Source organism: Kitasatospora sp. NPDC056783 (genome assembly GCF_042789895.1).
Classification (GTDB): domain Bacteria; phylum Actinomycetota; class Actinomycetes; order Streptomycetales; family Streptomycetaceae; genus Kitasatospora.
In genome coordinates this window covers 1-48,111 of the sequence record NZ_JBHUAF010000018.1, presented here as the reverse complement: position 1 = coordinate 48,111, position 48,111 = coordinate 1, and the positions used below count along the sequence as shown (strand labels likewise).

At 73.8% G+C, this 48,111-nt stretch carries 43 protein-coding genes and 1 pseudogene; 19 read left to right on the top strand and 25 right to left on the bottom strand.

Going from position 1 to position 48,111, the window contains the following annotated elements:
• The 4 genes and pseudogenes from ACFRMQ_RS05265 to ACFRMQ_RS05250 form a co-directional block, all read left to right on the top strand.
• A pseudogene (locus ACFRMQ_RS05265) lies at positions 1 to 2,863 on the top strand (hypothetical protein); the annotation flags it as partial.
• A 100-nt stretch (positions 2,864 to 2,963) separates the two neighbouring features.
• The gene (locus ACFRMQ_RS05260; protein WP_380727117.1) at positions 2,964 to 3,833 is read left to right on the top strand and encodes a chitosanase; all 870 of its coding nucleotides are present in this window, start codon (positions 2,964 to 2,966) and stop codon (positions 3,831 to 3,833) included.
• A 367-nt stretch (positions 3,834 to 4,200) separates the two neighbouring features.
• Complete coding sequence (locus tag ACFRMQ_RS05255) at positions 4,201 to 4,554, top strand: DUF4190 domain-containing protein (protein ID WP_380727115.1); 354 nt, start codon at positions 4,201 to 4,203, stop codon at positions 4,552 to 4,554.
• A gap of 56 nt (positions 4,555 to 4,610) precedes the next feature.
• Positions 4,611 to 5,771 (top strand): serine hydrolase domain-containing protein, encoded by a 1,161-nt coding sequence (locus ACFRMQ_RS05250; protein ID WP_380727113.1) that lies wholly within the window; start codon positions 4,611 to 4,613, stop codon positions 5,769 to 5,771.
• A 299-nt stretch (positions 5,772 to 6,070) separates the two neighbouring features.
• Here ACFRMQ_RS05250 and ACFRMQ_RS05245 read toward each other — a convergent pair whose 3' ends face one another.
• Positions 6,071 to 6,544 (bottom strand): hypothetical protein, encoded by a 474-nt coding sequence (locus ACFRMQ_RS05245; protein ID WP_380727111.1) that lies wholly within the window; start codon positions 6,542 to 6,544, stop codon positions 6,071 to 6,073.
• Between the two features lie 395 nt (positions 6,545 to 6,939).
• On the opposite strand from ACFRMQ_RS05245, the gene ACFRMQ_RS05240 reads away from it, so the two are divergent.
• The 5 genes from ACFRMQ_RS05240 to ACFRMQ_RS05220 all read left to right on the top strand — a co-directional run bounded on the left by ACFRMQ_RS05240 (position 6,940) and on the right by ACFRMQ_RS05220 (position 10,588).
• Entirely contained in the window at positions 6,940 to 7,437 is a 498-nt protein-coding gene (locus tag ACFRMQ_RS05240; protein WP_380727109.1) for a DUF6232 family protein, read from the top strand.
• The gene (locus ACFRMQ_RS05235; RefSeq protein WP_380727107.1) at positions 7,434 to 7,766 is read left to right on the top strand and encodes a hypothetical protein; all 333 of its coding nucleotides are present in this window, start codon (positions 7,434 to 7,436) and stop codon (positions 7,764 to 7,766) included. The genes ACFRMQ_RS05240 and ACFRMQ_RS05235 overlap by 4 nt, the downstream gene beginning before the upstream one ends.
• A gap of 350 nt (positions 7,767 to 8,116) precedes the next feature.
• Positions 8,117 to 8,566, top strand: coding sequence for a hypothetical protein (locus ACFRMQ_RS05230; RefSeq protein ID WP_380727105.1), 450 nt, complete (start codon positions 8,117 to 8,119; stop codon positions 8,564 to 8,566).
• Between the two features lie 49 nt (positions 8,567 to 8,615).
• Entirely contained in the window at positions 8,616 to 9,941 is a 1,326-nt protein-coding gene (locus ACFRMQ_RS05225; RefSeq protein ID WP_380727103.1) for a sensor histidine kinase, read from the top strand.
• Positions 9,926 to 10,588, top strand: coding sequence for a response regulator transcription factor (locus tag ACFRMQ_RS05220; RefSeq protein ID WP_380727101.1), 663 nt, complete (start codon positions 9,926 to 9,928; stop codon positions 10,586 to 10,588). Before ACFRMQ_RS05225 ends, ACFRMQ_RS05220 begins: the two co-directional genes overlap by 16 nt.
• 49 nt (positions 10,589 to 10,637) lie before the next feature.
• On the opposite strand, the gene ACFRMQ_RS05215 is transcribed toward ACFRMQ_RS05220, so the two are convergent.
• The 6 genes from ACFRMQ_RS05215 to ACFRMQ_RS05190 form a co-directional block, all read right to left on the bottom strand.
• Positions 10,638 to 11,579, bottom strand: a complete 942-nt coding sequence (locus tag ACFRMQ_RS05215) for a serine hydrolase (RefSeq protein ID WP_380727099.1) — start codon at positions 11,577 to 11,579, stop codon at positions 10,638 to 10,640.
• A 153-nt stretch (positions 11,580 to 11,732) separates the two neighbouring features.
• A complete protein-coding gene (locus ACFRMQ_RS05210; RefSeq protein WP_380727097.1) occupies positions 11,733 to 12,689 on the bottom strand; it encodes a hypothetical protein in 957 nt (318 codons plus the stop codon).
• Positions 12,686 to 13,207: a SigE family RNA polymerase sigma factor gene (locus ACFRMQ_RS05205; protein ID WP_380727095.1), complete on the bottom strand. Its 522-nt coding sequence runs from the start codon at positions 13,205 to 13,207 to the stop codon at positions 12,686 to 12,688. Before ACFRMQ_RS05205 ends, ACFRMQ_RS05210 begins: the two co-directional genes overlap by 4 nt.
• Before the next feature lie 495 nt (positions 13,208 to 13,702).
• On the bottom strand, positions 13,703 to 14,872 hold the full coding sequence (locus tag ACFRMQ_RS05200) for a serine hydrolase domain-containing protein (protein ID WP_380727093.1): 1,170 nt from the start codon (positions 14,870 to 14,872) through the stop codon (positions 13,703 to 13,705).
• A 313-nt stretch (positions 14,873 to 15,185) separates the two neighbouring features.
• Complete coding sequence (locus ACFRMQ_RS05195) at positions 15,186 to 15,341, bottom strand: hypothetical protein (RefSeq protein ID WP_380727091.1); 156 nt, start codon at positions 15,339 to 15,341, stop codon at positions 15,186 to 15,188.
• Between the two features lie 399 nt (positions 15,342 to 15,740).
• Positions 15,741 to 16,469 (bottom strand): MarR family transcriptional regulator, encoded by a 729-nt coding sequence (locus ACFRMQ_RS05190; protein ID WP_380727089.1) that lies wholly within the window; start codon positions 16,467 to 16,469, stop codon positions 15,741 to 15,743.
• A 260-nt stretch (positions 16,470 to 16,729) separates the two neighbouring features.
• On the opposite strand from ACFRMQ_RS05190, the gene ACFRMQ_RS05185 reads away from it, so the two are divergent.
• A complete protein-coding gene (locus ACFRMQ_RS05185; protein WP_380727087.1) occupies positions 16,730 to 17,935 on the top strand; it encodes a serine hydrolase domain-containing protein in 1,206 nt (401 codons plus the stop codon).
• A gap of 181 nt (positions 17,936 to 18,116) precedes the next feature.
• Here ACFRMQ_RS05185 and ACFRMQ_RS05180 read toward each other — a convergent pair whose 3' ends face one another.
• The 3 genes from ACFRMQ_RS05180 to ACFRMQ_RS05170 all read right to left on the bottom strand — a co-directional run bounded on the left by ACFRMQ_RS05180 (position 18,117) and on the right by ACFRMQ_RS05170 (position 21,043).
• Positions 18,117 to 18,608, bottom strand: a complete 492-nt coding sequence (locus ACFRMQ_RS05180) for a YfbM family protein (RefSeq protein WP_380727085.1) — start codon at positions 18,606 to 18,608, stop codon at positions 18,117 to 18,119.
• Positions 18,609 to 18,762: 154 nt separating this feature from the next.
• Entirely contained in the window at positions 18,763 to 20,376 is a 1,614-nt protein-coding gene (locus tag ACFRMQ_RS05175; RefSeq protein WP_380727083.1) for a sensor histidine kinase, read from the bottom strand.
• Entirely contained in the window at positions 20,366 to 21,043 is a 678-nt protein-coding gene (locus tag ACFRMQ_RS05170) for a response regulator transcription factor (protein WP_380727081.1), read from the bottom strand. The genes ACFRMQ_RS05175 and ACFRMQ_RS05170 overlap by 11 nt, the downstream gene beginning before the upstream one ends.
• A 128-nt stretch (positions 21,044 to 21,171) precedes the next feature.
• Between ACFRMQ_RS05170 and ACFRMQ_RS05165 the strand changes: the two genes are divergently transcribed.
• Positions 21,172 to 22,563: a DUF2079 domain-containing protein gene (locus ACFRMQ_RS05165; RefSeq protein WP_380727079.1), complete on the top strand. Its 1,392-nt coding sequence runs from the start codon at positions 21,172 to 21,174 to the stop codon at positions 22,561 to 22,563.
• Between the two features lie 149 nt (positions 22,564 to 22,712).
• Here ACFRMQ_RS05165 and ACFRMQ_RS05160 read toward each other — a convergent pair whose 3' ends face one another.
• The 8 genes from ACFRMQ_RS05160 to ACFRMQ_RS05125 all read right to left on the bottom strand — a co-directional run bounded on the left by ACFRMQ_RS05160 (position 22,713) and on the right by ACFRMQ_RS05125 (position 29,480).
• Positions 22,713 to 23,972 (bottom strand): alpha/beta hydrolase family protein, encoded by a 1,260-nt coding sequence (locus ACFRMQ_RS05160; protein WP_380727077.1) that lies wholly within the window; start codon positions 23,970 to 23,972, stop codon positions 22,713 to 22,715.
• Positions 23,973 to 24,113: 141 nt separating this feature from the next.
• Positions 24,114 to 24,620: a hypothetical protein gene (locus ACFRMQ_RS05155; RefSeq protein WP_380727075.1), complete on the bottom strand. Its 507-nt coding sequence runs from the start codon at positions 24,618 to 24,620 to the stop codon at positions 24,114 to 24,116.
• A complete protein-coding gene (locus ACFRMQ_RS05150) occupies positions 24,620 to 24,865 on the bottom strand; it encodes a helix-turn-helix transcriptional regulator (protein WP_380727073.1) in 246 nt (81 codons plus the stop codon). The genes ACFRMQ_RS05155 and ACFRMQ_RS05150 overlap by 1 nt, the downstream gene beginning before the upstream one ends.
• A gap of 94 nt (positions 24,866 to 24,959) precedes the next feature.
• On the bottom strand, positions 24,960 to 25,586 hold the full coding sequence (locus ACFRMQ_RS05145) for a hypothetical protein (RefSeq protein ID WP_380727071.1): 627 nt from the start codon (positions 25,584 to 25,586) through the stop codon (positions 24,960 to 24,962).
• Between the two features lie 247 nt (positions 25,587 to 25,833).
• Positions 25,834 to 26,481, bottom strand: a complete 648-nt coding sequence (locus ACFRMQ_RS05140) for an RICIN domain-containing protein (RefSeq protein WP_380727069.1) — start codon at positions 26,479 to 26,481, stop codon at positions 25,834 to 25,836.
• 31 nt (positions 26,482 to 26,512) lie between these two features.
• Positions 26,513 to 27,160, bottom strand: coding sequence for a hypothetical protein (locus ACFRMQ_RS05135; protein ID WP_380727067.1), 648 nt, complete (start codon positions 27,158 to 27,160; stop codon positions 26,513 to 26,515).
• Between the two features lie 279 nt (positions 27,161 to 27,439).
• Positions 27,440 to 28,315: a DUF3592 domain-containing protein gene (locus tag ACFRMQ_RS05130; protein ID WP_380727065.1), complete on the bottom strand. Its 876-nt coding sequence runs from the start codon at positions 28,313 to 28,315 to the stop codon at positions 27,440 to 27,442.
• A 67-nt stretch (positions 28,316 to 28,382) separates the two neighbouring features.
• Positions 28,383 to 29,480: a hypothetical protein gene (locus tag ACFRMQ_RS05125; protein WP_380727063.1), complete on the bottom strand. Its 1,098-nt coding sequence runs from the start codon at positions 29,478 to 29,480 to the stop codon at positions 28,383 to 28,385.
• A 551-nt stretch (positions 29,481 to 30,031) separates the two neighbouring features.
• Between ACFRMQ_RS05125 and ACFRMQ_RS05120 the strand changes: the two genes are divergently transcribed.
• The 3 genes from ACFRMQ_RS05120 (at position 30,032) to ACFRMQ_RS05110 (ending at position 33,630) form a co-directional block, all read left to right on the top strand.
• Positions 30,032 to 31,060, top strand: coding sequence for a terpene synthase family protein (locus ACFRMQ_RS05120; protein WP_380727061.1), 1,029 nt, complete (start codon positions 30,032 to 30,034; stop codon positions 31,058 to 31,060).
• A gap of 202 nt (positions 31,061 to 31,262) precedes the next feature.
• The gene (locus ACFRMQ_RS05115; RefSeq protein ID WP_380727059.1) at positions 31,263 to 32,291 is read left to right on the top strand and encodes a pentalenene synthase; all 1,029 of its coding nucleotides are present in this window, start codon (positions 31,263 to 31,265) and stop codon (positions 32,289 to 32,291) included.
• Between the two features lie 31 nt (positions 32,292 to 32,322).
• Positions 32,323 to 33,630: a cytochrome P450 gene (locus ACFRMQ_RS05110; protein ID WP_380727057.1), complete on the top strand. Its 1,308-nt coding sequence runs from the start codon at positions 32,323 to 32,325 to the stop codon at positions 33,628 to 33,630.
• Positions 33,631 to 33,741: 111 nt separating this feature from the next.
• Here the strand turns inward: ACFRMQ_RS05110 and ACFRMQ_RS05105 are convergent, their stop codons facing one another.
• From ACFRMQ_RS05105 to ACFRMQ_RS05095, 3 genes are all read right to left on the bottom strand, one after another.
• Positions 33,742 to 34,875: a hypothetical protein gene (locus ACFRMQ_RS05105; RefSeq protein WP_380727055.1), complete on the bottom strand. Its 1,134-nt coding sequence runs from the start codon at positions 34,873 to 34,875 to the stop codon at positions 33,742 to 33,744.
• Between the two features lie 142 nt (positions 34,876 to 35,017).
• A complete protein-coding gene (gene mvk, locus ACFRMQ_RS05100) occupies positions 35,018 to 35,980 on the bottom strand; it encodes a mevalonate kinase (protein WP_380727053.1) in 963 nt (320 codons plus the stop codon).
• The gene (locus ACFRMQ_RS05095) at positions 35,977 to 37,218 is read right to left on the bottom strand and encodes a hydroxymethylglutaryl-CoA reductase, degradative (RefSeq protein ID WP_380727051.1); all 1,242 of its coding nucleotides are present in this window, start codon (positions 37,216 to 37,218) and stop codon (positions 35,977 to 35,979) included. The genes mvk and ACFRMQ_RS05095 overlap by 4 nt, the downstream gene beginning before the upstream one ends.
• A 224-nt stretch (positions 37,219 to 37,442) precedes the next feature.
• On the opposite strand from ACFRMQ_RS05095, the gene mvaD reads away from it, so the two are divergent.
• From mvaD to ACFRMQ_RS05080, 3 genes are read left to right on the top strand one after another with little or no spacing between them, the layout of a single operon-like run.
• Complete coding sequence (gene mvaD / locus ACFRMQ_RS05090) at positions 37,443 to 38,468, top strand: diphosphomevalonate decarboxylase (protein ID WP_380727049.1); 1,026 nt, start codon at positions 37,443 to 37,445, stop codon at positions 38,466 to 38,468.
• On the top strand, positions 38,455 to 39,501 hold the full coding sequence (locus ACFRMQ_RS05085; RefSeq protein ID WP_380727047.1) for a mevalonate kinase: 1,047 nt from the start codon (positions 38,455 to 38,457) through the stop codon (positions 39,499 to 39,501). The genes mvaD and ACFRMQ_RS05085 overlap by 14 nt, the downstream gene beginning before the upstream one ends.
• A gap of 22 nt (positions 39,502 to 39,523) precedes the next feature.
• Complete coding sequence (locus ACFRMQ_RS05080) at positions 39,524 to 40,648, top strand: terpene synthase family protein (RefSeq protein WP_380727045.1); 1,125 nt, start codon at positions 39,524 to 39,526, stop codon at positions 40,646 to 40,648.
• 43 nt (positions 40,649 to 40,691) lie between these two features.
• On the opposite strand, the gene ACFRMQ_RS05075 is transcribed toward ACFRMQ_RS05080, so the two are convergent.
• From ACFRMQ_RS05075 to ACFRMQ_RS05060, 4 genes are all read right to left on the bottom strand, one after another.
• The gene (locus tag ACFRMQ_RS05075) at positions 40,692 to 41,192 is read right to left on the bottom strand and encodes an HIT family protein (protein ID WP_380727043.1); all 501 of its coding nucleotides are present in this window, start codon (positions 41,190 to 41,192) and stop codon (positions 40,692 to 40,694) included.
• Positions 41,193 to 41,344: 152 nt separating this feature from the next.
• Positions 41,345 to 41,836, bottom strand: coding sequence for a hypothetical protein (locus tag ACFRMQ_RS05070; RefSeq protein WP_380727041.1), 492 nt, complete (start codon positions 41,834 to 41,836; stop codon positions 41,345 to 41,347).
• Positions 41,837 to 42,038: 202 nt separating this feature from the next.
• The gene (locus tag ACFRMQ_RS05065) at positions 42,039 to 43,244 is read right to left on the bottom strand and encodes a YncE family protein (RefSeq protein WP_380727039.1); all 1,206 of its coding nucleotides are present in this window, start codon (positions 43,242 to 43,244) and stop codon (positions 42,039 to 42,041) included.
• 232 nt (positions 43,245 to 43,476) lie between these two features.
• Positions 43,477 to 45,396 (bottom strand): SMI1/KNR4 family protein, encoded by a 1,920-nt coding sequence (locus ACFRMQ_RS05060; protein ID WP_380727037.1) that lies wholly within the window; start codon positions 45,394 to 45,396, stop codon positions 43,477 to 43,479.
• Between the two features lie 380 nt (positions 45,397 to 45,776).
• Between ACFRMQ_RS05060 and ACFRMQ_RS05055 the strand changes: the two genes are divergently transcribed.
• Together ACFRMQ_RS05055 and ACFRMQ_RS05050 are read left to right on the top strand one after the other, a co-directional pair.
• On the top strand, positions 45,777 to 46,697 hold the full coding sequence (locus tag ACFRMQ_RS05055; protein ID WP_380727035.1) for a LysR family transcriptional regulator: 921 nt from the start codon (positions 45,777 to 45,779) through the stop codon (positions 46,695 to 46,697).
• Between the two features lie 133 nt (positions 46,698 to 46,830).
• Entirely contained in the window at positions 46,831 to 48,045 is a 1,215-nt protein-coding gene (locus ACFRMQ_RS05050) for an MFS transporter (protein ID WP_380727033.1), read from the top strand.
• The last annotated feature ends 66 nt before the right edge of the window (positions 48,046 to 48,111 follow it).

Genomic DNA, 48,111 nt, shown 5'->3' with positions numbered 1-48,111 from the left:
CTGGTTCGGCCGCCGCGGCATCGCGCCCGCCGCCACGCCCGCCGCCGCGCCCGCCCGCCGCGGCGGCCGCTCGATCCTGCGCGTGCTCGGGCCGCACTTCGTCATCGCCCCGCCCGAGGTGACCGACGACGAGCTGTCCGCGGCCATCGGCACCCTGCGGCCCGTCCCGAACGCCCTGGTCGTGGTGGCGGCGACGACGGACGCGGCCCCCGTACTGCGCGAGCAGATGGCCGAGCTCGGGATGATCGCCCGCGCCCGCGGCGCGTCCAGCCTGATCCTGGCCGCCTCCGGACTGGCCGCCGTCGGCCCCGGCGGCCGGCGGCCTGCCGAGGTCGTGGCCGACAAGGCGGGCATCACGGTCGTCGCCCCGGACGGCATGGTCGCCGTCCAGCCCGACGGCACGCTCAAGGTCACCGCCCCGAACGGCTCCGCCGAGCCCGCCACCTGGTGGAGCTGTCCGCCGGGGGGCCGGGCCCGCCGGCTGCGCGAGACGGTCGACGCCGCGGCCCCGGTCGACGCCGGATCCGCGCTCCCCGCTCCCGGCCCGCTCCCCGCACCCGGCGCCCGGCCCGGACCGGGCTCCGGACGGGCTGTCGCCCCCGTCGGAACGGGCACGCCACCCACCTCGGTGTCGATCCACCGGCTGGCCACCGGCTTCTGGCTCAACCACGTCACGGCCCGGCCCGAGGGACCGATGCCCTTCCTGCAACAGCTCGCGACGCCCCCCGGCACGACCCCGCTGCTGATCGGCACGCCCGCCCGGCCCGTGCTGGACCCGCAGGAGTTCACCGAAGCCGCGCTGTCCCTGCCGGTCGGCTCCGAGCAACTCGTGGTCAGCGCGCCCTGGGCCGACCCGGGCTCGGCCGCCCTGCTGTCCGGCAGCCTCGCCGAACGGCTGGGGCGCCCGGTCCACACCGCGGTCGGACTGCCGGTCGCGGGCGGCAACGGCTACACCACCGCCGTGCTCGACCACCGGGGCGCCGCCTCCTGGGAGCCGTACCTGCTCCGCCTCAGCTCCTCCGGCCGGCACGAGACCGTCAGCTCGGCGTGGCGCAAGGGCGCCGCCGGCTGGGAGACGGTGGGGCCGGGGCTGTTCCGGGCCTTCCCGTTCTGGTGCCTGGAGGCCGTGCCGGCCGGGCTCTGGCTCCGCCCCGAGCCGCCGTACGCGTGGGCCCCGCGCTACCTGCGCCCGGCCCCGGCCCGCCCGACGATCGTCGTCGGCGAGCAGGCCAGGCTGATCCCGCACCACGTCTGGGAGGAACTCGGAGCCATCCTCGACGAGTTGCCGGCCCCCGGCGCCCGGGGGTACGGGCTGCTGCTGCACGGGCTCGTCGACGCCGCGTCGGCGAGCAGCGCCCGGTTCTTCGCCCGGATGCACGGCCTGGTGTGGCTCGACCCGCCGGCCCGGCCCGCCACCGGGGATCCGGCCGAACTGCTCGGATCCGGCGACGCGGCCCACCCCGCCCACGCCGCCCACGCCGCCCACGCCGCCCACGCGCTGGACGGTGCCTGGGCGGGGGCCGTCCGGGCACCGGTCGCCGAACGGTTCGCCCTGGCCGCACCGCCGCCGCAGCCGGCGCCCGCCGGTGCGGCGCCCGGGTTCACCGCCGAGACCGCCACCCAGACCGCCGCCCCCACCGAGCCGACGGTCGGGGTGCCGACCGCGCCCGTGGGCCTGGCCACCAGCGGTGGCGTGCCCGAACCTGCCCCCACGGCCGACGGGTTCGCGACCGGTACGCCCGGTACGCCCCGAGAGCCGGTTTCGGCAGGGCTCACCGCCGAACCGCCCGCCCGCCGCACCGCCGGCGCCGTCAGTACCGTCAGTGCCGTCAGCGCCGCCAGTGCCGTCAGTTCCGTCAGTGCCGAAGAACACCAACCAGGCACCACAGAGCGGGAGTTCACCGTCGAGGCGCCGGCGCAGACCGTGGCGGACACGGCCCAGGCGGCCTCGGAACCCGAACCCACGCCCGAGCCCGTACCCGTACCTGCACCCGAGCCCGAGCCGGACCCCGTGCCCGTCGCCCCCACCCCCGCCGCCCGGTACTTCACCCCTGCGGACATCCTTCCGCTGACCCCGATCAGCACCGCGGAGGACCGGGACGCCTTCCGGCTGCTGCTCGGCGAGCACTACCACCGCTGCGCCGGGCGGGTGGAACCGGCCGTCACCCGGCTGCCGGGCCTGCGGTCGACCGGCCAGGACGACTTCAAGGCCGACCTGGTCGCCGTACTGCTCCACCACGAGGACTCCGGCGTCCCCGCCGGCCGGACCGCCCTCCTCACCGAGGCCCGCAGCGGCGCCGCGGGTCCGCTGCGCCCGTACCTCGCCTGTCTGAGCTCGGGCCTGCGTCGGCTGCCGAGCCATCACGGTGCGGTCCTGCTGGGTGCCGACCTCGCCCCGGAGGCGCTGGAGGCCTTCCCGGTCGGCCTGGCGCTCCTCGAACCGGGGCCGATCGCCGGCCTGGCCTCGCCCGCGGCCGATCTGAGCACCCGGGTCGAGTTCGTCGTCTGGTCGACCACCGGCCGGCGGACCGCCGCCTTCGGGGGCGACCGGGAGGTTCCCCAGGTCGCCTTCCCGCCGGGGACCGGCTTCGTGGTGGTCGACGTCGACCCCGGGGACGGCCTGGCCCGCCCCGCCCGGGTGCTGCTGCGCGAAACCGCCGGCCCGGCGGCGGGCCCGGACCCCGAGCGGGACCACAGCTCGCGGAACAGGCTGCGCGCCTGGCTGGAGCGCCGGGACAAGGTGGCACCGACCGACCGCCGGGCCGTCACCCGCCCGGAGCGCTTCCACCTCACCCCGGGGACGCTCCTCCCGGAACCGGCCTCCGCCACGGCCCCCGACCCCGACCCGACCGCCGAGGTCTGACCGGGCCGCACCACGCCCGAACGGACCGGCGGCGGTTCACCGGTGTCCGGAATCCACCGGACACCGGCCGCCCCTCCCGTCCACCGAATCCGGAGTACGCATGCCGCCCGCACACGCCCGGCCGTCGCGGCCCAGGGCCCTGTACGTCGCCATGGCCGCGGTGCTGATCGCCGCCGTCACCGCCACGGTCGCCAACGCCCGTCCGCACCGCACCACCCAGCCCCCCAAGCCCGGGGCCACCGCCTCCGCCTCCAGCGGGGGCGGCCTCAACGACCCCCGCATGAAGGAGATCGCCCAGCAACTCGTCTCCAGCGCGGAGAACTCCTCGCTCGTCTGGAAGGCCCAGTTCGCCTACATCGAGGACATCAAGGACGGGCGCGGCTACACGGCCGGCATCGTCGGCTTCTGCTCGGGAACCGGCGACATGCTCGACCTCGTCGAGCGCTACCAGAAACTCAAGCCCGGCAACCCGCTCAGCAAGTACCTTCCGGCGCTGCGCAAGGTGAACGGCTCCTCCTCGCATTCCGGCCTCGACCCGGACTTCGTCGGAGAGTGGAAGAAGGCGGCCCAGGACCCGGCCTTCCAGCAGGCCCAGACCGACGAGAGGGACCGGGTCTACTTCGGCCCGTCCGTCATGCAGGCCCAGACCGACGGGTTGCGCGCCCTCGGCCAGTTCGCCTACTACGACGCCATCGTCATGCACGGCCCCGGCAACGAGCCGGTCAGTTTCGGCGGCATCCGGGCCGCCGCCATGAAGAAGGCCAGGACCCCCGCCCAGGGCGGCGACGAGAAGACCTATCTGGCCGCCTTCCTCGATGCCCGCCGGGCCGCGATGAAGACCGAGGCCGCCCACGAGGAGACCGACCGGGTGGACACCGAACAACTGGTGTTCCTGAAGGCCGGCAACCTCGACCTCAGGCCCCCGCTGGCGTGGAAGGTCTACGGCGAGTCGTTCAAGATAGACGGCTGACGGACGGCAGGTACGACCGAGGGGCGACCGCGCACGCGGCCGCCCCTCCTCGCCGGCTCCCGCCTCACCAGCCGGTGGCGGCCCGCCGCGCTCGCCGCCGCCCTCCCCGTCCTGCGTGCTCGCCGTCCTGCGTGCTCGGCGACCTGGCGGCCGAGTTCACCGCGCTCGCCGCCGCGCCGAGGAACGCGACCAGCACGCCCGTGCGTGCGGAGCCGCGTGGCGACGGCCGGATTCCCCCGGTCACGGACGCCGAGCATGACCTCCCGCGCCCCGGTCTCTTCCCTCGATCGGGGGAGGCGCGCATGGGCGCCGTGTTCCAGGATCGGTCAGGTCCGGAGCGACCGGGCCGATCACGGAAGGACAGCGGATGCACGCCCCTGGAACGATGGCCGCCCGGCCCGCACTGGCACGCAACACCCCGGCGACGGCGGCCGTGGTGCTGGGCACACTCGGCCTGTTCGCCTCGTTCGCGGTCATCGGCGCCCTGTTCGGCGCCGTCGGCCTGGTCACGGGCACCATCGCCCTGCGGGCGTCCGGACGCACCGGCACCGGCCGGGGCCGCGCGCTCGTCGGTCTGCTGCTCTCGCTCGCCGCGATCGCGGTGTCCGTCCTGGCCGCCGCCTTCATCGCCTGGTACGCGAACCACACCCAGGAGTGCTACCGCCCCGACAACCTCCACCAGTACGTCGAGTGCGTCCGCCACAACCTCTCCGGACACTGACCGCGCCGGGAACCCCGGCAAGCACAAAGCACACACACCACCAGAGATGACATTCCATGAACTCACGTACGCCGCTTCGGTTCCACGTCCCGCGTCGCAGGACGACCCGCACCGCCGTCGCCGTGGCCATCGGGGCCCTCGCCCTCGGCACGCTCGCCCCGTCCGCCGGCGCCGCCCCGGGGGCCGCCCGGCCGGACACCATGCAGCAGCGCCTGAACGCGATGGTGAGCCCCGCTCACGCGCCCGGCGCCCTGGCCGCCGTCCGTGACCAGGCCGGCCACACCCGTACCTACGCCGCGGGCGTCGGGAACCTGGCCACCGGCGCGAAGACGCCCCGGGACGGCGAGGTGCGGATCGGCAGCGTCACCAAGACGTTCACCGCGGTCGTCGTGCTCCAACTGGCCGGCGAGGGCAGGATCCGCCTCGACGACCCGGTCGACACCTACCTGCCCGGCCTCCTGCGCGGTCGAGGAGTCGACGGGCGCCACATCACGGTGCGCCAGCTCCTGCAGCACACCAGCGGACTTCCCGACTACGAGGAGGACGTCACCGACGACATCCTCCAGCGCCACTACCTCTCTCCCCGTGGCACCCTGGACATCGCGCTGCGACGCGTTGCCGTCTTCGCCCCGGGAACGAGCTGGGAGTACAGCAACACGAACTACCTGGTGGCCGGGATGATCGCGGAAAAGGTCACCGGACGGCCCCTTGCCGAGGAGGTCGACAAGCGCGTCATCAAGAGGATCGGGCTGCGCCACACCTACCTCCCCGCCCCCGCCGAGACCACCGTTCGAGGGCCCCACCCCCACGGCTACCACAAGGACGGCCCGGACGGATCACTGCGTGATGTCACCGAGATCGACCCCTCCGCGGCCTGGGCCGCGGGCGCGATGGTCTCCACCGGCTCCGACCTCACCCGGTTCTTCTCCGAGCTCATGAAGGAAGGGCACCTCCTCAGCGGCCCCGAGCTCGAGCAGATGCGCACCACCGTCCCCACGGGCGCGCCCGGCTACGACTACGGACTGGGGATCATGAGGACACAGCTGTCGTGCCACAAGACCGTCTGGTGGCACAACGGCAGCATCCCCGGCTACGGAACCTGGAGCGCCGCCACCGCCGACGGACGCGCCGCCAGCGTCACGGTGACCGTCGACCCGACCGGCCTCGCGGACCTGCAACCAGCCGAGGACGCCGTCGACGCGGCCCTGTGCGGCTGACGATCGCACCTCCCTGATGGAGGGTGCGGATACCGTCGTGGCCGGGCCGGGCGCAGCGGGACGACGCGGCAGCGGGTGACGGCGGCGGCGTGGTGGCGGTGCCGAGAGGCGGATGGCACCAGGCGGATGGCACCAGGCGGACCGTGACCTCTGCGGCCTCGGGGTGGGAGGGTCCCGCTGGTCCGGCAGGGGCCGCACATCTGGCGGCAGCATCATCGAGACCGGCACCGGTTCCCACCGCCTCGCGCGGACCAGGGCCCAAGCCGAACGCGCCGGCAGCTGATCACCAGACGGTGGGACTACCGCACCGGTCCGCACTCATCGATGAACACTGTCGGCGCCGACAGGAACAAGTCGGCGTCGGCAGGGCCATAGGCGACGTTGAACGTGTCCAGCCAGTACGACCAGTCCCGCACCCCCGCCGCGCTGCTGAAGCGGTGGTTCAGCTGCCACCGGACCCACTGACCTGGGAAGAGACGCACCGCCGGAGGCCTGCGCGGTCGAGGTGGCAAGCCGAACAAGGGGTCCACCCGGGGGAGCACGCGCAGACGACCATCGGCCTCGCGCAGGCCGACGTCGACACCGCCGAGCTCCTCCCGGCTCTCACGCGGCGCGAAGCCATCCCGTTCGCACATCCGGACCACGTGCGCGGACGAAGCCCAGGCCTGCGGCACGGTGAAACCGACCGGGGCCGCATTCCTGCGAGCAGCGGCCTCCCCGCCCCGGGACTGTTTCGTCCAGGACGTTCTGATCCACTGAACCGTGATCTCCAAAGCACCTACCTCCGCGCCGAAGGATACGGAGACCGAGGAGTGGACGTCATCCCTCCTCGACGCGGCGGCAGCTGCTGCTACTTCTCACCGACAGGCCGAGGTCCTCCGCCGGCGCCCCAGGCCGGAATCGGTGCGCGACAACGCCCTCCACTCCTGCCGACGTCCGGCCGCTGCGGCCGGACGCGGAGATCGCCCGGGCGGGGCAGGCGTTGTGGGACCGCCGCAAGGTGGTCGTCGATCCTCCTCTGCGCCACGGGATCTTGCTCGGGCCCGGCTTGTCGCCACCACGGTCGCTCGAAGGTGACGGGCGGAAAGTGTGATTTCCGTCTCGTGTCCGCATCGGCTTCGCTATGCTCCACACCTCATCGTCCAGGAGTGGACAGGAGGGTCCCTTGGTGGCCCAAGTAACAATCAACGAAGGTGTGTTGTGGGTGGGCGGCGAGGCCTATCCGCTGCGCAACATCTCCCATGTCGGCCAGCGGCGGCTGACCGTCGACAAGGGTGCCGCGTGGAAGAAGTTCATCTTCCAGAGCATCGGCTGGTTCATCCTGGGCGGCATCTTCGCCTCTTTCGCCGGCACCGTGGGAACGCTCGTCTTCCTCGCCGTCGAGGCGCTTCTGGTCTGGAGGCTGGTCTCGGCCCTGCAGAAGCCCCCGGTGTACGGCCTGGTCCTCAACACCTCCGGCACCCAGCGCGAGGCCGTCTGGTCCACGCGGCAGGAGGAGATCCAGCAGTTGGTCTACGAGATCACCAAGGCGATCGGCAATCCCGACGTCGCGCAGACGGTCATCAACGTGGCCCACGCGGTGCAGGGGGACGTCATCCACCAGTACGGCGACGGCAGCATCGGCAAGGCCCAGCACAGCGGCAGCGGGAACATCGGAGGATCATGAGCGGCGACCACATCCAGCAGTACGGCTCGGGCAGCATCGGCAAGGCCGAGCACACCGGTTCCGGTGACATCGTGGCCGGCGGCAAGACCGTCGGCGCGACCGAGGGAGGTCCTGCGCTGGAGGCCCTCCTGCGGGAGATCGAGAGGCTGCGCCCGCACCTGGACGAGAACGACCGGGCGGAGTTGGACACGGCGGCCGGCTCGATCGCCGGGGAGACGTCCGCGGAGCGCCGGCGTGGCCTGGTGCAGCGCATCTCCGGAATCGCGGCGCTGGTCGGCGAGGTGGGCGTGCCGGTGCTCGCGGCCGCGAAGGCGCTGCTGGCGGGCTGAGGCGGCCGATCGGCGGCTGCGCGAGTCGAGGCGATGGGCGTGTCCCGGGTGTGCCCGGGGCACGCCCTGGCCGTGCTCGGGGCAGGTACGGGCGTCATGGGCGAGGCGACCGGGTGAGCACCGCACGCCTCGGCGGGCGGGGCGGCACAGCGGGGACGGCGGCACAGCGGGGACCGCGACGGCCAGGACCGCGAGCGGGGACGGGCGGCGGTCGACCACCGGGAGCGCCCCGTTCGGCGGGCCCGCGCGGGAGTGGGTCCAGCCCCACCCCACCGTACGGACAGACCCATGTCGGGCCCGCCGCGCGATCCGTAACGTCGGTGACACGACGACACGGAGGAGCAAGGACCATGGCGAACACCGACCGCCTCACCGACACGGCCGGGCAGCTCGACGGCGCCCGCACCCGCGGCACACTCGACACCGTCAGGACCTGCGTCACGCTGTTCGGCGCGATCGGCGCGATCGTTCTCGGCACCGTCGCGGTGATGGCGTTCACCGGCCACCAGGCGACGTCCTTCATGTGGATCCGGGGCGCGATCCTGTTCCTGGCCACCTTCCTGCTCCACCGGTACGCCGACCGCGCCGCGCGGGGCGACCACCGCGGCTTCGAGCGGCTGCGCACCCTGTCCACCGTCATGCCGATCGCGATCATCGCCGTGGACCTGGTCCCCGGCCTCTGCCCTCCCTGGTACGCGGTGGTCCAGGGCCTGTCCGCGCTCGCCCTCGCCGCGGTCGCCTTCCTCACCCGCGGTGCCGCGCTGAGCGCCGCCTTCCCCGCCCCCGCCGAGAAGAGGTGACCGGGCCCCGGCTGGCACAATCGATCACCGCTGCGAAAGGAAACGACCGATGAGCGGAGCGTCGAGGGGCAACCCCATGGGGTGGGCCGGGCAGATCGGGCGCGGGCTGTACCGGTGCGTCGTGCTGACCGGGCTGACCTGTGTGATGGCCGTGGCCGCCGTGCCCGTGGGCTGGGCCGGCTCCGCCCTGGCCTACTCCTGGTCGGACGAGATGGCGGCCCCGTCGGCCGTCCGCGCGCTGGCGGTGGCCGGGGAGACGCTCCTGGTGGTGCTCTGGGTGGCCGTGGCCGTGTGGACGGTACACCCGCTGACCAGCCGGGCGCTCGCCCGCACCGCCCGCCGGTGCGCGGCGAACTGGCTGGGCCTGGACATCGAGGTGACGTACCGTACCGTCCCGCCGGTGACCCGGATGGCCACCGGCTTCTGGTGGGACGGCCACGAGTACCACAAGTCCGAGCGGGAGGCCCGCCGCCGGGCCAGGGTGCACGCCCGGTTCCACGACCCGCAGCTGCACGGGGACGGCCTGTGGGCGCTGGCGGCCACGGTCACCGTGCTGCCGGTCGCCGCGCTGCCGCTGCTGGCGCTCGGCTACGGCGGCTACATGGCGGTGACGCCCGGCCTGACCGGTTACGGCGTCGCCGTGATGGCGGCCGGTCTGGCCGGCGCCCCCTACGCGTGGCGGATCCTCGGCCCGGTCGGACGCCGGTTCCTCGGCCCGGTGCCCAGCACCCGCCTCGGCCGGCGGGTGCGGGAACTGGAGACCATCCGGGCCGATCTGACGCAGACCCAGGCCGCCGAGCTGGAACGGATCGAGCGGGGCCTGCACGACGGCGCGCAGGCCCGGCTGGTGGCGATGGGCATGTCGATGGGCGCCGCCGAGCAGCTCGTCGACACCAACCCGCAGGCCGCGAAGGCCATCCTCGCCGAGGCCCGCGCCACCTCCGTCACCGCGCTCGCCGAACTGCGCTCGCTGGTGCGCGGCATCAACCCGCCGGTACTGACCGAACGCGGCCTGGTTGATGCCCTGCGGGCACTGGCCCTGGACTCCTCGGTGAAGGTCGCCGTGCGCAGCCAGGTGCCCGCCCGGCCCGAGCGCCCGGTCGAGTCGGCGGTCTACTTCTCCGTCGCCGAACTGCTGGCGAACGCCGCCAAGCACGCGCACGCCGAACGCGTCACCGTCGAACTCCGGTACGAGGCGCGGATGCTCACTGCTACCGTGAGCGACGACGGAATCGGCGGAGCCGCCGCCTCCACGGGGTCCGGCCTGACCGGCGTCGAGCGCCGCATGGCGGCCTTCGGCGGGCGCCTGGAGATAGACAGCCCCACCGGGGGACCCACTCGTATCACCGTGGCGGTGCCGTGCGAATTGTCGTAGCCGAAGACCTCTTCCTGCTCCGGGACGGGCTGGTGCGCCTCGTCGAGGCGTACGGGCACACCGTCGTCGCGGCCGTCGGTTCCGGCCCGGACACCCTGGAGGCCCTGCTCGGCCACCGGCCGGACGTGGCGATCGTCGACGTCCGGCTGCCGCCGACCTTCTCCGACGAAGGACTCCAGGCCGCCCTGGCCGCGCGCCGGGCCGTCCCCGGCCTGCCGGTGCTGATCCTCTCCCAGCACGTCGAGCAGCTGTACGCCCGGGACCTGCTCGCGGACGGGCACGGCGGCATCGGCTACCAGCTCAAGGACCGGGTGCTGGACGCCGGGCAGTTCATGGACGCCGTCCAGCGGGTCGCCGACGGCGGCACCGCGCTCGACCCGACGGTCGTCGCGAAGCTGCTGGGCCGGCCGACACGGGCCGACCCGCTGGCCACCCTCACCGAACGGGAACGCTCGGTGCTGGCACTGATGGCCGAGGGCCTGTCCAACACGGCGATCGCGGCCAGGCTGTTCCTCTCCGAGGGCTCGATCAGCAAGTACACCACCACGATCTTCGCCAAGCTCGGCCTGACCGACGACGACGACACCAACCGGCGGGTGCGGGCCGTCCTCGCCTATCTGGGGGCCGACAGCCAGGACGAGCAGTGACGTGACCACCCACCCCCGCGGGGCCGGCGCCGCATGAGCGGGCGAGCCGTCAGGGGGTGCGCACCAGGGTCTCGACCGCGGTCGCCGCGGCCCGCTCGATGAGGGAGATGCCGCTCTCCCGGGTGGGCTGGCCGTCGGTGAGGACGACGACGAGCAGCGTGTGTCCCGCGCGTTCGACGACGCCCATGCTGTTGACGACCCACAGCTGAGGCGTCCCGCCCGGGAGCCAGCCGTTCTTGAGTACGGGCCGGTCGCCGGGCGTTCCCGCCGCGCCGACGCCCCAGTTCTGTCCGTCGGTGACGGCGCCCATGAGGGTCCGCAGGTACGACCGGGAGGTGGCGTCCAAGGGGGAGTCCTGCGTGAACACGGCCCTGAGGAGGGAGATCTGGTCCCGGGCCGTGGTCCGGGTCAGGCCCCAGGGCCCCCCTTGGCCGGCGTGCGCCGGGGTGAGTCCGAGCCGGGCGTTGGCCGCGTCCAGACCTTGACGTCTGCCTATGTCGGCCCAGAGTTGCTGCGCCGCGTCGTTGTCGCTGAAGCGGATCATGTCGGAGGCCAGCTGTCGCTGAGCGGGGCCGAGCCGGCCCCCGCGGTCCTGGGTCCGCAGCAGCAGGGCGGCCAGGATGTCGACCTTGATGATGCTCGCGGAGGTGAACGTCTCGGTGGACGAGCCGTAGGCGGCCGACCGGCCGGAGGTGAGGTCCTCGACGGCGAGCGCGTACCGGCCGTGGTGTGCCCCGAGCCCGTCGAGCGCGAGGCGCACGGCCTGCTCCGGCGTTGTCGCACCCTCGGTGGCGAGTCCTCGCCCGGGCGGCGCGCCCGGCACCGACGGGGCCGACGGGGGCGACGGGGGCGGGGTCGAGGCCGGCGGGGTCGAGGCCGGCGACGGGCCGCGAGAGGCGCCCTCGGCGAGACCCGGGGCCGGGATCAGGAGGTGGGCCGCCATGACGGCGCCCACGAACGCGGGTACGACGAAGGCTGTCCGGTGCTTCATGCGGGCACTCGCTTTCCGATGTCCGGGCACGCGGACATCGCCTGTTGACCTGTCAGGGCGTGCAGGTGTCTTCGGACGGGCCGCCGTGCGGGTCCACTCCGGTGTCGTCCGCCTCAGCGGCGGCTGGTGCGGCTCAGCGGCCGCCGGTACGGCTCACTCGCCGCAGGATGCGGAGATCTTCGCCTTCTCGTCGATCTCGACCGGGAAGTCATGGTGGCCGCCGAGGTTCATGGTCCATCCGTGGGTGAGGGTCCCGGACGAGGGGTTGTCGGCGAGCCAGAAAGGGGGCGTGGTGAAGGAGCAGGTGCCGGCGGTCGGGCCCTGGCTCCGGTCGGACCGAAGGTCTTCGGTGACGAACTGCTTCCCGAGCCTGGCCACGGCCGTCGAGTCACCGGACTTCGCGGCGGCCACCAGCCCGCCGTAGAAGCCGGAAACCGTGGGGTCGTCCCCCTTGCCGTCCGCGGCGACCGTCGTGCAGGTCAGGCCGGTCACCTTCCCCGTCGCCCCGTCGAAGTCCAGGGAAGGGGCCCGGTCGAGCCGTTCGACTCCCCGGTACAGCAGGACCCCACCCGACGCCAGCACACCGTCGGCCGAGGCACCACAGGTCACGCCCAGGGAGTCGTCGCCCCAGACCCTCCGGTACGCGGACTCGTCGGCGAACAACGCCGCCACCTCCGCCGGATCCACCTCGGAGCGGGTGGCCGGGTTCTGGTAGCGCAGGGCCGCGAGGAACAGGGCCCTCGCCGTCCGGGCCGGGGTGGCGGACGGGACCGGTTTCGAAGCCGAGGCCGTGGGCGACGCCGAGGCCGTGGGCGACGCCGAGGCCGTGGGCGACGACGGCCCGACGGGCGGGGACGAGGGAGGCACATCGGCACTCGACGCGGTCGACGCCTGGACGGGCACCACGGCGCCGCCGTGATCCGGCCGGGACACGAAGCCTGCGCCCAGGGCCACGATCACCACGGCCGCCGCCACACCCGTCCGAAGACGCCGGCGGCGCCGCCGTACCGACCCGACGATGCCGTCGACGTCGTAGCCGCGCGACGGTTCCCGCCGTGAACGCTCGAACATGGCCGCGGCCAGTTCCTCTTCGAGGTCGTAGTCCTTCACGCCACCCCTCCCGACGGTGTGTGCAGTGCCTGCGCGTCGACGGCCGACCGGAGTTTCGACAGGCCCCGGGCCACCTGGGACCGCACCGATCCGGCCGAGATGTTCATCAAGTGGCCGATCTCCGCGTCGTCGAGATCTTCGAAGTACCGCAGCACCAGGACCGTACGCATGCCGATCGGCAGGCACTGCAGCTCGCGCATCAACTCGTCGCGGATCACGAGCCCTTTGTACGGATCGACGTACGCGTCCCCGATGCCGTCGTCCAGAGGTACTTCCACACGCCCCCGCAGCTTGCGCCAGCGGTCGTTGACGAGGTTCACCAGGATCCGGCGCGCATAGGCCTCCGGCGCGTCGGTGGAACGGATCCGGCGCCAGTGCCGGCAGACCTGCTCCAACGTCGACTGCACCAGGTCATCGGCGGTATGACGCTCACCGGTGAGCAGCAACGCGGTCCTGAAGAGGACCGGCGACCGCGCGTGCACGAATGCCGTGAAAGCAGGGACGTCAGCAGTGCGCATGGCCGCCCGGCTCGTGTCTCTTGAGCATCTCCGCCTCTCCCGAAGCCCCCGTGGCTCCCCCGCCCAATCCAGACGGAGCTCCACTCGCGGCTGCTGCACGCGGTCTTCGGTCGTGACACAAGCGTTATGTACCGCGAGCGTCATGTGCCGCGACGGGCTCCCGCGCCCGCTACCCGGGGACGGCCGGAGCAGCGGCCCGGGGCCGGACGCGACCACGCCCGGTCCCGATCCAGGGACCGGGACCGGGACCGGGACCGGGACCGGGACCGGGACCGGGACCGGGACCGCTGCGGGGACTCCCCCGTCGGACGGGACGAAACACCGCCCGAAGGCCGGCCGGGGAACCGGAGCCGTGTCGGGGACGGAACCTGGGGTGCGGGGCCGTGGACGCTTTCGACCACGGCCACGAACGGGAGGCGGAGGTGCAAGCCGGGCGTGGGGGTGGTTCCGCGCGCTCGCGTGGGCGCGGCTGCCGGGCGAGCCGGCCGAGCGGGGTCAGCCGGTGCAGGTCGCGGCGTCGAGCAGCTTCTCGAAGGCCTTCCGGGTGGGCAGCGGGGTCGACAGGCCGCTGCCGTTCATCGAGACGGAGATCTGACGGCGCAGGTCGGGGCTGGTGTACAGGAAGGTGCTGAAGCCCGGGATGCCGCCCGTGTGGCCCCAGAGCTCACCGCAGTCGGTGGTGGTCCGCTCCAGGCCCAGGCCGTACCGGCCCTGGCTCTGCGGGGTGACCGTCATCATCTCGGCGAGCTGCGGCCGGGGCAGCAGCCGTCCGCCGAGCAGGGCGGTGATGAAGGTGTCGAGGTCGGCGGTGGTGGAGATCCCGGCGCCGGACGCGCCCGCCATGCTCGGGTCCAGGTCGGTGACGTCCACGCGGCCGGTGGGCAGGTCGAAGTAGCCGTGCGCGTGCGGGCCGGGGACGGCCGTCTCGTGGTCGGGCATGGACGTGCCGGTCAGGCCCAGCGGGCGGACGATCCGGCGCTCCACCTCCTGCTGCCAGGTGCGGCCGGTGGTCCGCTCGATGATCTGTCCGGCCAGGATGTAGTCGGTGTTGGAGTAGCGGTAGCCCTGGCCGGGCGGGAAGTACGCCGGGTGGTTGTTGGCCAGGGCGATCAGCTGCCACGGGGTCCAGCGGGTGTAGCGGCCGGACTCCAGCCATCGTTCGAGGGAGCCGGGCGCCGTGGGGTCGAAGGCCTGGTCCCCGGTGTAGTCGAACAGCCCGCTGGTGTGGTTGAGCAGCCGGCGCAGGGTGATGTTCGCGCCGTTCGGCACCGCGCCCGGCAGCAGCCGCTCCACCGGGTCGTCCAGGCTCAGCCTCCCCTCGGCGACCAGTTGGAGGACGACGGTGGCGACGAAGGTCTTGGTCACGCTGCCGATCCGGAACCGGCCGGTGGCCGAGGCGGGAGCGCCGGTCGCGTCGTCGGCGCTGCCCGCGGCGCCCTTCCACAGGGTGCGGCCGTACCCGCCGACCCGGGCGAGTGAGGCCGAGGCGCCACCGGAGTCGACGATGGCCCGCACCCCGGCGTCCAGGGCCCTGGGGTCGACGCCCCCGCGCGGCCCCCGGGCATCGGTCACCGTCACCACCGTGACCGGTCCCGCCGCGTCAAGGGCACCGGCCGCCGGGGCGCTCACCCCCACCAGGCCCGCGCCCGCCAGCGCGAGCGCCACCAGGCGCACGGCGGGGCGGCCACGCCGACGCCCCTCGCGACCGCGCCCGCGCCCGCGGCCACGACCGCCCGGACCCGTTGCGCCCCTGTCTTCCACCATGTCCGTCCGCCTTCCCGTGTCCATGCCCGAAGGGCGAATGCAACACCCCTGTGAATTACGGCAACTGACACACTGACAGGTGATGGCGGACCGGGTCGTCAGCCCACGGTCCAGACCGGCTCCGACCCTGGACCTACCTTCGGACGGTGGGCCGCTCCCCCTCGGGGAGGGGCCGCCCCCTAGGGGTCCGTCAGGGGCCCGTCGGCAGGGGCCGTCAGAGTTCGTCGTGGCTCCAGTCCCCGTTGTCGGCGTGGGGGACGCCCATGGTCACCCGCACGTAACGGCGCAGGGTGGAGCTGTTGGAGATGGTCCCGACATTCGCGACCTGGACCGGGGTGGCGGCTGCGGGGTTGGCCCCGTTGAGTTGCACATCGAGGCGGGACAGCCTGTCCCAGTGGGCAGGGGCGGACCCGTCGACCCCGCCGGCGGCCCACCACGGACCCGAACGGACCACCGGACGGACCGGAGGACGCGCGGCGCGGGACGTGATCCGCTATCGCTTGCCTTCTTTCAACTGGTCTGACAAAAAAGAGAGTTGATGCTCGATCCGGACTCTCACGGGAGTCGGCCCGCGAGGCCGGAGCCCGTACCCGCCAACGCGCTCCGGAACAGCGATCCTCGCCGCCGCACCTCCACAACCGTGCAGGATCCGCACAGTCGGAGACGCTGGCGGTCAAGCGGAAGACCTCGAAGAAACAGGCCGAGCCGTTCTGTGCCGTGGATCCGAGGGGACGCGGCACCGTGGCGACGCCGCCGGCGCCGCCGGCGGTCAGGACGGTGCCGGGCCGCGCTCCTCGTGCCACTGCCGGACGGACCGCACGATGTCCTGGCCGATCCGCTCCAGCAGCGCGGACGCGTCCTCCATCCGGGCGCCGGCGGGGGTGGCGGGGCCGAGCAGTTCGGCGCCGTGGCGGGTGATCCCGGCGAGCGTCGCGTTGCGTTCGGCGCTGGCCAGCAGCGCGCGGTACCAGATGTCGCCGTCGATGACGTAGCGCTCGCGGCGCTGCCGGTCGTCGCGCTCCCGGCGGACCAGCGCCTGCCCCTCCAGGTAGCCGATCGCCTTGGAGACGGCGGCCGGGCTGACCCGCAGCCGCTGCACCAGGTCACCTGAGGTGAGGCTGCCCTCGTCGGTGACGTAGAGGCAGCCGAGCACCCGGGCCACCATCCGGGGCATGCCGAGGTGCACCAGCAACTCGGCCAGCCGGTCGGCGAATTCGCCGACGGCGGCCGGATCACGATCGGCGCCGCCGGAGGCCGGGGCGGTCGGGGTGGTCGGGCGCGGGGCCGGCACGGTACGGCCGCGGCGCGAGCGTTGGGCGGTCGCGCGCTGGGCGCGCTCGGCCTGGTAGCCGGACGGGCCGCCGTTGCGGGCGATCTCGCGGGTGACGGTCGAGGTCGGCCGGCCGAGGCCGCGGGCGATCTCTCCGTATCCGAGCCCCTCGGCCAGTCCGGTGGCGATCCGGCGGCGGTCCTGCTGGGTCAGTCGGCCTCCGGGCATCCGTCCTCGTCCTCTCGTCCTCTCGGGTTCCCCGCGTGGGAGTCCCCGCGATGGATGGTCAGGAGAGTATCCGCCCGATGCCCACGCTGTTGCAATGGATACGCGAGGGTGTTGCATTCATTGGCAATTCCATTGCAAGGAAATGCCCCAACTGACCTGCATTGATGTGGAGCCGGCCAGGGAGTTGATGTTGACGGCTTCGTGAATTCACGGGAGCGTTCTCTCCGTCAACGGGTCACACCGCCGAGGGGGAACACATCATGAGGACCACCACCCGCGCCGCCGTCACCGCCCTGCTCGCCGGGGCCGTGCTCGCGACCACCGTCACCACCGCCGCACCGGTGTTCGCCGACCAGCACGCCGGGCGGGCCGGGCAACGGGAGGGCCACCCGGGCGTGCAGGCCGTGCTCGACCGGGGTGTGACGGCCGGTGGACTGCCCGGCGCCGTCGCCGAGGTGCGGGACGGACGCCACCGGTGGTTCGGCGACGCGGGCGTCGCCGACATCACCACCGGACGGCCCCGCCGGGAGCAGGACCGCTTCCGGATCGGCAGCACCACCAAGACCTTCGTCGCCACCGTCGTGCTCCAGCTCGCCGCCGAAAACCGGCTGAGCCTGGACGACAGCGTGGCGCACTGGCTGCCCGGTGTCCTCGACGCCCCCGGCTACCAGCCCGACCGGATCACCGTCCGGCAGCTGCTCAACCACACCAGCGGGGTCCCCAACTTCGCCATGGACGACGAGATCGGGAAGGAGTTCCGGCACGAGCCCTTCCTGCGGCACCGCTTCGACGAGTTCACCCCCGAGCGGCTCGTCGCCATCGCCCGCGCCCACCGGCCCGACTTCTCCCCCGGCACCGGCTGGACGTACTCCGACACCAACTACGTCCTCGCCGGGATGATCGTCGAACGGGCCTCCGGCAGCGCCCTGGCCCAGCAGATCCGGCAGCGCGTCACGGCCCCGCTCGGCCTCACCGACACCTACGAGCCCGCCTCCGACGACGTCACCATCCACGGACCCCACGGGCGGGAGTACTCCCACCTCGGATACACCGACCCGAACACCACGGACCACGACGTGACCGAACTGAGCCCGTCCTGGGGCTGGGCGTCCGGCGACATGATCTCCACCACCGGCGACCTCGACACCTTCTTCGCCGCCCTGCTGGGCGGACGGCTGCTGCCGCCGGCCCAGCAGCGGGAGATGTTCACGATGGTCCGGACGCCGGCGGACAAGTGGATCAAGGACACCGCCTACGGCCTGGGCGTCAGCTCCGTCGACCTGCCCTGCACCACCGTCTGGGGCATGGGCGGCGCCATCAACGGCTCGTGGACCTACACCTACGGCAGCCGGGACGGCCGCCACCTGCTCTCCACCAACGTCAACGGGGACTGGCTGAACGGCGGCAGCGGGCCGATCGACCTGTTCACCGCCGAGCTGAACGCGGAGTTCTGCCCGGGCTCCTGACCGGGACGGCCGCTGAAAGCCTCTCGGGTTCCGGCCTCACCCACCCCGGGACGAGGCCGGACCGCCAGGTGTGCGGGGGCCGGGCCTGTCGGCCGGCCGCGCGGCGTCGGGAACCGGTGTCGCCATCGGATGCTCCGGCCCGCGGCGCGCACACGCCGTAACGGGCCCGAGTGCCCGCCCGCTACTGGTCGACGGTGAAGACCACCGCCAGGCCCTCCTCGGCCGCCATCCCGTAGAACTCCCGCAGGTCGGGGAAGAACGCCTGCGTGTAGTCGAGGTCCTGTTCGCCACACTCGCCGTCGTAGTCCTCGAACTCCAGCTCCGCGTACCGCCGACGCAGCCATGCCCCGTCCAGCGGGGCGAGTGCCTCGGCCACCGCCCGGACCTGTTCCGGGTCCAGGTGGCAGACCACGTAGTCGTCGCCCTCGTGCAGCGGCCGCCCACCGAGGATCGCGTGCGACAGCGGGAAGTGCCCGTTGTCGTACTGCAACCGGCCGTCCGTCAGGCACCGGTGCAGTGCGTCCCACGCCTTGTCCAGCTCACACACCCGTGGCAGGTCCCAGGCCTCCTCGATCTCCGCCACCACCTCCCGCACCCGCTCGTCTTCCCCGCCCGCCAGCAACCTCGCCGACTGCTCCGGCGTCAACGCGAACAGCACTCCCAAGCACGCCATCACGGCACCCCCTCTCCGCTCCGCATCCAACCCCATGCCACCGACAGTCGTCGGCCACCGGGGGAGGGCGCGGGCCGACCCGGGCAACGGCCGGCCGATGGCGATGTGCGGGGCCTGCCGGAGCAGGCGCCACGGGCGGCTGCGTCAGCCCTCGTCATCCGGCTCGGCACGTGATCGACCGGACACGCCCCGGCGGGGTGCCGTCCCCGGCGCCCGGGGCGAGGGGGAGGCGGACCACCGCGCGGGCGCCCGGGCCGGGCGGCGGCGGGTCGGTGAAGGCGGCGGTGCCGCCCGCGCCGCGGGCGATCGAGCGGACCAGGGCGAGCCCCAGTCCGGCGCCGCCGGCGTCACGGGAGCGGGCGTCGTCCAGCCGGACGAACCGCTCGAAGACCCGCTCCCGGTCCTGCGGCGGGATGCCGGGACCGTCGTCCGTGACGGTCAGCACGGCGTGCCCGTCCTCGACGGTCACCGAGACGGCGACGGTGGTGCGGGCGTGCCGGTCCGCGTTGTCGAGCAGGTTGCGCACCAGCCGGCCGAGCCGTACCTCGCCGCCCCGGACGAGTGCCGGATCCAGCGCGACGGCGGTGAACGCCGGCCCGCCGCCGCCGGTGTGGGCGCGTTCGGCGACCTGCTCGCCGACCAGGTCGCAGAGGTCGACGGGTTCGGCCGCGCCCGGCCCGTCCCGTTCGTCGGTGGCGGCGAGCAGCAGCAGGTCGGCGGTGAGGAGTTGCAGGCGCTCGGTGTCGGTGAGCGCGCCGCGGACGACCTCCGGCCAGTCCACGTCCGCCGGGTGTGCCAGCGGCACCTCCAGTGAGCTGCGCAGGGCCGCGAGCGGGCTGCGCAGCTCGTGCGAGGCGTCGGAGACCAGGCGGCGCTGCTCGTCGATGGCGCGTTCCAGCCGGCCGAGGGTGGTGTTGGTGGTCTCGGCGAGCCGGGCGATGCCGTCCCGGGAGGGCGGCACCGGGACGCGCTCGTGGAAGGCACCGGCGCCGATGCGGGCCATGCGGCGGCGGATGGCCTCGACCGGCCGCAGGGCGAGGCCGGTGACCAGCCAGGCGATCAGGGCGGTGAAGAGGGTGGCCGCCGGGAGGACGGAGCGCAGCAGGATGCCGGTGATCCGCTCCTCGGCCTCGTCGGCGGCGGTGGGGTCGACCAGGAGGTAGACGGTGACGCGCTGTTCCGGCAGGCCCTCGATGCCGGTGTACTGCCGCAGCGCCTCGGAGGAGGCCGGGTCGGTGACCTGCCTGATCATGGTGACGTCGCGGCCGGTGAGGGAGGGGCCGTTCTCGGGCGAGTGCGGCAGCCGGGTGTGGTCGGGGAGGCGGACGCGGACCTCGTCGGTGTGGCCCGGAGTGACGTCCTGGGGGAAGGGCGGCATCGCGGCGAAGGGTGCGCGCGGCAGGCCGGCGTACTCGTCCAGCAGCAAGGGGGGCCGGATCCAGTTCCCGTCCCGGTACACGAAGTGGCCCTGGTCGGTCGAGCGGGCCGGAGGGACGAGGCGGCCGTCGGCCAGCACCAGCAGGAAGGGCTCCCGCAGTGAGGAGTCCCAGATCTGCGTGCCGGTGGGGATGTCGTGGGTGACGAGCCCGATGCTGTCCCGGGCCTGCTTCTCGGTGATCGACATCCACTGGTCGTGGACCGCGCCGCCGACCCAGAAGGCGGCCGCCCAGAAGGTGAGGGCCGAGGCGAGGGCCGCGCCGAGGGCGGCCCGAAGGCCGACGGAGGCGCGGTGCCAGGGACGCAGCAGGCGGGGGCCGTCAGGGCGCATCGGGCACCAGCCGGTAGCCGGCGCCGCGCACCGTCTCGATCCGGCAGCCCGCGCCGGGGACGTCCAGCTTCCGCCGCAGGGCCGCGATGTACACCTCGACGATGTTCACGTCGCCGCGGAACGCGCTGTCCCAGACGGTGTCCAGGATGCCGCTCTTGGAGATCACCTCGCCCGGGTTCCCGGCCAGGCACTCCAGGACGGCGAACTCCTTGGCGGTGAGCCGCACCTGCCGCTCGGCGACGGTGCAGCGACGGGCCGCCGGGTCGATCCGCAGCGCGCCGACGGCGAGCACCGGAGGGCGGGCGGTGGCGCCGCGGCGCAGCAGGGCGCGCAGCCGGGCGGTGAGGACCGGGTAGGAGAACGGCTTGCTGAGGAAGTCGTCGGCGCCGCAGTCGAGCGCCTCGACCTCGTCGTACTCGCCGTTCTTCGCGGTGAGCATCAGTATCGGTACGGAATGGCCGGCCAGCCGCAGTTCTCGGCAGACCTTGAAGCCGTTCAGGCCGGGCAGCATCAGATCGAGCACGATCGCCGAATACGGCTCGTGCAGGGCGAGTTCGAGCCCCTGGAGCCCGTCGGGGGCCAGGTCGACCGCGTGGCCCTCGGCCGCCAGGCCCTGCCTCAGCGACTGCGCGAGTCGCTCCTCGTCCTCGACGATCAATAGCCGCATGCCGCCTACCCTAGGCGAATTCTTTTTCCGCGCAACGGCGTTGACCGGCTTGCCCGGGATATCCGGGCTGAAGATTCCTTCAGGTTTCCTCAGTTTCCCTTCAGCGGCCCATTCCTAGCGTCCGGGGCATGGAATTCCGACGTGTGCTGCCGTGGGCGGTGGCCGCCCTGTTCGCCCCGCTGTACGCGGCCGTTTCGCTGACCCGCCACGCCCGGCTGGAGAGCGCGGGTTTCGATCTGGGCATCTTCGAGGAGGCGGTGCGCGGCTACGCCCGGCTCGGGGCGCCGGTGGTCGCGCTGAAGGGCGAGGGCTACAACCTCCTCGGCGACCACTTCAGCCCGGTGCTGGCGGTGCTGGCGCCGGTGTACCGGCTGTGGCCGGGGGCCGGGACGCTGCTGGTGGCGCAGGCGGTGCTGCTGGCGCTGTCGGCGGTGCCGGTGACCGCGTTCGCGGTTCGGACGCTGGGCCGGGTCCGGTACGGCGCGGCGGCCGGGGTGGCGTACGGGCTGTCGGCGGGCCTGCAGAGCGCTGCGGCGTTCGACTTCCACGAGGTGGCCTTCGCGGTGCCGCCGGCGGCGGCCGCGGTGGTGGCCCTGGCCCGGGGGAGGTACGGCGCGGCGGTCGGGTGGGCGCTGCCGCTGCTGCTGGTGAAGGAGGACCAGGCGCTGCTGGTGGCGGCGGTGGGCGGGTACGTGTGGTGGCGCGGCCGGCGCGGGCTGGGGGTGGTCACGGTGCTGGTGGCGGTGGCGGCCGGGCTGCTGGTGACGCTGGTGGTGATCCCGGCGTTCAACCCGGGCGGCGAGTACTCCTACGCGCACATGGGGACGTCCGACGGGGCGAGCCCGCCGGCCCTGCTGCTGCCCGGGGTGAAGGCGCGGACCGTGCTGGTGCTGCTGGCGCCGACGCTGCTGCTCGCGCTGCGTTCGCCGCTGGTGCTGCTGCCCGGGGTGCTGCTGGCGGCGCGGTTCTGGGCGGACAACCCGGCGTTCTGGCGGACCGGGCAGCACTACGACGCCGTGCTGGCGCCGCTGTTGTTCGTGGCGGGCCTGCACGGGCTGGGACGGCTGCGGCCCCGGGCCGGGAGGGCGGCGGCGAGGGCGGCGGTCGCCGGGATGCTCGTGGTCACGGTGCTCATGACGGCGACCGGGCCGGTGGCGGGGCTGCTGACGGACCTGTCGTCAGGCGACGCCCAACGCGCTGACGGCCGGGCCGCGCAGGTGCGCCGGGTGCTGGCGGCGGTACCGGACGGCGCCCGGGTGGCCGCCGCCAACCGGCTGGCCCCGCAGCTGACCGCCCGGTACACGGTGTCCCTGTTCCCGTACCTGACGCCGCCGGGCACCGACGGCGGCTGGCAGCGGCCGGCCGCGGACTGGGTGGCGGTGCTGGACGAGCCGGACGCCTTCCCGGTCCCGCCGCGGGAACAGCTGCGCACGCTGGCCGAGTTGTCGGCGTCCGGGTACCGGCCGGTCGCGGCCGGGGCCGGGGTCACGGTCTACCACCTGCGTGCCGACGGCCGGTAGCCCGGGGCGGGGCACACCGGCCACCGACCGCCGGCCGCCGGCGACGTCCCGGAGCACGATCGTCAGCGGATCCCTTGCCCTCGTCGACCGAGGGGAACCGGGCAGTGGGCGGCCACACCGGTCCGCGAGCGGGCACAGGCCGACGGTTCTCACGGCAGTCGGCCGAACCAGCGCACGATGGCCGCCGCGCCGGCGACGTTGGAGCCGAGGTGCCTGGACCCGGCGAAGTCCGGGGTGCCGAGGTCGACGACCGCCGCGCTCACTCCGTGCGACCGCAGCATGGCCTCGCAACGGCCGGTGTTGGCGTTGGCCGCCTGCTCGTCCCCGCCGGCCATGTACAGGCGGACCGGGACGCCTGGTGCCCAGTCGCACGTGCTGTCGGCGACCCGGAGTGCCTTGGCCAGGCGGCCGGTCGGGTGGCGCAGCATCTCGAAGCCGTGTGGGGTGAGCAGTGCGTCGATGGTGTCGGGCGTGCCCGCGAAGAGTTGCGGGCCGGTGTGCGAACCGTCGAACAGTGCCTCGATCGTGCTGTCGTACGGTGCCTGGAAGACCTCGCCCGGGGAGTCGTACAGATGGTGCAGCCGGTTCCACGCGACCAGGAGGTAGGCCGAGTACAGCACGCTCGACTTCGGTTCGAGGGAGCCGCCGAGCAAGGCCGGCAGCTCGGCGTGCCGGAAGTCGTAGCCGCCGCTGACCGGTGCGACGGCCCGGAGCCGGAACCACCGGTCGTCACCGGCTTGGAGTGTCCGGGCGAGTCCCATCGCCGCCGAGGCGCCCTGGGAGAACCCGGTGACCAGTACGTCGTGGCCCAGCGCGCGGCCCGTGCTCGGAACGAAGGCACGGGCCGCCCGGAGCATGTCCAGGGAGGCGGTCGTCTCCGACGGCACGTCCATCCAGGGGTGGGGTCCCGGGCCGGCGCCCAGACCGAGGTAGTCCGGGGCGACGGCGGCGAACCCGGCGGAGGCGTACGTGAGGGCGGGCGAGGACACGAACCCCGCCTTGACCATGGAGGAGGGCGCGTCGGCGCGGTAGCTGGTCGTGCCGTGGGTGAAGGACACCGTCCGCAGCTCGTGTTCGCCGCCCCGGGGCAGCACCAGCAGTCCGCTGGCGGTGGTCGGCCGGCCGCCGGGGTCCACGGTCCGGTACACCAGTCGGTAGGTGTCCACTCCGAACCGGACGGTGCTCGCGTCGTACGTGGCGGCGGCCAGTGCCGCGGCGACGTCCTCCTTCGTGGCCAGGGTGGTCGTCCGGTGAGCGGAGACCAGCCGTCCACGATCGCTCGGGGGCGCCGTGTCCGCCGACGCGGCCCCCGTCGTCACGGTCGCGGCGGCCAGGACGGCCAGGGCTGCCCCGGCGTTCAGCCGACGAAGCGCGGACCGTAATCCGCCTGCCTGGTGTGTGGGTTTCATGGCACCGACGCTACGGACGGTCACCCTCGTGCCACATTCCGGCCAGCAGGCGTATCCGTCCTGTGGCTATCCCTACCGCGACCCCGGATGCGAGCAAGAGGGGGCGGACGAAGGCCGGTTGACCGTCGGGGGCGGCCGGCCTCAGGATTCGTCGTCGACCAGTTCGTCCCGCACCCGCAGCCCCGCCACCCACAGCGGCATCATCCAGTGCGCGGCGAGCACACCGATGAGGACGGGGGTCACGGCCGCCCGCACAGGCGCGTCCGCCAGGAGGCCGTAGCCGCCGGCGCCGAGCACCGCGGCCACGAGCAGCCCCAGAGTGACGCGGTGCGCCACAGCGCGCACCCGGTCGCGTTCGGCCAGCTGACGCTCGTCGAGCATCCGGCCCCGCAGTTCGAGGAGGCCACGCGTGGAGCCGTTGAGCAGCCCGGTGAGCAGGACCCACGGGAACATCACCGCGGCGACCACGGCTGCCGGGCCCAGTCCCGACCCGAAGACCATGCCGATCCAGGCGCCGACCCCCGCGACGGTGAGGGCGACGTGCGCGCCCACCAGCAGCCGGCGCCGGGGCACGGTGGCGTAGGCCGCGGCCGCCCGGCGGTCGTTCATCACGGCGTACATCCGCCGGTCGTAGCGCGTCGCGGTCATCACTGCTTCCTCCCGTAGACCTCGTCGGTGAGCGGCTGGATCGGCTCCAGGGAGAACAGCGCCTCCACCGGCAGCTCGAAGAACCGGGCCACTTTCAGGGCCAGGTCGAGGCTGGGGTTGTACTGGCCGCGCTCGATGTAGCCGATGGTCTGGTAGTGGACACCCACGGCCTCCGCCAGTGCCTGCCGCGACACCTTCCGCTCCGCTCTGACAACGGCCAGCCTGTTGTACACCTGCTCGCTCATGTATAAGAAGTACTACATTCGAGCGCAGGAGCACAACAGCCAGGGACACACCCGGCCGCCCACGGGCATGCCGGCCCAGCCCCGCGCCAGGGCCTCACCGACCGCCGTCGCGCAACAGGAGCAGGTCGCGGCCGCGGGCGAGGGCGCCGTCGGCCCACGGCTGAAGGCACTCCTCCAGCAACCGGATAGCCTCCTCCAGGTCGTCCTCGTCCCAGCCGCCCCCGCCCGGGAAGTCCTCCGCCCGGTCGGCGTCGAAGAGCAGCAACTCATCACAGACCGAGGCGAGTTCGGCCTTCGTGACGAGCACCGGGAAGGGCCACGGCCACGGCCCACGGGACGCCTCGCGCCACGGGAACGCCCAGCCGCGCCCCCACCGGCCGGCCAGGGCGGGCAGGCCCCAGGCCCGCAGCGGCCCGTCGAGGCCGTCCCAGCCGCGCCCCGGCAGCACCGCCGCCCCCAGCCGCTCGCCCACGAGCGGGGCGACCAGCTCCAGCAACCGCGTGTACCGCGAGGGCCGGGAGGCGTCCACGCGCCCGTCGACGAGCTCGCGAAGCACGGGCTCCACCGCCGCCGCGTCGGCGCACCGCGGCAGTTCCTCCCTCCGGCCCGGTTCCCCGATCCGCGCCAGCGCCCGCCGTACGAACTTCTCGTCCCCGCAGCCCGCCAGTGCGAGCAGGGCGTCGCCGTCGACCGCGAACGCCGAAAGATACTGTTCCGCCACAACTTCCAGTGTGACACCCACTCCTGACACTTCGTCCGGCAGCCCGCCCGGCCCCTCGTCCGCGCCCCGGGGCCCGACCCCGGGGGCGGTGCCGGTACGCCCGGAGGAGCGCGAGCGGGAGACCGCCGCGCGGGCCGAAGAGGCTTCGGCGCTTCGCCCCGGCACCACCCCGGAGGCCGCTACGGCGAGGGTGGTGCCGGGAGCGTGCGGCGGAGCCGCCCGGGTTGACGCGGGCTGTCGCCGTCGGTCAGATCCCCTGGAGGGAGAAGGCGGTGGCGCGGTTCAGGTACTGGCTGACGTGCGAGCCGTTCCCCGCGAACGGGCCCTGGATCGCCATCCACATGCCGCTGTGCAGCACCTGGAACATCACCTTGTCGGATCCCGGGTCGCGCGAGATCCAGAACTTCTGGTTCTGTCCGAGGGAGCGCTCGCAGTCGAAGACGGAGAACCAGTAGCCCTCCTGCTGGTAGCTGCCCCAGAGGGTGACGCAATCGCCGCCCACCTTGGACTTCAGGATGTAGTCGGCGGTCTCCAACGGGCCGGGCCAGTGGCAGACCTCCCACTGCTGGGTGTCCGCGCCCCTCCACGGCCGTTGGAGCACCGCCTTGTTGTCGGACGCGACGTCGTACTCCAGGACCATGCCCGCGGTGGGCGTGTTGATCCGGAAGTACCCGTCGCAGATCCAGCCCTTCCAGTCGTGACCGGAGAGGGCCCGGGGCGCTCCGACCGGACCGGCTCCGGTCCCGGCCCCGGTGTCCGCCACCGCCGGCGCCGCGAGCAGGACCACTGCGGCGACGGTGGCGACGGCCGTCCGAACGGCCCGGGCCACCGCACGGGCGGCGCCCGCCGAACGCGCGGCGGGTCGGCGGACGGGGTGCGCCGTGTTGCTGGTCATGCCGTTCTCCTCGGTGTGTTCCATGGCCCGGTCAGCAGCTCAGTCGTATCTGGACAGCCCGCCGCAATGTGCCGGCGGGCTCCTGCGTCGTGCACGAGACAGTGCCGATCTCCGGGGGCTCGAACGTGGTGAAGGTGCCGACACCGCCGCTGAGCGCGTTGATCCACACGCCGGTGGTCGGGCTGGTCTCGGCGCAGAGGTACTTGACCCACTCGCCCTGCACCTTGCGGGTGCCCCGGTAGACGCCGTACTTACCGGGCTTGTTGAAGTTCCACGTCGTGGTGATCTGGGAGGTCTTGGTGCTCGACGTGGTCTTCATGACGGAGAAGCCGACCTTGGCCTCCACCTTGACGAACAAGGGGGAGATGCTCGCGCCGACCTCGGTGCTGTTGTTGACGGTGGTGGTCACCGAGTCCGTGTTGGTCAGCGAATCGGTGCGCTGGCCGGTCGTCCCGTCGGCGATGTACAGGGACAGGTAGTCGGTGATGACCGGGTCGACCCGGTAGGACATGATGTCCACCCACGTCGGCTCGACGCTGGGATCACAGGTGGTCGTCGGGGGCTTGGGAAGCGGGGTCGCCCGGGCCGTCCCGGCGCCGAGCACGCCGAACGAGACGAGGGCGGAGAGCGCTACGGCGACGGGCGTCACGGCACGTCGGCGGTAAGCGAGGCGGATCACTGCGGACTCCTGGGGCCGAAGGGGGAGCGTGCGGGGTCTGGCGCATCCACGTCACCGAGGTCCGAGAGCGGGGCACCGTGGAGCACGGGCGGGCCCGGCGGCCGCCGTGATGGCGGCCACCGGAATGACAGGTCTCTGACAGGTACGACGCCGAGGGTGCTCCGGCGTTCCCGCCGAGGAGATCCTTCCGTCGCCTGGCGTGCGTCACCATCCCAGGTTCCTGGGAGGGTGACGCTCCTTCGACGAGCCCGCGGGCTCGGTCCCCCAGCCGATCCTTCCTCAGAGCGGGAGCCGGAGCAGGGCCGCGCCCGTGAGCGCCGCCGCCGCGGTGAGGACGAGGACCGCGACCGTGCAGCCGGCGTTCTCCCGTCCGGACTTCCGCGCGGCGTCGATATCCGGCGTGAACACGGCGGGATCCGCGGGCGAGTAGTGGATCGTGAGCTCCTGGCCGCGCGCGACGGCGGAGTCAGGCAGCCCCGGCGGGTAGTAGGCGGTGACGTCCACGCCCTGGTGGGTGGTGAAGGCGACGACGGGCGTCCGGCTGGTCCGGAGGTCGTCGTCCGCGTCGAGCGAGACGGTCGTGAGGACGGCGACGACCCGGCCCGCCACGGGCCGCACGGCGGTGAGCGCTGCGAGCCGCTTCCGGCCGAGGTCCCGCTCCCCCGGCAGGGCGAACGCGGCGGCGACGGCGATCGGCCCGCCCACCGCGACCAGGGCCCACGGCCAGCCCCAGTGGATCGAGGCGAGGACCACCAGCCCGGCGTAGACCATGGACAGCGCGCTGTTGGGCAGGGCGAGTCCCCGCCGGCCCGCCTGGAGGTCGTCGGTGAACCGGAACGCGTGCGCCCGCCCGGGCGGGTAGCGCACCCCGATCTCCCGGCCCACCCAGGCCGCGGTGATCCGGTCGCCGCAGTCGCCGTCGTTGGTGACGGTGAACTCCTCGCCGGTGGACGGGTCCCGGAAGCCGACGACCACGTCTATGCCGTCCGCCGCGGAACCGCCGTCCCGGGGCCGGCGCACCCGTTCGATCCGTCCCGTCGTCCGGACCGTCCGCTGTGCCGCGCTCGCGCCGGCCAACGACCGGCCGTACCCGGCCAGCGCGAGGAAGCCGAACACCCCGCACCACAGCGCCAGGACCCCGTCCCACACACCCATCCGCCGCCCGCTCTCTGTCCGTGGTCCATGCCCGGTTGCCCGGTTGCCCGTGGCCGGTGGTCAGTGGTCAGTGCGGCGAGGTGCGCCGCAGTTCCTTGCCGTGGTCGTCCGTCTCCAGCACGGCGGTGCCCTCGGGCCCGGTCACACTGATCGCGATGGTGACGGTCCTGGTGAGCCGTGTGACGGTGATGCCCCAGGTCTGCGGGGTGCGCACGCCGAGGGTGGTCCCGGCCTCCTCGACCAGGGCGGGGAGCCGTTCGAAGGGCAGCGCCGTCGCGTCGAACCCGTGGTCCGCCGTGTCGGCGGTGGCGTACGCCACCGTCAGCATCCCCTCCCGCACGTGCAGGACGGTCACCGGGCCTGCCTCGCCGTCCTTCGTCAACGAGGCGACGCCGCGCCGCAGTTCGTCGCCCTGGAGGAAGGACCTGCCGGGGCTGAGCAGGATGGTGCCGGACCCGTTGGTCACCACCGTGGCCGACCCCGAGGAGGTCGACCACGTGGTGGGCGACGGCGTCGGGCGCGGCGGGCGGGCGGCCTGCGGCGCGAACAGGTCCGCGCGGAACGCGAGGACGACGGCCGTGGCGGCGAGCAGCAGGCCGAGGACGCCGAGGAGCCCGGCGCCGGCGCCCCTGGGGGGCTCGGTCACGTCGGCGGCGCCGGGCACGGAGTCGATCCGCGCGCCGAGGGCCCGTTCCTCCCACACCGGGGTGGGCCGCTTCACGATCCGTACCCGCCACGGCCGCTCCGGCGGGTACCGGACGACCAGGACGCCGCCCGGGCGGTAGTCGGGGAGGTCGACGACGTTGATGTCCTGGGTGAACGCGACCCTGAACGCGGGCTGTCCGTCCGGCACGACGGTGAGCTCGAAGCGCACCGGCACGTCGCTCGTCGGGACCTGGTCGGGGTGCAGGGCCTCGACCAGCGCGAGTGCCGTCCGCGGGGCGTCGGCCTCCTCCCGGGCCCGTCGCCGCCGGGCGGCGAACAGGAGCAGCAGGCCGTGGGCGCAGGGCGCGATCAGGGCGGCGACGATCAGCGGCCGGTCGGCGAGGGCGATGCCGACGACCAGTGCGGCGAGCGATCCTCCCAGCACGGCGCCCGTGAGGAATCCGCGGGCGAGGGCGACCGGCGGGTTGCGCCTGGGCGGCGCACCGGTGGTGATCGTCATACCGGTGATTGTGCCGGGTCGAGGTGGCGGCCGACAGGCCGAACGCCGACTTGCCGGTGCCGTTCCGGTGGAACACCTGATGCCGCCGGGGTGGCCGCGCCGTGAAGCGAACCGCGCTGTGGTTCCGGCGAGTTGGGAGGCCGGTCGCAGACGGCGGTGGGCCGGGGCCGAGCGCGCTCCCGCTCGGTTCGCGTCGGTCGGCCGGGCACGGCTGTGGGAGGGCTCGGGCAAGGCGCGGACAGGGCGCGGCGAGGCCGCCCCCGGCGTCCGGCGGGCCTCGGTGCGCGCCGCCTTCGTGGGCGGGCGAAGGCCCGGCCCGGCGAGGAGAATGGGGTGGTGGTGAACGCCCTGGCGATGATCGAGCAGGCGAAGGACCCGGTGGTCCCGGTCGTGCACGCGCCCGGGGCCGGCTTGGACGTGGCCGGCCGGTGCCGGCGCCTGTCTGCCCATGCCCCTGCCCCTGCCTCTGTCCCTGCCCGTCACGTCCGCCCGAGACGATGACCGCCCCTCGGGTTCCCGGAACGCGGGACGACCTGTTCACGCTGCCGCCCGTGTACTGCCCGATCCCTTCGGCGATCCATCCTCGTACGGAGGCCATCGAACGCGACGCGATCGCCTGGGCCGACGGTGTCGCCCTGCCGACCGGGCCGGGGGAGCGTGGGCGGATCGTCGCGAGCCGGTCCGCCGAGTGGTTCTCCCGCCTCACACCCGACGCCGTCGAGGAACGCCTGCGGCTGGCGGTGCGGTGGACCTACTGGGGATTCCACTTCGACGACGTGCACTGCGACAGCGCCGACGCCTCCCGGCGTCCGGCGGACTTCCTGCGCAGAGCGGGATATCTCCTCCACATGCTCGAACACCCGGGGCAGGACGCCGGGACCGGAGACGTCTTCACCACGGCCCTGCACGGCATCGCCCGGGACATGATCCGGCTCGGCGCCACCGACACCCAGATGCGCCGCTTCAGCGAGGGACACCGCGCCTGGTTCCTCGCGGTCGCCTGGCAGATGGCCAACTTCCGGCAGGGGATCATCCCCTCCGTGGACGACTACCTCCTCAACCGCCAGCACACCATCGGCGGCGGCCCCGTCGTCGCCGTCTTCGATTTCGTGCACGCGCAGGAGCTCACCGACGGAGACTTCCACGACCCCGCGGTCAAGGCGCTCACCGAGATGATGTTCTTCATCGGCGGCCTCGACAACGACCTGCAGTCCCTGGCCAAGGAGGCCCGCGCCGCCGAGCAGGACCAGACCATCACGACCGTGCTGATGCGCCAGGACCACATCGACCACGCCGAGGCCCTGCGCCGCGCGGTCGCCCTGCGCGACCGGGTCACCCTGCGCTTCCTCCGGCTCCGCGACCGGGTCCGCGCTCGCGCGGGGGACGAACTGCGCCAGTACCTGGACTGCCTCGCCCACACCGTCCGAGGCACCCTCGACTGGGGGGCGAGCGCCCCCCGCTACACCGCCCACGCCACCACCCGACGCGCCGCCCGTTTCGCCGAGCGGCCCTCGGACAGCGGCGACGAGCCGCTGCCCTACACCGTCGCACGGGGCTGGTGGGCTCCCGCCCTGGGCTGATCGCCGGAACGTGCCCGGCCGGCGCCGAGGACCCGCCCCGGCGAGCGGACGGGCGCGATCCACGACGGCCCGGGGCCCGGACGGGATCTCCCTGGCGGGATCCGGCCCGTGATGCTTGGCTGGATGGTGTGCGAAGGTCATCGCCCGCCGCGCACCGCGCGCCCTCGTCCGCGAGGTGATGCGGCCTGCGGGAGGAGCCGCCATGCCGCAGGACACCCCCATGCACATACCGTTCCCGGCCCGGGTCAACCCCGACGCCGCCCGGGTCGCCGACGAGGAGATGCGGTGGCTGCTCGACTTCGGCCTGCTGCGCTCCCCCGAGGCGGTGCGGCGCCACCGCAACGGCGGCTACACGGAGTTGGGAGTCCGCTTCCACCCGGCCGCCACGGGCGAGGGACTGGACCTCGCCATCGAACAGCAGAGCTGGTTCTTCCTGTTCGACGACCAGTTCGACGGTCCGCGGGGCGACGACCCGGTCCAGGCACAGGCCCTGGTCGACGCGGTGCGGGACGTCCTGCGGCACCCGGCGGAGCAGCCGGACGGGCGGCCGCGGGCCCCGATCGTGGCGGCCTTCGCCGATGTGTGGGCACGTTCCCGCCACGGCATGTCCGATCGCTGGCGCAGCCGGGCCGAGCGGCACTGGCACCAGTACCTCGAGAGTTACGTGGCGGAGGCCCGCCGTCGCAGCCGCGACGAACCGCCGACCGAGGCGGACTACCTGCCGGAGCGCCGCCGCTCGATCGGGGTGCAGCCGACCCTCGACATGGCGGAGCGGGCCGGGCACTACGAGGTCCCGCAGCGGGCGTTCACCAGCGCTCCCGTGGCGGCCATGCGCCGGCTCGTCGCCGATTTCGTCATCCTGGACAACGACCTGGTCTCCCTGGAGAAGGAGGAGGCGCGCGGCGACCCGCACAACCTCGTCCTCGTCCTGCGCCGCGAACGGGGACTCTCCCGTGACGCGGCCATCGAGGAGGTCGGCAGGATGCGCGCCGACCGCGTCGAGGAGTTCACCGCCCTGGAAGAACGGCTTCCACGGGAGTGCGACCGCCTGGAGCTCACGGCGGTGGAACGGGACCTCCTGGACCGGTACCGCCACGACGCCCTGCGCTCCCTGGTCCGGGGAGTCCACGACTGGGCCCAGCAGGCCGGCCGCTACACCGCCGCGCACATCATCCCGGCCGAACGCCCCGGCTACCTCGACGACCTCGGGAAGCCGCCCGACGGCACCTGACCACCTCGTCACGACCCGTCCGGAGGCGAAGATGCCCGGAACCCTCCCGATCGTCGGCGACGCCTGGCCCCTGCTGCGCGACCCGATCGGCTTCCTGGCCGGCCTGCCCCACCGCGGCGACCTGGCGCGGCTGCGCCTGGGACCGGTGCCCGTGTCCGTGGTCTGCACCCCCGGCCTCGCCCAGCAGGTGCTCAGGGACGACCGCACCTTCGACAAGGGCGGCCCCTTCTTCGACCGGATGCGCGATCTCCTCGGCGAGGCCGTCGCCACCTGCCCGCACGGCCGGCACCGGCGCCTGCGGCGACTGGTGCAGCCGGCCTTCCGCGACGAGCAGCTGCGCCGCTACCGGCCGGTGATGCGCGCGGAGGCCGAACGCCTGGCGGACTCCTGGAGCGACGGACAGCGCGTCGACGTCATGGCCGCGACGATGGCCTACACCACCCGTCTCGCGCTGCGCACCCTGTTCTCGGTCTCGCTCACCGAGGAGCGCCTCGACGCCGCGGTGTCCGACATCGAGACCTGGGTCGCCGGCGTGCCCCTGCAGATGCTGCTGCCGCCCGGGGCGGGCCGCCTGCCGCTCCCCGCCAACCGGCACTACCGGGATGCCATCGCCGGCCTGCGCACCACCATCGCGGACGCCGTCGAGGAACGGCGCGGCCGCCTCCTCGACGCGGAGGAACCGGACCTGCTCGCGAGCCTGATCGTCGCGCAGGACTCCGAGGACCGGCGCGGGCGCCTGAGCGGCACCGAGCTCATCGATCACGCCGCGACGTTCCTGGCCGCCGGAACGGAGACCAGCGCGACCGCCCTGGCCTGGACGTTCCACCTGCTCGCACACCACCCGCGGGTACAACGGGACCTGCGCGCGGAACTCACCGGGCAGGAGGAACGCGCGGCGGACCGCCCCGGCCACGACGACGGCTCGCTGTGCCACCGGGTCGTCCTCGAAGCCCTGCGACTGTACCCGCCGGCCTGGCTGCTCACCCGCACCGTCACCGAGCACACGGCCCTGGACGGCATCCCGCTGGAGAAGGGCGCCACCGTCGCCTACAGCCCCTACCCCCTGCACCGCGACGCCGCGCACTTCCCCGACCCGCACGCCTTCCGCCCCGACCGGTGGACCGGCGGGACGCCCGAACCAGGCACCTTCCTCACCTTCGGCGGCGGACCGCGCTCCTGCGTGGGCCACCGGTTCGCCGTGCTCGAACTCGCCGCCGCGCTGCGCGCCGTCGTCACGGCCTGGGACCTCGAACCGCTCGGCGCCGGGCCACCCCGGCCCCGGCTGGGCGCCACCCTCGCGCCCGGCGGCCTGCGGCTGCGCGTGTGCGCACGCCGGTGATCGGCTTCGGGCCGGAAAGGACCACCCGATGCACGACCAAGCGCCCGCGTTCTCGGACGCCGCCCCCGTTCCCGGGGTCACCTGGTGGTGGGACGTCCGTCCCTGGCGGGGCTACCACCACGCGGCGAGGTCGGAGTAGGGCAGCGGGCGGGGGTCGGTGGTGGAGGGGGTGTCCGTGCGCACCGGGTGGAAGTCGGCCCAGGGGGTCACGTCCGGGGGCCCGTTGAGGGGGTTGATGTACCGCAGGCTCCCGGCCGACATGTCGATGTTCGCCGCGATGCACCGGCCGAGGTCGGTGACGTAGCGTCGCTGGGACGCGTCGAGGGAGGGCAGGACGCTGTCGGCGAGGTGCGTGTAGCGGAGCATGACCCGGTCGCGCAGGGCCACGGCCTCGGTGACCGCGGCCTGCGCCGGGCACCGGCGCTCGGCGGCGATGACGTCGATCAGGTTGATGCAGGGGGATTCGGTGAGGGTCTCCTTGTAGTGGGAGAACAGGTCGTTGTCCCAGGCGATGACCGCGCAGGCCATCTCCTTGAGCGCGCGGACCTCGGGCCGGGCGAGGTCGTCGTCGGTCAGCCGGTAGCCGCCGATGATCTCGGACATGGCCACGTACATCTGGACGCCGCCGTCGGGGGTGCGCAGGGTGAGGTAGTCGGCCAGGGAGGGCAGCCGCCGCCGGTGGTGCAGGTCCCGTTTCCAGCACGTGGCCAGGAGGTATTCCCTGACGGCGGCGATCCACCGCTGGGTCTGCGCGGGTGTGGCGAGGAGCGCGATGCGGTCGCGGACGGCCATCAGGGACTCGACCCAGGGGTCGGGCGGCAGGAGGTCCGCCCCCGGGACCTCCAGCATGCGGAGCAGCTTTCCCGCCACCTCCGCGAGCTGCCCGGCGGAGGTGATCCGCGGGGCCGTGCCGCTCCCCTCTCCGGCCCTCAGGCCGGGGAAGTCGTTCCCGTCGACGGCCACGTCGTCGTAGAGGGTCCACTGGACGAAGTCGGCCATGACCTGGACCCGGTCGGTGTCCCCGTCGGGGAAGAACCGGCACGCCATCTCGGGGAAGTGGCTGCCCCGCAGATAGGCCAGCCCCTGCGGAGTGGGGAAGAGCCCGTATCCGCGCAGCCAGTCGATGGCCCGGTGGGAGATCAGCTCCACCTCGGGGTGCAGCGAGGGCGGCACCGGGCAGTAGAACGGCGGAATCCTCAGCGGTGCGGTTCCGTGGGACATCAGCGGTGCGGTTCCGTAGGACATCGATCCGACCCTTTCCTCTTCGCCCGCGTACCGGGAACGGTTGCCGGGCCGGATCCCGGTGACATCTCCGAGGGCCTCCGCTGCCCGTGTCGGCGCTTCATGAGAGACCGGCGTCCGGAGGCATCGGGCACGCGACCGGTCGTCAGCTCGTGCCGGGGCAGTCCGACGGGCGGGCCGCGTCGACGTGGCTGACGAACGCGCCGTAGCCCGCGGCGCGAAGAACGGCGGCGACGGCCGGAGCGTTGCCGGGGGCGAGCGCGACGACGGCGCCGCCGCCGCCCGCCCCGGTGAGCTTGGCGCCGAGGGCGCCGGCCGTACGCGCGGTGGCGATCGCGCGGTCGAGGGCCGGGGTGGACAGGCCCAGGTCCGCCAGCGGTTCCTGCGCCTCGTCCAGGAGGACGCCCAGGGCGGTGAGGTCGCCGGTGCGCAGCGCCTCGCGCCCGGCCGCGGCGAGGCCGCCGAGACGGGTGAAGTGCCGGTCCAGGACGTCGGGCCGGTCCTGCGCGCACCGGCGCACCTCGCTGACCTGGTGGGCGGTGGAGCGCCGCCGCGCGGTGGTCGCCACCACCAGGTCGAAGGCCCGCCCGACGGGTAGCAGTGTCGCGCGGGGGCTGGCGGTCCGCTGGAACCAGACGGTTCCGCCGAGTCCGACCGCCGCCACGTCGAGACCGGAGGACGTTCCGTGGAAGGCGGCCTCGACCGCCCCGGCCCGTTCCAGGAGTTCGGCCCGGCCGAGGGCGCCGCGGCAGAGGTCCGCGAGCGCGCGGAGCAGGGTGACGCTGAGGGCGGCCGAGCTGCCGAGGCCGCAGCGGGCCGGGAGGTCGGACACGATGCCGAGCGCGATCCGGTGGGGGGCCAGGGAGAAGCAGGCCGCCGCCGTGCCGAGCGCGGCCGCCAGGCGCCGCGCGTCCTCCGACGGCGGACCGACCACCGGGGTGCCGGGTTCGCCGTCGCGGGTGCCGGGTTCGCCGTCGCGCAGGGTGGCGGTGAGGGTGAGCCCGCGGTCGATCGGGGTCGCGATGGCGGGCCGGCCGTAGCCGACCGCGTGCTCGCCGAAGAGGATCACCTTCCCCGGTGCGCTCCGGGTGCTCGTACGGAGCGTCATGAGGGCGCGCGTGGGGGGCGAGGCGGCGCGGGCGCGGGCGCGGTGGGCGGATGGTCGTCGGTGCGCTGGTGGTCGTCGGTGCGCTGGTGGTCGTCGGTGCGCTGGTGGAGCGCCATGTGGCCGCGCTGGATGCCCTCGTCCGCGAGCGCGCGCAGGGCGGCGAGGTTCTGGGCCAGGCCCACGGCGGCCATGACGGCGGCCAGTTCGCGGGCGCCGCTGACGCCGAGCAGGCGCAGCGACAGGCCGGCCCGGGGGTTGCTGCTGATGCGGGCGCCCACCGTGCCGACGGCGAGGGGGATCTCGATCCGGCCGTGGAGGCAGTCGTCGGTGTGCCGCCAGGTGGCGAGCGGCTGGTAGCTGCCGTCCTGGGCGGCGTAGGCGTGGGCACCGGCTTCGATGGCTCTCCAGTCCTGGCCGGTCGCCAGGGCGATGGAGTCGATGCCGTTCATGATGCCCTTGTTGTGGGTGGCCGCCCGGTGGGGGCTCTGCGCGGCGAGGTCGCAGGCCCGGGCGATGCGGTGGGCCACGTCGTCGCCGGTGCGTTCGCGGGTGCGCAGCAGGTGCTGCGGGACGGTGGCGCCGGCCCGGGCGAGGCGCCGGTCGGCGAGGTTGGAGACGATGCGGATGTTGGCCGTGCCCCCGGTCACGTCGACGACGTGCGGGGCCATCGCCTCCACCAGGGTGTTGACGGCGTTGGCGCCCATGGCGTCGCCGACGTCGGCTTCGAGGTGGACGAGCAGGGTGCCGTCGGGCAGCACGGTGGCGGTGATCGCACGGGCCCCGCAGCCGCGGGCGGTCATCCGGGGCTGGAGGGCGCGGGCCTCCTGGACCAGGCGGGGAGCGGCCTGTTCGAGGCGGGCCGCCGCCGTCTCGGCGTCGGGGAGGTCGATGACGTGGATCTGGCCCGTCATCAGGGAGGGGTCCGCTTCGGCCTCGATGCCGCCGCTGTCCCGGATGAGGCGGGCGGCGTACGAGGCCGCGGCCACGATGGAGGGTTCCTCCGTCACCATCGGTACGAGGTAGTCACGCCCGTTCACGAGGAAATTGACGGCTACACCGTAAGGCAAAGAAAATATTCCGACGGCGTTTTCGATCATAAGGTCGGCTTGGGCGGTTCCGAGGGGATTCTCATTCGCGAGTGCCGAACGGTCGGAGGTCGAAAGACCGACGGATTCGGCGATGAGATTCCGACGTTCCTGCATGGGGAGCCGGTAGAATCCCGGCAATCGGGAAGTCATGACCCTCTTCCCTGGAGTGGTGCAAAAGGGGCGGTTCCATGCTACCGCCGGAATGCACCCGATGAGGGATACGGCCGTTGTTCACCCGATGGAATTCGGTCCGGAATCACGCGCTCGCTTTGCGTTGCTTTTCTCCGGGTGCATCATCGGAATATGGCGGGTTTCACGCGGGTTTCGCCTCCGGCCGGCGTCCGGGGCCGGGTCCGCTCGGCGAGGGCCCGGCCGTGACCTGGGCCGTGGCCAACGCGAACGTCGCGCTGGTGAAGTACTGGGGCAGGGCGCCGGGGGCCGGTCACCAGCCGGCGGGTACCAGCCTGTCACTGACGCTCGACGGGCTCACCTCGGGCGCCCGCGTCGAGGAGCGGCCGCGGGCGGCCGCGGACCGTGTCGCCTGGGCCCCTCCCGGGCCCGTGGCGGACCTGGGGCGGTTCGTGGCGCGGGCGCGCGCACAGCTGGGCATCGAGCGCCCGCTCGACGCCCTGGTCGTCTCGAACTTCCCCGTCGCCGCCGGCTTGGCGTCCTCGGCCTCGGCCTACGCCGCGCTGACCACGGCGCTGGCGGCGTTCGCGGCCGATCCGCCGTCCGGCGACCGGCTGGCCGCGCTCGCCCGGCAGGGCTCCGGCTCGGCGTGCCGCTCGATGCTCGGCGGATTCGTCCAGTGGCGGCCCGGTGACGACGCCGGCGCCGTCACCCAGGTCGCGCCCGCGGAACACTGGCCCCTGGCGGTGCTCGTCGCGGTGACCGGCACCGGCCCCAAACGCGTTCCGTCCCGCGAGGGGATGCGCCGCACCCGGACGACGTCGCCCTTCTTCGACGCCTGGCTCACGGCGGGCGAGGCGGACCTCGCCGCCGTCCGGGAAGCCGTGCGCTCCCGCGACCTCACCACCCTGGGCACGGTGGCCGAACGCAACGCCCTGCGCATGCACGCCACCGCGCTCGGCGCCGACCCGCCCCTGCTGTACTGGGAGGCCGCCACCGTCGCCGTGATCCGCGAGGTGTGGCGGCTGCGGGAGAGCGGGGTACCGGCGTTCTTCACCATCGACGCCGGACCGCAGGTCAAGGTGCTCTGCGAACCCGGCGACTCCCGGCGCGTCGAGCGGGCCCTCGCCGCTGTCCCGGGCGTCCTGCGGGTCCTGCGCTCGCGCCCCGGCGGCGCGCCCCGCATCCTACGGGAGGCCCCCGCCTGGGCCGCGTCCGGCGTCCTCCCGGGCCCCGGGGGAGAGGAGGCCCGACCGCATGGGCCGGCCTGACGCCCCCGGCGGGGCGGCGGTGTTCGCGCCGGGAAGCCTGTTCGTCATCGGGGAGTACGCCGTGCTCCACGGCGGGCGGGCCCTGCTCGCCGCCGTCGACTCCGGCATCGAGTGCCGGGTCGCGCCCCACGCGGACGGCTGGTGGCTCAGCGCGCCCGACCTCGGCGTCGACGCCCCGCTCGACGACGTGCCCCGGGACCACGGAGCCCGGTTGCTCGTCGAGGCCGTCCGGGCCGGACGCACCGCGTTCGCCGGCCCCGGACCGCTGCACGTGACGGTCCGGGGCCACGGCTGGGGGGCCGGTCGCAAGCTCGGGCTCGGCGGCAGCGCGGCGAGCGTCGTGGCCGTCCTCGGCGCCCTCGCCGCCGCCGCGGGCCACGACGTCTCCTCGACGGTCCTGCGCCGGGCCCTGCTGCCGGCCGCCGTCGACGTCCACCGCGCCCACCAACACGGCCGCGGCAGCGGCGGCGACGTGGCCGCCAGCCTCCACGGAGGGTGGGTCGGCTACCGCACCGCGCACGGGACCCCGCACGCCGAACCCGCCACCGTCCCACCCGGGCTGCGTCTCGCCGTGGCCTGGAGCGGGATCGCCTGCGACACCGCGGCCGGCATCGACAGGTTCCACCGGTTGGGCGCGAAAGCCGAGGTGGACGGCTTCGTCGCGGCCCTGACCACCGAACTCGACCGCTTCTGGGCCGCCTCGCGGGACGCGGACTGGCCCGCGTACCGGGGCGCGATCTCCGCGTACGGCGCCCTGCTGGAGGACCTCGCCCGCCGCATCGCCCCGCAGCAGGCCGAGCGGATGGCGCGGTTGACGCACGCGGCCACCGACTGCGGTGCGACCGCCAAGAGTTCCGGCGCCGTGGGCGGGGACTGCGTCATCGCCGTCGGCACCGACGGCGCACCACTGGCCGACGCCCGTACGGCGTGGCGACGGCTCGGCGCCGTACCGCTCGACGTCGCCCTCGACGCCGAAGGACTCCGGACCGTACGGCCGGAGGAGTCGGGTGAGTCGTGGCGGGACCAGGACTGAGGCAGCGGAAGGAGGCCCCGAGATGGCCCGGACCGTCCCGTACACGGCCGTGCACGCCGAACGCTTCGCCCGGCTCGCGGCGGAGTTCGAGCGGCTCTCGTCACGGTCGGTGAAACCCTTCCGCTTGCGGGAGGTCTTCGATCACGACGGGTTCGCCGTCGAGGAGTACTGCCACGGGTTCGCGCCCAACCCCCGTGTGCAGGAGGCCGTCACCACGGTCCGGCGCTTCGCCCGGCGGCACGGGATCTGGCTGGCGGGCCTCAGCGACCACGTCGCCGACATGGAGGCCTACCTCAACCCCCGCGCGAGCCTCGACCGGCTCACCGTCATCGCCAAGGCCTACACGCTCGACTGGTACCTCGACGACACCATCGGGCGCGAGAAGTTCGCCGCCATGTCCGACGAGGAGCGCACCCGGGCCGCCCGGACCCGGGAACGGATCCTCGCACTGTGCCGAACCGCCGGCACCGACGCCGGCACCGACGCCGGGCGCGCCGAGGACGCCGTCGAGGAAGCGATGCTGCTGGTCCTGGCGGAACTGCGCGACGGCTCGACCCGTGAGTGGTACGAACGGTTCGTCCGGCAGTGGGTCGAGCACGTGGGAATGATGTGCCGCGACCAGAACGCGAGCGCCTCCGGACTCCTGCCGAGCGTCGAGGAGTACACCGAGCGCCGGATCGTCATCTCCGGCATACCGGCCGCGATCGGCTTCGGCGAGTTCGCCGCCGGCCGCTTCCTCGCCCGGCGGGCCCTCGTCGAATCCGGCACCGAGGACCTGGTGGACCTGCTGGACCTGGTCACCCACCGGACCGGTGCCGTGTGCTGCCTGTCCAACGACGTCTTCTCCTTCCCCCGGGAACTGCGCGAGCGGTGCGACGCCAACGCCGTCGTCGTCGAGGCCCTCAACCGTCCCCGGCTCACCCTCGCGCAGGCCTTCGCCGCCACCATGGGCCGTACCCGGAGCCTCACCGCCGAGTTCCTGGCCGCCAGCGCGGCCCTGGAAACGGCGGCCGTTCGGATCGGCGCCCGCGAACGGAGGGAGGAAGTCGAGGAGTTCGTGCGCACCGTAGGCGACATGCTGCGCGCGACCTGGGTGTGGCAGATGCACAGCGCCCGCTACGCGGAGATGCGCGACGCCTTCCGCTGAGCGGCCGCCGGCCCGTGGCACGACCGCTCCTTCCCGGTGCGCCTCATCCCGCGCTTCGCGGCCCGGCGGTCGGCGCGGACAGGGCGTCGAGCTCCTGGCCGATCGCCTCGCGCCAGGGGTCGTACCGCGGTCCGAGCGCGTTCGCGGGGTCGCGCCAGCTCTCCGCCGGGTACAGCCACACCGGGCGGCGGACGAGATCCGGGCTCTCCCACTCGAACCGGGGCCACACGTGTGCGTGGAGGAAGTCGTCGGTGTTGCCGAGGATCTCCAGGTTCACGCGCCGGAACTCCGGATCCAGACGCCGGCAGGCCCGCTCCACGGCCTCACCCAGCCGGTCCATGTCCGCCAGGAAGGCCATGCGCCTGCTCCGCGGAAGATCGGACAGGCGCCGTACACCGGGCTCGTCCACCAGAAGGACCGAATACCCCGGCAGGAACTGCACGTCGCCGATCACCGCGAAGCCCGCGTCAAGCCGCCGCAGCACCGTGGGGTTGACACCCTTCAGGGCACTGCCGATCCTGTCGTCCCGCCAGTCGTCAGCCATGACAGCGCACCCTACCGGCACGTCTCCCGGACATCGGGCCCGGCTTTCCATCGGCCCGCTCCCCCGCCGCCACCGAAACGATTCCGGCCCGGTTCGGCAACCTGCCCAATCGCGTTCGTTCTCGATTCCGGGTCACACGGGGTCACACGGGGTCACACGGCCGCTTCGGCCGGCTCCGGTGACGAAGCAGCCGCGTGCCCCCGCGAAGAACGCCAGGTGCGCCAGGTGCGCCAGAGGAACACCGGCCAGGCGATGGCCGCCGCCAGACCGCCGACGGCGAAGGCCGTCACCAGCAGGTAGGAGGAGCCGCCCTCCGTGGAGAAGACGCCGCCGGCGGCGCCGGCGTCCCGGGCCTCCGCCGTGGCTCCGATCCGCAGGGAATCCGGCCCGTCGTAGAGGAGGACGTCCGTGCGCGTGGACGTGCCGTCCGCCGCCCTCCAGTCGCCGTAGAAGTCGCAGGACCCGTGGCTGCAGGACTCCCGGGCGGCGGTGAACGTCCCGGTGACCCCGCTGCCGCTCTGCGCCTTCCACGCCGGCACGAGATCAGGCGCGGCCTTGGCCAGGCCGATGAGGGCTATGACGGGCAGCCCGATCCAGAGGAATACCGACATGCGCCAGTGGCGCTTTGAGGGGGAATCGCTCACGGTGGCGGAGCCTATGAGGCCGGACGGTTCCCGTAAAACCACTTCGGTCGCGAAAATCCCCCTACAGAGGAACATTTCACCCTCCGTATTCCTGACGGTGAGACCAGCATCACTCGGGCACCTCGCCCTGACCTGCCGTAACGGTCCGCCGGGGTTCGGTGCCCTTCGGATGACGAGCGGGCCGGGCCGGCGGGTGTCCTCGTCAGGGCAGGACGGCGACGGCCAGCGGGAGGTGGCCGACGGGCAGCCTGACGGTCGCGCCGGTGGCGGTGTCGACCACGGTGAGGCCGTCCCAGCCGCCCTCGCGGGTGAAACCGCCGGAGACGTAGGCGGTGCGGCCGTCCGGGGAGAGCGTGACGCTCTCGTGCGGTCCGTCGAGCGGGATGACGCGTTCGGTGCCGTCCGGGGCGCGGACGGTGAGCGAGGGGCCGGCGTCGACGGCGGGGTCGATCGGGCCGGTGGCCACCACGTAGAGGGTGCCGTCGGGGGCGATGGTGACGCCGTGCTGGTGGGCGTCGGCGGTCATCGGCTCGATGTCGACCCGCCCGCTCACCGGGTCGACGACCGCCAGGCGCTCGCCCTCGAAGGGCAGCAACAGGGCGCCGTCGGAGGGCCGGACGGCCGTGTAGTGGGGCTTGAGCCAGGAGCCGAGGCCGCCCTTGGTGCCGTACGGCGCGACCTCGATCCGGCGGGTGGCCCACGTGCCGGTGTCGACCGTGGTGACGTCGAAGGAGTCGTGATCGGTGACGTAGACGTGCCGGCCGTCGCCGGAGACGTCCACGTCGAAGGGCCGGCGGCCGACCGGCACGACCCGGACGACCTTGCGGGTGGCGGTGTCGACGACCTCCATCGTGCCGTTGCCGCCGGGCACGTTGACGCCGACGTAGACCCGGGCGCCGTCGGGGGACAGGGCGATGCCCATGCCGCCGCCCCGGTACTCGCCGGTGGTGACGGGCCCGGTGCGGGTCTCGTACGGGATCAGCGCGGTGCGCGCGCGGGTGCGGGTGTCGACGACGGCGACGCCCTCGGCGGTGGCCACCCACGCGGTGCCGTCGGGGCCGACGGCGAGCCCGTACGGGGCGGTGCCCACCCGGACCGAGCCGAGGTCGGCGGCGGGCCCGGTACGGGACGGGTCGACGAAGGTGACGGTGTCGGCCCCGAAGTCGGTGACCAGGAGGGCCGGGGCCGGGGACGCCGAAGCCGGCGCCGGCACCGGGGTGGTGGCCTCAGCCGGAGCCGGAGCAGGGGCCGGGGCCGGGGCCGGGACCGCAGCCGTCGTGGCAGAGGAGGACGTGGGCGCGGGCGCCGGTGTGGCCTGGCCGCACCCGGCGAGCACGGCGGTGGCGAGCACCGCGAGCGCGGCGGTCCGGCCGGCCCGATGGGCCGGGGTCGGCGGGCGGTCGGTCATCGCAGGCTCCTCCACGCGGCGGGACGGCACCACCCATCCTTCGCCACCACCCCCGGGGTGACATCGGCGGCCCGGCCGCTCCCCCGGCACCGGTCGGTGGACGGCCGGGTCATCCGATCAGCCGACCCCTCGGGGAACCGGTACGCGGTATCGCTCGGAAGGAGTGATCCCCCACTGCCGACAGCGGCTGCGGGAACGGGTCCTGTCCGTCCGTCCCCGCCATCGCGCCGGCCTACGCGGGCGGGCCCCCGACGGTGATGACCGTGTAGGTCTCGCCCGGCCCCGGTGGGCGGGTCCAGGAGCGGGTCGTGAAGCTGTGCAGCCGGCCCTCGGTGATCGCGAACCGGGGCAGGCTCACCCCGAACTCGGCCGCGATCGCCGTCAGCGCCCGCCGCTCGCCCGTGCGGTCCGGTGCGCCCTCGTCGGGGACGGCCGGGGCGGCGAACAGGGTGTCCGGGTCGAGCCCGGGCGGTATCGGGCCGCCGCTGCGACGGACCTCGGGGCCGTCGACGGTGAAGGCGTACCGCTCGATGCCGCGCTCGGCGACGGAGAGATGGAACAGCTCGCGCTCCGGTGCGCACCACACCACCACGGCCCGGGCGCCGAACGGCATGGCGCCGTCCCGCAGAGCCGCGCCCCGGGAGGCGGCGACGGCGGGAGACACGAAGCGGGGGTCGTAGTAGTCCCTCGCGGACAGGTCCAGGGCGAAGCTCCAACCCGAGCCGCCCGCGTGGCCGACGGTGACGACCGGGCAGTCGTCGTACGTCGAACTCACCCCTCCCAGGAACCTGCGCCCACCCAGCTCCCAGGATGTCGCCGGCGCGTCGAGCACCGCGTCCCGACCGCCCAGCCGTGCGGGCAGCTCGCCCGGTCCGGCCCCCTCCACCAGGACGAAGCGGTACGCCGCGGAGCGGCGGCTGTCCGACGGCGGATCGGCCAGCCAGGCGAGACCGTCTTCCGCTTCGGCCTCCCGGGCCTCACCGGTCTCCCCGCTGTGCGCCGCCGCCTCCGGGCCCCGGGGGGTGGCCAGCAGTTCCCGGCTCCGGTCCGGTGTGATCAGCGGGCCGAGGATCGGGTCGGCGAGCAGGCCGACCGGTGCGAGGTGGTCGGGCCCGAGCGGTGTCCACCGGGGGATCGAGGCGAGCAGCGTGCGCCAGGCCGCCTCCGTCCGCCCCCAGCGGGCCTGTTCGCGGGCGCGCTCGACGGCTTCGCCGAACGGGCCCCGCGCGGTGTAGCGGTACGTCCGCTCCGTCACCTCGCGCAGGATCTCGTCGGCCGTCTGCCGCTGCTCGTCGGACCCGGAGCCCGTCTCACGAGTCCAGGAGGCCGTGTCCCAGCCCCTTCTCACCTGCTCGACCGCCAGGAGGGGGATGAACTCGCCGCGGTAGAGCGGGTCCTGGGCCAGCCCGCCGTAGTGCACGGTGTACGTCCGCCCGTGGCAGCGGCGCAGCTGGTCGACCATGCCCACGGCCCGGGGCCGGCCGAATCCGGCGGCCTCGGTGAGCGCGGCGGCCGCCCGCTCGTGCTCGCCGCGCAGCGCGTCCAGCCGCGCCGTCTCCACCCGGGCGTCCAGCCGGCGGGTGGTGTCGTTGACGAACGCCGGGCCTTGGCTGTGGGCGGTGAGGCTGTGGAACTCCCGGTACATGTCGAGCATGAACTCCCGGAAGGACCCGTACCGGGTGGGTTCGCTGTGCGCCCACGACTTGTGGCAGTAGACCGCCCACTCGCCGTCCTCGCCGACGGCGAGCGGGTCCAGCAGGACGGTCGTCATGTCCGACTCGACGTCCAGTTGGAGAGCGCGCGCCCACATGCCCTCGAGTTCGCCCTCGCCGAAGTACTCGCTGAGCCCGAACGCGTCCTCGTGCCAGTGGGCCTCGCCGCTGCCGGCCAGCCGGTAGACGAAGCCGCCCGCGTGCTGCCAGCCGTCGGTGACCTCCAGGAACGCCCGGTAGGACGGCGGAAGCCGGTGCCCCAGCCGCTCCTCGACCGCCGTGATCCGTTCCCCGGAAGCGGGCGCGCGGCCGAGCCACCGCGCGTGCCACGCCGTCGCGTCGTCGGCGGCCGGAAGCTCGTCCACGCTCCCGTACGTGCCGGCCCACTCCTCGCTCCACCGGGTCAGGAACGAGCGCCAGTCGAAGGTCTCCTCGGTCATGTCGGCGATCCTTGCACGCACCACTGACATCGATGCCGGTACCCGGATTCCGGTGGTCGCGGCTCGGTCACGGGCTGACGTCCTGCTGATCCGGAGGCCCCTTCGATGTCCTGGCGGTCCGGCGGTCCGGCGGTCCGGTCGAGATCACCGCCGTCCGGCCGAGCGAACCCGTCGCGGCGCGCGCCGACCGGCCGTGCCCCCGACCGGCCGCGTCTCCGGTAGGCCGCGTCTCCGTCCCGGGAGGTCCGGCGGCGACGACCGCCACGGGAGTCCCCGCCGCCCCCTCGGTGCCGCGCGGCGCGGGGGCCGCGACGTCCAGGAGGAAAGCCGGCACCTCGTCGAAGCACCGCGGCGTCCGTCCACGAGGTACCGTCGGCCGGGTGCTGGAAAGACTGGAGATCGAGAGCTTCCTGATCCTCGCCGACGAGCTGCACTTCGGCCGAACGGCCGAACGGCTGCACGTCTCGCGCGCCAGGATCAGCCAGACGATCCGGAGCCTGGAGCGCCGCATCGGCGCTCCCCTCTTCGAACGGACCAGCCGCACGGTGCGCCTCACGCCTCTCGGCCGCCGGCTGCACGAGGAGGTCGAACCCGGCTACCGGCGTGTCCAACAGGGCGTGGCCCGGGCACAGGCCGAGGCGCGGGGCTTCGCGGGCGTGCTGCCGGTCGGATACCTGGGGAGCGCGACCGGCGAGTTCGTGATGGACGCGGCGCGGGCCTTCGGCCGCGCCCATCCGGACACGGAGGTGCGGATCCACGAGACCCAGCTCAGCGACCTGCTCGGCCCGCTGCGCACCGGCCGGGTGGACGTCCTGGTCACCCACTTCCCGGTCGAGGAGCCCGACCTGACCCGTGGTCCGGTCGTGCTCCGGGTGCCCCGGATGCTCGCCGTCCCGGCCAATCACACGCTCGCCAAGCGGCGGTCGGTCTCCCTGGAGGACCTGGCACGGGACCGGGTGTTCGGGTGCTCGGGCGATGTCCCGGACTACTGGCAGGAGCACCTGGCGCCGCCGTACACCCCGAGCGGGCAGCCGGTGCGGCGGGGCAGGTCGGCGGCGACGATGCAGGAGACCCTGGCCATGGTCGGTGCCGGGCAGGGGATCTCCCCCGTCGGCGCCGATGTCGCGGCGCGCTACACCCCGAGGGGCGTGGTGTACGTGCCGTTCAGCGACGCGGAGCCGGTGGAGTACGGGCTGGTGTGGCGCACGTCGGGAGAGACGGCGCGGGTGCGGGCCTTCGTCGAGGCGGCCGCGGAGTTGGCGGCCGAACTGGGGACCGCCGGGGAGAAGGCCGGGGGCTGAGGATCGCGGGCCGGGAGCCCCGCTCGTCGAACGCCCCGGGCCCCGCACCCGCGACCGATCGGTAAGCCAGGTTTACCGATCGTTGCGCGGACGGGCGCTGTTCCCGGCGGGAAGCGGAGCGATGCTGAACGGCGTGACCAACGATCTCGTGGCAGTCCCGCCCCATACCCGAACGCCCGACGCCCCTCCCCGCAGAGCGGGGATCGCCCCCCTGTCGGCCCTCGCGCTCGGAGCCTTCGCCGTCGGCACCACCGAGGTGGTCATCGCCGGCCTGCTCCCCAACGTGGCCACGGACTTCGGCGTCTCGCTGCCCACCGCGGGCCTGCTCGTGTCCGGCTACGCCGTGGGCATGGTGGTGGGCGCCCCCCTGCTCACGGTCCTGGGCGCGAGGCTCCCCCGCAAGCACCTGCTGCTCTGGCTGGTCGGCCTGTTCACGGCGGCCGCTCTGCTCAGCGCACTGGCCCCCGGGTACGGCGCGCTGCTCGTCGGGCGGGTGCTCTCGGCACTCGCCGGAGGCGCCTACGTGGGGACCGCCGCCGTCGTGGCCGCGGGTCTCGTCGCGCCGGACCGCAAGGCCAGTGCCATCGCCACGGTCTTCATGGGGCTGAGCCTCGCCAATGTCCTCGGCGTCCCCGGCGGCACCGCGCTGGGTCAGGCACTCGGCTGGCGCGCCGCGTTCTGGGGGGTGGCCGCCATCGGCGCGGTGCTGCTGGCCGCGATCGCGACGCTGGTCCCGCCGATTCCCCGACAGCAGGACACCGGCTTCCGCCGGGAGCTGGCGGCCTTCCGGCACGGCCGGGTCTGGCTCGCCCTGGCGGCGACCGCCTTCGGCTGGGCGCCCTACCTCGCCGTCCTCACCTTCATCACGCCCCTGCTCACCGAGGTCACCGGTTTCGACGACCGCACGGTCCCGCTCGTACTGGTCCTGATCGGCGTCGGCATGGTCGTGGGCACCCCGCTGGCCGGCCGGCTCGCCGACCGCGCGCTGCTGCCCACGCTCTACGGGGCACTCGCCGGGATCACGCTCGTCTCCGCGCTCCTGATCCCCGCCGTGCACAGCAAGCCCGCCGCGATCGCCGGCTTCCTCCTCTTCGGCGTCGTCGGGGCCGCGGTGATCCCGCCCTCCCAGACGCGGGTCCTGGAAGCGGCCCGAGGGGCCGACAACCTCGCGTCGGCGGCCAACGTCTCGGCGTTCAACGTCGGCAACGCGGGCGGCCCGCTGCTGGCGGGCGCGGCGCTCTCGGCGGGCCGGGGCCACACGTCGTCGCTGTGGATCGCGGCGGCCCTGGGCGCGATCGGCCTGGCCCTCGCGCTCGCCACCACGGCAGCACACCGCCGCTCGGACTGACACCGCGCGGACCCCGCCCGCCGGTGACGCGCCCATGGTGCGCGTCCCGGGCCCACGGGCGTCGAG

Coding starts and splice junctions, on each gene's coding strand:
- ACFRMQ_RS05230 (WP_380727105.1), top strand. CDS start 8,117: ATGGCGAACACCGACCGCCTCACCGACACGGCCGGGCAGCTCGACGGC.
- ACFRMQ_RS05060 (WP_380727037.1), bottom strand. CDS start 45,396: ATGACCGAGGAGACCTTCGACTGGCGCTCGTTCCTGACCCGGTGGAGC.
- ACFRMQ_RS05160 (WP_380727077.1), bottom strand. CDS start 23,972: ATGAAACCCACACACCAGGCAGGCGGATTACGGTCCGCGCTTCGTCGG.
- ACFRMQ_RS05165 (WP_380727079.1), top strand. CDS start 21,172: ATGGAATTCCGACGTGTGCTGCCGTGGGCGGTGGCCGCCCTGTTCGCC.
- ACFRMQ_RS05255 (WP_380727115.1), top strand. CDS start 4,201: ATGCACGCCCCTGGAACGATGGCCGCCCGGCCCGCACTGGCACGCAAC.
- ACFRMQ_RS05150 (WP_380727073.1), bottom strand. CDS start 24,865: ATGAGCGAGCAGGTGTACAACAGGCTGGCCGTTGTCAGAGCGGAGCGG.
- ACFRMQ_RS05205 (WP_380727095.1), bottom strand. CDS start 13,207: ATGCGCACTGCTGACGTCCCTGCTTTCACGGCATTCGTGCACGCGCGG.
- ACFRMQ_RS05075 (WP_380727043.1), bottom strand. CDS start 41,192: ATGGCTGACGACTGGCGGGACGACAGGATCGGCAGTGCCCTGAAGGGT.
- ACFRMQ_RS05125 (WP_380727063.1), bottom strand. CDS start 29,480: ATGACGATCACCACCGGTGCGCCGCCCAGGCGCAACCCGCCGGTCGCC.
- ACFRMQ_RS05170 (WP_380727081.1), bottom strand. CDS start 21,043: ATGCGGCTATTGATCGTCGAGGACGAGGAGCGACTCGCGCAGTCGCTG.
- ACFRMQ_RS05175 (WP_380727083.1), bottom strand. CDS start 20,376: ATGCGCCCTGACGGCCCCCGCCTGCTGCGTCCCTGGCACCGCGCCTCC.
- ACFRMQ_RS05190 (WP_380727089.1), bottom strand. CDS start 16,469: ATGCCCGGAGGCCGACTGACCCAGCAGGACCGCCGCCGGATCGCCACC.
- ACFRMQ_RS05110 (WP_380727057.1), top strand. CDS start 32,323: ATGCCCGGAACCCTCCCGATCGTCGGCGACGCCTGGCCCCTGCTGCGC.
- ACFRMQ_RS05215 (WP_380727099.1), bottom strand. CDS start 11,579: ATGAAGCACCGGACAGCCTTCGTCGTACCCGCGTTCGTGGGCGCCGTC.
- mvk (WP_380727053.1), bottom strand. CDS start 35,980: ATGACGCTCCGTACGAGCACCCGGAGCGCACCGGGGAAGGTGATCCTC.
- ACFRMQ_RS05140 (WP_380727069.1), bottom strand. CDS start 26,481: ATGACCAGCAACACGGCGCACCCCGTCCGCCGACCCGCCGCGCGTTCG.
- ACFRMQ_RS05105 (WP_380727055.1), bottom strand. CDS start 34,875: ATGTCCTACGGAACCGCACCGCTGATGTCCCACGGAACCGCACCGCTG.
- ACFRMQ_RS05080 (WP_380727045.1), top strand. CDS start 39,524: ATGGCCCGGACCGTCCCGTACACGGCCGTGCACGCCGAACGCTTCGCC.
- ACFRMQ_RS05250 (WP_380727113.1), top strand. CDS start 4,611: ATGAACTCACGTACGCCGCTTCGGTTCCACGTCCCGCGTCGCAGGACG.
- ACFRMQ_RS05260 (WP_380727117.1), top strand. CDS start 2,964: ATGCCGCCCGCACACGCCCGGCCGTCGCGGCCCAGGGCCCTGTACGTC.
- ACFRMQ_RS05130 (WP_380727065.1), bottom strand. CDS start 28,315: ATGGGTGTGTGGGACGGGGTCCTGGCGCTGTGGTGCGGGGTGTTCGGC.
- ACFRMQ_RS05155 (WP_380727075.1), bottom strand. CDS start 24,620: ATGACCGCGACGCGCTACGACCGGCGGATGTACGCCGTGATGAACGAC.
- ACFRMQ_RS05225 (WP_380727103.1), top strand. CDS start 8,616: ATGAGCGGAGCGTCGAGGGGCAACCCCATGGGGTGGGCCGGGCAGATC.
- ACFRMQ_RS05065 (WP_380727039.1), bottom strand. CDS start 43,244: ATGACCGACCGCCCGCCGACCCCGGCCCATCGGGCCGGCCGGACCGCC.
- ACFRMQ_RS05180 (WP_380727085.1), bottom strand. CDS start 18,608: ATGGCGTGCTTGGGAGTGCTGTTCGCGTTGACGCCGGAGCAGTCGGCG.
- ACFRMQ_RS05095 (WP_380727051.1), bottom strand. CDS start 37,218: ATGACTTCCCGATTGCCGGGATTCTACCGGCTCCCCATGCAGGAACGT.
- ACFRMQ_RS05085 (WP_380727047.1), top strand. CDS start 38,455: ATGGGCCGGCCTGACGCCCCCGGCGGGGCGGCGGTGTTCGCGCCGGGA.
- ACFRMQ_RS05235 (WP_380727107.1), top strand. CDS start 7,434: ATGAGCGGCGACCACATCCAGCAGTACGGCTCGGGCAGCATCGGCAAG.
- ACFRMQ_RS05115 (WP_380727059.1), top strand. CDS start 31,263: ATGCCGCAGGACACCCCCATGCACATACCGTTCCCGGCCCGGGTCAAC.
- ACFRMQ_RS05185 (WP_380727087.1), top strand. CDS start 16,730: ATGAGGACCACCACCCGCGCCGCCGTCACCGCCCTGCTCGCCGGGGCC.